This is a genomic window from Bacteroides gallinarum DSM 18171 = JCM 13658 (assembly GCF_000374365.1).
GTDB classification, from domain to species: Bacteria; Bacteroidota; Bacteroidia; order Bacteroidales; family Bacteroidaceae; genus Bacteroides; species Bacteroides gallinarum.
On record NZ_KB894119.1, the window covers coordinates 57,672 to 115,342 of the forward strand.

Sequence of the window (57,671 nt, forward strand, 5' to 3'; positions counted from 1 at the left end):
AGCCATTCCTCACCATGCGTATAAGCAGCCGCAGCACCGATATAGGCAAGCAAATGCCCTTCGCAAAACTCGCCTGCCTCCATAAACTCCCGGAAACGGAGGCGAATGGCATCATTAACCGCTATGGCGTACGAACTGCCTAATCCCGGCATGTTAAAGGCTTTGCTGGGAGCCATAAAGGTCAGGGAGTTCTGTGCGGCGGCTTCGGAGACAGTGGCAAAGGGATGATGCTTATAAGGCGGTAAAGTAAGGTCTGCATGTATTTCGTCGGAGATGACCAAAGTCCCGTTGTCTTTGCAGACAGCCGCTATGCGGCAAAGTTCCTCCACCGTCCAGACACGCCCGCCGGGATTGTGGGGATTGCAAAGGATGAGCACCTTACACCCCCGGATATCCCTGGAGAAGCGCTCGAAATCGACATGATAATGTCCGTCGTACAAATCGAGCGGAGAATAGACTACCTCACGTCCCAAACGCTCTGTAACCAGGAAGAAAGGATGATACACCGGCGTCATCACCATCACTTTGTCGCCGGGATTGGTAAAGCATTGCAGAGCAAATGCCTGCCCGCGTACAATGCCGGGAACGAATGTCAGCATATCGCGTGTAACGTCCCATTGGTGGCGTTTGTGCAACCAGTTACAAATAGAGGTGTACCACTCTTCGCAAGCAAAGGTATAACCCAGAATTTCGTGGTCGAGGCGTTTGCGCAAGGCGTCCATTACGAAAGGAGGGGTGCGGAAATCCATATCGGCCACCCACATGGGAATCAAGTCGTCACGTCCCCATACATTTTTTACGCCGTCCCACTTTACGGAATCCGTACCACGGCGTTCAATCACTTCATCGAAATCATACTTCATAAGGCTCGAGTTACTTTAAATAGGGAAAAATATGAAAACAGCCGCATCCCACAAAGAATGCGAAAGGATAATAGCGGCAAACTTGTTCGGGAAAAAACGGTAAAACGCTCCCCAGGTTACACCCGCTGCCAATGCTGCCATAATGAGCATGAAATTGCAGGAACCGGCATGTACCAGTGTGTACAAAGCCGTGGCTACTGCAAACCCCGCATCGGGATTTTTCCAATGTTCGGAAAGCGTACGCTGTACATATCCCCGCCAGAAGATTTCTTCCGCAGGCCCTATCAGCAATAGCATCAAGGCTGCCAGTACCCAGGGGGACTCTCCCTCTTTCATTCCATAAATGGAATCTACCTGCGGACGAGCAAAGTCGAACATCCAGGCAGCGACCTTATCGCCTATCCAGAAAATCGCCCATAAAACGACGGCAATACCGATGCCCCACAGGATATTGGAGAGATTCCACTTCACGCCATGCCACCAGCCGGGACGAAACCAGGTGGCAAGCACGGACAAAGCCAGTGCCGAACCGGTCATCATCCACCAGAAGTCAACGGCATGTGCTGTCCACGGCGAAAACATGACAGTCCACAAAACGGCGGCCAGCAGGATAGTAAACGCTAACCTTTTCATACAAGCAATCCGGCTATGGCAAACGACAAGGCAAATACCAGGCTGAACAATAGCTGGAGCTTTGCAGTCATCTCATCCAGATTGGCAATAGCGGCAACCCCTTTTCCGGAGAAACGGGACATGATACGGACATTGCCGACAGCAGGAACCAGCACCAATAAGACTAACAATCCCCACAAGGGAAAAGTTCCGGCAGCCACGCAACCGGCAATCCAGCCGAAGGGAAAAAGTATCTCGGCACAGTAGAGAATCACGGAGTTCCTTCCGCCCAGCTCCATTGCCAGGGTCTTGATACTTGCCCGGGCATCGGTCTGCATATCGCGGGTATTATTGGCATGCAGGATAGCTACAGTAATCAGTCCTACCGGAAGCGCTATCCACAGGACATCCCACAGGAATACTCCCGTAGCTGCATATGCGGTTCCTATAGTAGGCAGAAAAGCATAGGCCATGAATATCACGACATCTCCCAGCGCGTTGTACTTCAGCGGCGGATAAAGCAGTGCGCAAGCCGCGCCGCCCAAGCCGACATACAGCAAAGGAAAGCCGGTACGCAACCATAAACCGATGCCTCCGGCAAGAGCCGCCAACAGCAATATCAATGACAGGCGGTATATTTCCACCGGAGAAAACATCTTATCCGTCAGTGTCTTCGCGCCAAACGTATCTTTCATATCGACACCTTGCTTATAATCAAAATAATCGCTCCAGGTATTTCCGGCTGCATGAAACACGATGATGTTCAACAATGCCCATATGCCGTTCGTCCAGTTTATATCCTCTTTCATCCAAAACAGATAGGCCAGCGTTACCACTACCGGCATAGCCGAGGCAGGAAACGACCACGGACGTACAGCTATCATCCAATCTTTAAAAGAATGCTTTTTCATCATAATCATATATTCGAATTATCAGGTTTTAACCGTATAGAACAAAATTGCCTGCAAAAGTACGAAATATCTTCGCTTTTGAGTAAATTTGCCAACCAATTTAAAAGAGACATTTATGACTAAAGCCCTGTTTTTCGACATCGACGGTACACTGGTGAGCTTCACGACCCACCGGATTCCCGCTTCTGCCATTGAAGCGCTGGAAGCTGCCAAGGCCAAAGGCATGCGGATATTCATCGCCACCGGACGTCCGCGCGTCATCATCAACAACCTTGCCGCCTTGCAAGAACGGGGACTGATAGACGGTTACATCACCATGAACGGAGCCTATTGCTTTGTAGATGATACCGTTATCTACAAGAGTCCTATCCCTACTGCCGAGGTAGATGTCCTGACCGGTTTCTGCCACGAACGCAATATTCCCTGCATATTGGTCGGAGAGCACGATATTTGCGCAAACCAGCCGGGCGAGATTGTAACGGAGATATTCAACAACCAGCTCAAAACGGCTCCTATCGAACCGAAGCCATATACAAGCGACCATTCAAACAAAGAATTCTACCAGCTAACGCCTTTCATCAATGCCAAAGAAGAACAAATTATATTGCCTTCCCTTCCCAACTGCGAAATGGGACGTTGGCATCCGGCATTCGTCGATATTACAGCCAAAGGAAATACCAAGCAGCACGGCATCGACGAGATAATCCGTTATTTCGGTATCCGCCTGGAAGATACGGTAGCCTTCGGCGACGGCGGAAACGACATCGGCATGTTGCGCCATGCAGGTATCGGAGTCGCCATGGGCAATGCCAAGGACGATGTAAAAGCCGCAGCCGATTACATTACGACGAGTGTCGATGATAATGGTATAGCCAATGCCCTGAAACAGCTTGAAATCATCGAAAGCTGATAACTAAAAGCAGAAAGCCGGCTGTGCTGCAAAAGCAACTTCCTGTCAACTATCCGATGTTCGATTTCAAGTTGTCAATTACCGGCTTTCAATTCCAAACTATCAACCTGCAACTATCATGTCTTTTGTACCCGACACCCAGAACAAAGAGTTTCAAGACGCCTTGAGCCTCATCCAGTACACCCGTCAGTCCGTTTTCCTGACGGGGAAAGCGGGTACGGGAAAATCTACTTTTCTCCGGTATATCTGCGAGCATACCAAGAAAAAACATGTGGTACTGGCTCCTACGGGAATTGCCGCTATCAATGCGGGCGGAAGCACGCTACACAGTTTCTTCAAACTGCCGTTCTACCCTCTCCTGCCCGATGACCCTAATCTCAGCTTGCAGCGGGGACGTATCCATGAATTCTTCAAATATACCAAGCCGCATCGCAAACTGCTTGAAGAGCTGGAGCTGATTATCATCGACGAGATTTCCATGGTACGGGCGGACATCATCGATGCCGTAGACCGTATTTTACGTGTCTACTCCCGTAATCTTCGCGAACCCTTCGGCGGAAAGCAAATCTTGCTGGTAGGCGATGTTTTCCAATTGGAACCGGTGGTGAAAGGGGATGAACGGGAAATCCTGAACCGCTTCTACCCTACCCCCTATTTCTTCTCTGCAAGGGTTTTCAACCAGATAGACTTGGTATCTATCGAGTTGCAGACAGTTTACCGCCAGACGGATAAGGTATTTGTCGGCGTATTAGACCGCATACGTAACAATACGGTGGGTGCTGCCGACCTGCAACTGCTCAATACCCGTTACGGCACGCAGATAGAGCAGCCGGAAGCCGATATGTATATAACCCTTGCCACCCGCCGCGATAATGTAGATTATATCAACGACAAGAAACTTGCCGAACTGCCGGGAGCTCCGGTAACATTCCACGGCGAAATTACGGGCGACTTTCCCGAAAGCAGCCTGCCCACTTCGCAGGAACTGGTTCTTAAGCCGGGAGCCCAAATCATTTTCATCAAAAACGATTTCGACCGCCGGTGGGTAAACGGCACTATCGGTATCGTCAGCGGCTTCGACCCTATCGAAGAAACGCTTTACATCATTACGGACGACGGCAAAGAATGCGATGTGAAGCGGGAATCATGGAGGAACATCCGCTATAAATATAACGAGGAGAAAAAGCAGGTCGAGGAGGAGGAATTAGGAACTTTCACCCAATATCCTGTGCGGCTGGCATGGGCTATCACCGTACACAAGAGCCAGGGGCTGACTTTCAGCCGGGTGGTTATCGACTTTACGGGCGGGGTATTTGCCGGCGGACAGGCTTATGTGGCGCTTAGCCGATGTACCTCCCTGGAAGGGATACAGCTAAAGAAACCCGTAAGCCGTGCCGATGTATTCGTGCGTCCCGAAATCGTAGGGTTTGCCGGACGCTTCAACAACCGCCAGGCTATCGACCGTGCCCTGAAACAGGCACAGGCAGATGTACAATACGTAGCAGCGGCCAAAGCGTTCGACCGGGGAGATTTCGAAACTTTCCTCAACGAGTTTTTCAAGGCTATCCATTCACGCTATGATATAGAGAAGCCTACCGTACAGCGTCTTATCCGTAAGAAACTGAACATCATCAACCGGCTGAAAAAGGACAATGCCCGGTTGAAGCAGGAAATGGAAGAACAGCGAAAACGCCTGCAAAACTATGCCCGCGAATATTATCTAATGGGAAACGAATGTATCACCCAGGCACACGATGTCCGTGCCGCCCTTGCCAATTACGACAAGGCGCTGGAGCTTTATCCCGAATATACAGACGCCTGGGTACGGAAAGGTATCACTCTTTTTAATGAAAAGCAATACGGGGAAGCCGGAGAATGCCTGAACCGTGCCGTACGCCTGCGTCCCGCCGACTTCAAAGCCGTATACAACCGCGGGAAACTGCACCTTAAACTCGAGGATATCGAGGGAGCCGTAGCCGACCTGGACAAAGCCACCACCCTAAAGCCCGAACATGCCGGAGCCCACGAACTTTTCGGAGATGCCCTGATGCGGGCAGGGAAAGAAGTTGAAGCCGCCCTGCAATGGCGGTTGGCGGAAGAACTCAGGAAAAAGCGTTCCTCCAAATGAGTTTTCGTCCTATACATTTGATTACAAGAAACTTATTATTTACTTTTGTGTTATATTGTAAACCAAACCCTATAACGCCATGCTTCTGAAACTTTATGAAAAAAATAACAATCCGGCCGATTTGCAGCAAGTAATCGACGTACTGAACGACGGCGGCATCATCATCTATCCCACCGATACCATGTATGCCATTGGCTGCCACGGGCTAAAAGAGCGTGCGATAGAGCGTATCTGCCAGCTCAAGGGCATCGACCCGAAAAAGAACAATCTTTCCATTGTCTGTTACGACCTGAGCAGCATCAGCGAATATGCCAAAGTGGACAATAACACATTCAAACTAATGAAGCGCAACTTACCGGGAGCCTTTACCTTCATCCTGAACGGAACCGTACGCCTGCCGAAAATTTTCCGTAACCGCAAAGAGGTGGGAATCCGTATGCCCGACAACCCGATTACCCAGGAGTTGGCACGCCTGCTGGATGCTCCTATCATGACTACCACGCTTCCTCACGAAGAAACCGAAGACATCGAATATTGTACCGACCCCGAACTAATCGACGAGAAATTCGGGAATACCGTAGATTTGGTAATCGACGGCGGCATAGGTGGCATAGAGGGCTCCACCGTAGTGAACTGTACCAATGGCGAAGCGGAAGTCGTTCGCCAGGGGAAAGGCTGGCTGGACGAGGGGTAATATTTATCTTCCTTATACTTTTCAAAACTTTTCCAGCCTCCGTTATGTTTCTTTCCCAAAGAAACGATAAACCCCATGAGTACGAGAGAGCAATACTGGAAATATTCACTGATTACCATTATCATCGGATTAGGAATTATCCTTTTCAGACACATCACCCCCTTTTTAGGCGGCCTGCTGGGAGCGCTGACTATTTACATACTGGTGAGGAACCAGATGATTTACCTGGCCGGAAAGCGAAAGATGAAACGGAACATAGCCGCCACTATCATTACGGCAGAGGCTATTCTATGTTTTCTCGTTCCTTTGGCATTAGTGGTATGGCTGGCTGTAATAAACTTGCAAAGTATCAATCTCGACCCGCAAGCCATTATCGCGCCGCTCGAAAAAGCCGCCGCCGTTATCAAGGCAAAAACCGGCTACAACGTATTGGGAGGCGACAGCCTTTCGTTCATCCTCTCGTCCCTGCCGCGTATCGGACAGACACTTATGGGCGGTATCAGCAGCTTCGCCGTAAATATGTTCGTATTGGTATTCGTCCTCTACTTCATGCTGATAGGCGGAAAGAAAATGGAGCAGTATATCAGCGAAATCCTTCCTTTCAATGAAGCCAACACCCAAGATATAGTACACGAAATCAACATGATTGTCCGCTCCAATGCAATCGGCATCCCCCTGCTCGCTATCATACAAGGCGGGGTGGCTATGATAGGCTATTGGATATTCGGAGCACCCAATATTTTATTTTCAGGCTTCCTGACGGGCTTCGCCAGTGTTGTTCCCATGGTAGGTACGGCATTGATATGGGTTCCCATAGCCATATACATGGCATTAATCGGTAACTGGTTCCAGGCTATCGGACTGGCAATCTTCGGTGCTCTCATCATTTCGCAGCTCGACAACCTGATACGCTTTATCATCCAAAAGAAAATGGCCGATATCCACCCGCTTATCACTATCTTCGGAGTTGTCATAGGGCTTTCTCTCTTCGGATTCATGGGTGTCATTTTCGGCCCGTTGCTGCTTTCCCTGTTCTTCCTCTTTGTCAATATGTTCAAAAAAGGATACCTGGAGGGAGAAAAGCAGTAAAAAGACAAGGCTGTAAAGCGGTAAAAATAAAACTGCCCGTTCCTCTCACGACGAGAAAGCGGGCAGCCTTTTATCTATATACTATTTCCTTATTATTTCAGCAAAGAAGCCGGGTCGAGATGCTCTGCCTCGATATCCTTGAAATAACGGTATGTACCGACTTTCAGTTCTACGGTAGCGGCATCGTCGCAAACGATGATGCCTCTTTCGTGCATTTGCAACGCGCTGATAGTCCACATCTGCATAACGGGACCTTCTACGGCATGATAAAGCGCACGCGCCTTATTGTGTCCGTTTACGATAATCATCACCTCTCTTGCACTGAGCACAGTACCCACACCTACCGTCAGAGATGTTTTAGGTACTTTGTTTACATCGTTATCGAAGAAACGGGAATTGGCGATGATTGTGTCGGTAGTCAGCGTCTTCTGGCGGGTACGCGACGACAAAGAAGAACCCGGTTCATTGAAAGCGATGTGTCCGTCGGGACCGATACCCCCCATAAAGAGGTCGATACCTCCGTAAGATTTAATCTTTTCCTCATAACGTGCACACTCCGCGTCGAGGTCGGCAGCATTGCCGTTCAGGATATTGGTATTTTCCGGTTTGATGTCGATGTGGCTGAAGAAGTTGTTCCACATAAAAGAATAGTAGCTTTCGGGATGTTCCTTCGGCAAGCCGACGTATTCGTCCATGTTGAAAGTCACTACATTTTGGAAAGATACGATACCTTTCTTGTTCAGGTCGATTAAGGCCTTGTACATACCCAGAGGCGACGAACCGGTAGGGCATCCCAATACAAACGGTTTTTCGGGTGTCGGATTAGCGGCTTTGATTTTGGCAGCTACATAATGTGCCGCCCACTGCGATACGGATTGATAATCCGGTTGAATGATTAGTCTCATTACGATTATTTTATTAGGTTAATAAAATGGAGGTTTCTCATTGCCTGTCCTTCTTCAGACGTTCGGCCATGGCGCGTGCCAGGTTTTCGCATTGCTCATAGGTGATGTCCTTCATCGCCTGTTTCATCTCTACGGGCTCGCCCACGATTTCGAACTTGCTTTTCTCGGCAAACTCACCCATGCGCTTTACGGCAGCACCCGCCCAGCAGAACGAACCGAAATAGCCTAGATAACGGCCTTTCACCTCGCGTACCAGTATCTTGGAGAGCAGGGATTCTATTTCCGGGTAAATCTGGTTGCTGTAAGTAGGACTTCCGATTATCAGGCCGCGGTATTTGAATATATCGGCAATGATGTAGGAAGGATTGCTTTTGCTGACATTGTGCATCACTATATTCCTGATGCCCTGTGCCGAAAGCTCCGCAGCGATTGCCTCTGCCATTTGTTCGGTATTGCCGTACATGGAACCGTAGGCTATAACGACCCCTTCCTCAGCCGCATAACGGCTCAAACGGTCGTAGATGCCGATGACTTTAGCGATGTTCTCCGTCCATACCGGGCCATGGGTAGAGCAAATGGTAGAAATAGGCAACCCGCCCAGCTTTGCCAGCGCCTTCTGCACGGGAGAGCCGTACTTACCTACGATATTGGAATAGTAACGTACCATTTCGTCCCAATACTTATCCAGATTTATGCGCGTATCGAGGAAGCCGCCGTCGAGCGTACCGAAACAGCCGAAGCCGTCGCCTGAAAAGAGCACGCCTTCCGTTTCGTCGAAAGTCATCATCGTTTCAGGCCAATGTACCATCGGGGTCATATAAAAACGGAGCTTATGATGTCCTAAAGCAAGGAAATCCTCATCCTTCACCATATACTGCTCGCCCGTTACGCCATAGAAGCCCTCTATCATGCCGAAAGTCTGCTTGTTGCCTACAATGACGATGTCGGGATAATGCTGTTTGATTAAGCGGATAGAGCCGGAATGGTCCGGTTCCATGTGATTGATGATAAGATACTGGATAGGGCGCTCGCCGATTATACTCTTTATTTTCCGAAGATATACCTCAAAGTAACAAATATCTACCGTATCAATCAATGCAACTGTTTCATCGTCTATCAGGTAAGAGTTATAGGACACTCCATAAGGCAATGGCCACATACCTTCAAACAAATGCTTATTGCGGTCATTCACTCCCACGTAGTGGATTTTTCCTTTAATCACTGTCTTTGGGTTCATTGTTATTATCTCCTAATTTAGATTGATTCCATATTCTAACAGCGGCAAAAATAAGTCTTTTTTCTCACATTTCATACTTCTTTCCTTGATATGCATCAAGTTCTTTCATTCTTTTTTGAACCCGGTGGTTAAATTCATAATTTTTCAGTCCCCAGTCGGGGGCGATAAGCAGCTCTTTCGGAGACTGCGAAACGAAACGTTCCAGAACGATATCCGGACGGAGATGCTCTATATAATCTATCACAAGGTCGATGTATTCCTCCACACCGAAAAGGTGGAAATCTTCGGGATGCTGCTCGTACTCCAAAGCCATGCGAGTGCCGCGTATCAACTGCAACTGGTGCATTTTCAACGTAGTAAGCGGCAAGCGCGACACATCCCGCGCCTGTGCCACGATGCGTTGGTGCGTCTCGCCCGGAAGCCCCAGGATTACATGTCCGCCCGTCAATATTCCACAAGCCGCCGTCCGTTTCACGGCATCAACGGCAGCCCGAAATGTATGGCCGCGGTTAATGCGGCGGAGCGTTTCGTCGCACGTGCTCTCGATGCCGTACTCCACCAAGAGGAAAGTATGCCTGTTGATACCTTCCAGGTAACGGAGCAAGTCGTCCGGCATACAGTCCGGACGAGTACCGATAACCAGCCCCACCACCCCGTCTACCGACAACGCCTCCTCATACTTCCGTTTCAGGGACTCCAGCTCGCCGTAGGTATTGGTATAAGCCTGGAAATATGCCAGGTACTTCATCTCTGGATATTTATGGGCAAAGAATTTCTTTCCTTCTTCCAGTTGCAGGCTTACCGGTTTCTCGGTACGGCAGTAATCGGGGTTAAAGGTCTGGTTGTTACAATAGGTACAACCGCCGTATCCCTTATTCCCGTCACGGTTGGGGCAGGTAAAACCGGCATTCAACGAGATTTTCTGCACTTTATACGGAAAATAACGTTTCAGGAACAGAGGAAATTCATTATAAAGAGGCATCGCACTCATAGGTCTGTAATATTTAGAAACAAAGTTAAGACTTTTCTCCGGTTTTTACTAACGGAAAGCGGATTAGACGCTTTCATTACTTCCATAGACAGACTCCCGGTTCGTTTACAAGCCACAAACGCACTCATTGTAAGCTGCACCGGAAAATGTTGCGGTTACCGGTTTAAAGCAATTACAATATACGCCATACCCCCGGCTGCCTCCACGATAAATACATTTCGACGATTAGTTACACCTTTGCATACAAAATTATATATTTGCCGGCATCGGGATTGAAATAAATTCATAGCTTTGTATACGACCTTCGGGAACTGCATTTCTTACTATCAAAAAACAGTCGTATGAGTAATAGTTATCACAAAAACCTCGTATTCACGGCAGCGTGCATCGGAATGTGTTTCTTCGGTGTTTCAATGATTACGCTGGGTTCGGTATTACCCTCTCTCGTAGCCAAACTGGGATTGAGCGGGTTACAGGCAACCTCTTTGGCAACCTTCCTGCCCCTCGGCATGTTAGTCGGCTCATTGATTTTCGGTCCTGTCGTAGACCGCTTCGGACACAAGGCCTTGCTGATTCCCAGTTGCGCCGTCGTACTATTAGGACTGGAAGGACTGATATTTTTTGAAAGCATCCCGCTGCTCCAAACCTCGATAGTAGGCATCGGACTGGGCGGTGGTATCCTGAACGGAGAAACCAATGCCCTGGTATCCGATATTTCCAACGAGTCGGAGAAGGGTTCCCGGCTCAGTTTCCTGGGAATGTTCTATGGACTGGGGGCACTGGGCATACCGAGCCTTTTGGGTATTTTATCAGAATACTACTCCTTCGAGACTATCCTTCAGGGTATAGGCATCCTTATGCTGGCGGGTATATCGTTCTGTATCCCCGTACGCTTTCCCGCACCCAAACAAGCACAAGGCTTTCCTGTAAAAGAGGGGTTGGGACTGCTGAAAGAGGGCAGCCTGCTATTACTCAGTTCTATCCTTTTCTTCCAGAGCGGCATCGAGGGAGTGTGCAATAACTGGTCTACGAGTTATTTCGGACAGGCTACCGACATCCCTGCCAACCGGGCACTAATGGCACTGACCTGCATGGTTGTCGGATTGACCGTGGCGCGTATGCTGCAAATAGCGATTTTCAAGAAGATAAAACCGGCAACGGTACTTCCTTACAGCCTTATCCTTGCCGCCATAGGCTTCGGGCTGCTGGCAGCATCACCGGGATTCGTACGGGCTGCAACGGGCATGGTACTGGTAGGAATGGGACTCTCATCCACCTATCCGGTTGTCCTGAGCATCCTCGGTACACGCTATCCCGCATTGTCGGGAACGGCATTCAGCATAGCCCTTACCATAGCCCTTGTAGGGCAAACCGCCATGAACGGACTTATGGGAACGGTTTCCGTATATGCCGACGGCATAGCGCTCTATCCTTATATGATGATAGGCTCGCTCATTATCATGCTCATCCTGTTTAAACGCTCGCTCAAATAACAGTCTCCGTTCCGCTTTCAATAAGGGCAGAACAAGATTTCCCTTTCCGCATCCCTCGCGTAAAATACAAATTATCATTTATTAATTAGATTAGATTTCCGCTTTATCGTATATTTGTACCGAATAACCGAATTAAAAGATATGAAAAAGATAAGTTTGGCACTCCTATTCTGCCTTTGTACGCTGACGGGCTTCGCCCAGACCGGCAAGCCGCTCGATTTAAGAGAAATCGTATCCGGAGAATTCACTCCTCAAAGCATTTCGGGAGTTATCCCCATTCCGGGAGACGGAGAACACTATTCGCAGATGAATGCAGACAAGACGCAAATCATCAAATACTCCTTCAAGACGGGCAAACCGGTAGAAGTACTGTTCGACGCTGCTACCGCCCGCGAATGCCCGTTCAAGAAATTCGACAGCTACAGTTTTGCTCCGGACGGCAGCAAGCTGCTTATCGCAACGGAAACGACCCCTATCTACCGCCACTCTTACACGGCTATACATTATATATATAGTTTAAAACGAAACCTGGACGGCAAGATAAACAATGTAGTGGAAAAGCTGTCGGACGGCGGACCGCAGCAAGTTCCGGTCTTTTCGCCCGACGGATACCAGGTAGCTTTCGTACGCGACAACAATATCTTCCTCGTGAAACTGCTCTACGGCAACAGCGAAAGCCAAGTGACCGAAGACGGTAAGCGCAATGAAGTGCTGAACGGCATCCCCGACTGGGTGTACGAAGAAGAATTCTCCTTTAACCGTGCCTTGGAATTCAGCCCCGACAGCAAGATGCTGGCATTTATCCGTTTCGACGAACGGGAAGTGCCCTCGTACACCTTCCCGGTATTTGCCGGAGAAGCTCCCCACATCGCCCCTTACGAAAAATACCCGGGCGAATACACCTACAAATACCCCAAGACCGGTGAAAGGAACTCCAAGGTATCCGTACATACTTTCGACATCAAGTCCAAGGTAACCCGCAAAATCGACGTACCGCTGGAAGAAGGGGGTTACATCCCCCGTATCCGCTTTACGCAAGACCCTAACAAACTCGCCATTATGACACTGAACCGCCACCAGAACCGGTTCGACCTGTACTTCGCCAATCCCCGCAGTACCGTCAGCAAGCTCGCAGTACGCGACGAGAGCGACACTTATATCCGCGAAAGCGTGTTCGACAATATCGTCTTCTATCCGGAAAATTTCAGCTTTGTCAGCGAAAAGAGCGGCTACAACCATTTGTACTGGTACAGCATAAACGGCAACCTCATCAAGCAAGTCACCTCCGGTACTTACGAAGTACTGGATTTCCTGGGTTACAACCCCGAAGACGGCAGCTTCTATTACAGCAGCAACGAAGAAAGCCCGCTACGCAGCGCCGTCTACAAGATAGACCGCAAAGGGAAAAAGACTAAATTATCATCGCAAACCGGAACGAACAGTGCACAGTTCAGCGCAAACATGAAGTATTTCATGAACCGCTACTCCAACCTGAACACTCCGACACTCATTACCCTTAACGACAATACCGGCAAGACGCTAACTACGCTCGTAGACAATGCCGCCCTGAAACAAAAGATAAAGGAATACGATATGCCGGAAAAAGAATTCTTCTCTTTCCGGACTTCCGACGGTACTGCCCTGAACGGCTGGATGATGAAACCTACGGATTTCTCCGCCGACAGGAAATACCCGGTTCTGATGTACCAGTACAGCGGTCCCGGCTCGCAGCAAGTGCTCGATAAGTTCGGCGTAAGCTGGGAAACCTATATGGCATCCCAAGGATATATCGTTGTATGCGTAGACGGACGTGGAACGGGTGGACGCGGTGCGGAATTCGCCAAAACCACCTATCTGAACCTCGGTATTAAAGAAGCCCGCGACCAGGTGGAAACCGCCCTGTATTTAGGAAACCAGCCCTACGTAGACAAAGACCGCATCGGCATTTGGGGGTGGAGTTACGGCGGCTACATGACCATTATGAGTATGAGCGAAGGAACTCCGGTATTCAAGGCAGGAGTTGCCGTAGCCCCGGTTACCGACTGGAACTACTACGATACCGTATACGGCGAACGCTTCATGCGTACCCCGAAAGAGAATGCCGAAGGCTATAAGGCTGCTTCCGCCTTTACCCGCGCCGGTAACCTGCACGGTAATCTGCTATTGGTACACGGCATGGCGGACGACAACGTACATTTTCAGAATTGCGCGGAATATGCCGAACACCTCGTACAGCTCGGCAAGCAGTTCGACATGCAGGTCTATACCAACCGTAACCACAGCATATTCGGCGGCAATACCCGCATGCACCTGTATACCCGGCTGACGAATTTCTTTAACCGGGAACTGAAAAATAGATGAGTGAAAGAGTACGGAAGCCGGAATGGCTCAAAATAAGCATCGGCGCCAACGAGCGTTACACCGAAACCAAACGCATCGTAGAGTCCCACTGCCTGCATACGATTTGCAGCAGCGGACGCTGCCCCAATATGGGAGAATGCTGGGGAAGGGGTACGGCCACCTTTATGATAGGCGGAAACATCTGTACCCGCTGTTGCAAATTCTGCAATACGCAAACGGGCAAGCCCATGCCCTTAGACCCGCAAGAGCCGGTACATGTAGCCGAATCCATTGCCTTAATGAAACTCTCCCATGCCGTTATCACGTCGGTAGACAGGGACGACCTGCCCGACCTCGGTGCCGCCCACTGGGTACGGACGATTCGCGAAATCAAACGCCTCAACCCCGAAACGACCGTCGAGGTGCTGATTCCCGACTTTCAGGGCAGACAGGAGCTCATAAACCAGGTAATCGAAGCCCGGCCTGAAATAATCTCCCACAATATGGAGACGGTGAAACGCATCAGCCCGCTGGTACGAAGCAAAGCCCGCTACGAAACAAGCCTCAAAGTGATACGGCAGATAGCAGGCAGCGGAACCGTCACCAAATCCGGCATCATGGTAGGGCTGGGAGAAACTCCGGACGAAGTGGAAGAATTAATGGACGACTTGCGCAGCACAGGTTGCGGGATACTTACCATAGGGCAATACCTGCAACCTACCCATAAGCACTATGCGGTGGCGGAATATGTTACCCCCGCCCAGTTTGCCGCCTACAAAGAACTCGGACTGAAGAAAGGTTTCACGCAGGTAGAAAGTGCGCCGTTGGTACGTTCGTCCTACCATGCAGAAAAATCGACCCTGTATCTACAAAAAGGGATGAAATAAAGAACATTTTATACAGGCTATTTGTTAAAAAGGAAACGGCAAAATAGTGTAGTAATGGGCAAGCAGAGAGTTCTATCATCCAAGTTCAACATGTCATTGGGATATATCCCCGTCATTATATCCATTATATTATGTGAATTCATAATACAAGACACGGCTATCTACATCGGTACGGGTATAGGACTGCTGTCCAGCATCTATATGCTGCGACGCAAAGGCTCGCACATCCCCCAGATTATATTGTACAGTACCACGGGCATGTTACTGCTGCTGACGATAACCTCTTTCTTCTCCACGGATTATTGTCCGGAGGCGATGTTCCCGTTTACGCTGGAAATCAGCGCTATCATTCCGCCGCTCATTATTTTCCTGAACAGGAAACGCTTCCTGGACTACCACACCGCCCAGTCCCGCAAATGCTGCAAGCAGTTTTTCGCACAGGGAGCCGAAGCCGCCATAGTATCCGCACGCGTACTGTTACTTATCGGTTTCCTGCATCTCCTGATTATATCGCTCGCCATACTAATCAGCCACCCGCTGAACGATACGGCACGCTATGTCCTATTCCATATCATGCCCCCTTGCGTATTCATACTGAGTATCCTGTTCAACCAGTTCGGCATATATTACTTCAACAAAGTAATGAAACACACCGTGTTCGTGCCGATAGTAACAACCAAAGGAGACGTTATTGGAAAAGCAATGGCCTCCGAAGCCATTAGCCGGAAAAACGAATACATTAACCCCGTTATCCGCATTACCGCCGTTTCGCACGGCATGCTGTTCCTGCTGCCGCGCCCCCAGTGCAGTACACTCGAGAAAGGCAAGACGGACATACTAACGGAAGGCTACCTGATATATGGAGAAACCCTGGAACAGGGCGCGAAAAGAGTATTGCAACAAACCCTCCCTACGGCGTCGCTGCAAAATCTCCGCTTCAACCTTACGTACCATTTCGAAAACGAGCTGACCAACCGCCTGGTTTACCTTTTTACCCTCGATGTAGACGACGACTCTCTACTGTGCAATAAAGAGTTAAAGGGCGGGAAGCTCTGGACATTCCGGCAGATAGAGCATAACCTTCACCGGAACTTTTTCAGTAGCTGCTTCGAATACGAATACGAGTACACGAAAGAGATTATTTATACAAGAGAAAAATACAAGGAATCTTAGACAAGTCAGGAACTTTACCCTGCCACTCCTTCACCGTTTTAGTTTTAATGTACTCCCCCTCACATGTGATATTGGCAGCAATACAAAGCTTGGTCTGTGGACGGCAGTTACGCAGGATATCCTCTGCCATTTTGTTATTGCGGTAAGGAGTTTCTATGAAAAGCTGGGTCTGATGCTCCGTGTACACCCGTTGTTCCAGCGCTTTCAGCTTCCTGGCGCGCTCGCCGGGTTCAATAGGCAAGTATCCGTGAAAAGCGAAGCTCTGCCCGTTGAAGCCGGAACCCATGACCGACAATATAATCGAGGAAGGCCCCACCAAAGGAATCACCCTCAGGTTCTTGCGTTGAGCTATCGCCACCACATCCGCTCCCGGGTCGGCAACAGCCGGACAACCCGCCTCGGAAATCACCCCCATTGGATATCCGGCCTCAAGCGGCTGCAAATACCCGGAAATATCCTCCGGCGAGGTATGCTTGTTCAGCGTATAGAATGTAAGCGCATCGATATCTATATCCTTGTCCGCCTTTTTCAGAAAACGGCGCGCCGAGCGCACATCCTCCACTATGAAATGGCGGATACCCATTATCATTTCCTTATTATAAGAAGGCAATACGGTTTCAACCGGAGTGTCGCCCAAAGTAACGGGCAACAGGTAAAGAGCAGTTTCCATGTGAATCGGCTAAAATGATAAAGTAATAAAGCGATGAGGTGATAAAGCGACGAATGAAATGATGAAACGATAAAATGAATGAAACGATGAAATGAATGAAACGATGAAATGATAAAGAAATAAAAGAGGTAAAGTGATAGGGCAATAAGTCTCATATTACTACCCCCTATCGCTTTACCGTCTTATCACCTTCTTTTATCCGTAGATTATATTTCCGTTTTCGTCTTTATATTCATCCAACCCCTTTTCATAAGTAGCCATGGCTCGCAGGCTCATACCTACGCTGGAGAAACCTCCGTCATGGTACAGGTTCTGCATGGTAACCTTGCGGGTCAAGTCGGAGAACATCACGATACAATAATCGGCACACTCATCGGCCGAGGCATTGCCCAGCGGAGACATGCGGTTGGCAAAGTCGAACAGCTTGTCCATACCCTTCACACCCGAACCGGCAGTAGTCATCGTAGGCGACTGCGAAATCGTGTTGACACGTACGTTGTGCTCGCGGCCATAGATGTAGCCGAAACTGCGGGCAATAGACTCCAGCAACGCCTTCGCATCCGCCATATCGTTGTAACCGTAGAATGTACGCTGTGCCGCCACATAACTCAACGCCACGATAGAACCGTATTCTGCAATGGCATTCATTTTCTTGGCTGCCTGTATCATCTTATGGAAAGAAACGGCCGAAATATCCAGCGTCTTACCCAACATGTCATAATCGAGGTCGTCATATGTACGTTTCTTGCGCACATTGGGCGACATACCGATAGAATGAAGAACGAAATCAATCTGACCGCCCAACACCTCCATAGAACGTTTAAAGACATTCTCCAAATCTTCCACACTGGTAGCATCGGCTGCAATAACCTCGCAACCCAGCTTTTCGGCCAACGCCGAGACTTCACCCATGCGCACGGCAACGGGCGTATTGGACAAGGTGATAACCGCACCTTCTTCTACTGCTTTTTCTGCTACTTTCCAGGCAATGGACTGCTCGTTCAGAGCGCCGAAAATAATGCCTCTTTTTCCTTTCAACAAATTGTAACTCATACCTTTTTTACTAAGTTTTGGGCTGCAAAGATAGTGCAAAAACCCTGAAAGCGCACAAAGAAAAGGGCAAAACCACAAAAAATACACTAAAACCAACAATTAGTACACACTTTTTCAGCTAAAGCCCGATAAATTTGCAACTGGTAATTAAGAGGTTTTTTCATAATATTTATTTAAGGTTAGAATTAGGTTAACATGAATCATTTATTATTCTTTTCGTAAGCCACTCGCGAGAGCAGCTTACGAGAGAATAATAAGAAAAGCAGAAAGCACGGAGCCGGCCGTTTGCCGGGAAAGACCGCTTAGTCCACAGATTACGAATTCATAAACATAATATCACGAATGAACACATTATCTAAAAAGCTATTTACGCTTACCGCACTTTTCCTTGCATTGCTGCCCGCACGCAATACAGCCTGCGCCCAATGCAAAAGTCCCGTAGACGAAAACATCTATAAAGAGCTGCCCTTCAGCATGCCCGAGGTCGAACAGCCCTCATTCCCGGACTATACGGTCAACATCCTGGATTTCGGGGCGAAGAGCGACGGGATTACCCTGAACACCCGGGCGATAAACGATGCCATTAAAGCCGTCAATGCAAAAGGCGGCGGCAAGGTAGTTATCCCGGCAGGGTGGTGGCTCACGGGACCTATCGAGCTATTGAGCAATGTCAACCTATATACGGAAAAGAATGCACTGGTCGTTTTCACAGACGACTTCAACGCATACCCCATTATCGAAACCTCCTTCGAGGGGCTGAATACCCGCCGCTGCCAATCGCCCATATCGGCACGCAATGCCGAGAACATAGCGATTACGGGCTATGGCGTATTCGACGGCTCGGGCGACAGTTGGCGTCCGGTAAAGCAAGGCAAACTAACCCCCACCCAATGGGACAACCTCGTCAAATCGGGCGGTGTGGTAGACAACTCCATATGGTATCCCACGGAAGGCTCATTGAAAGGAGCGCGGGCGTGTAAGAACTTCAACAATCCCGAAGGCATCGAAACGGACGAGGAATGGAACGAAATCCGTCCGTGGCTGCGTCCGGTACTGCTCAGCATAGTCAAGAGCAAGAAAGTGTTACTGGAAGGAGTTACATTCAAGAACTCGCCGAGCTGGTGTCTGCACCCGCTATCCTGCGAACATATCACTATCAACCGGGTAAAAGTATTCAACCCCTGGTATTCGCAGAACGGTGATGCCTTAGACCTGGAATCCTGCAAGAACGCATTGGTAATCAACAACATTTTCGATGCCGGCGACGACGCAATCTGCATCAAGTCCGGCAAAGACGAAGACGGGCGCAAACGCGGCGAACCCTGCCAGAACGTCATTGTAAAGAACAACACCGTACTGCACGGACATGGCGGCTTCGTAGTAGGCAGTGAAATGTCCGGTGGCGTGAAGAACATCTATGTAACGGACTGCACTTTCCTCGGCACGGATGTAGGCTTGCGCTTCAAAAGCACCAGAGGACGCGGCGGTGTCGTAGAGGGAATCTATATCCACAACATCCACATGCTCGACATACCCCACGAACCGCTGCTGTTCGACCTGTTCTACGGCGGTAAGGGAGCCGGCGAAGAAACGGAAGAGGAACTGAAAGGCCGTATGAAAACGGCAATCCCGCCTGTAACCGTCGAAACACCCTCTTTCCGCGATATCCACATCTCCAACGTCATCTGTAAAGGCTCGGGACGTGCCATGTTCTTCAACGGACTGCCCGAGATGCCTATCAAGAACGTCACCGTAAAGGATGTAATCATCAGCGACGCCAAAGAAGGCGTAGTCATCAGCCAGGCAGAAGGCGTTACGCTGGAAAACATACGCATAGACACCCAGGGGCACACGCTCGATGTAAAGAATGCCAAAGAACTGAAAGTAGACGGGAAAGTATATTCCACAATCGGAGCGGAAGGGAAACTGCTGGACTTTAAATAATCTTCATTAAGCAATAAGCTCAAAGCAGGCAGTTTTTTTGCCAAAAGGACAAGAACTGTCTGCTCTTTTTAGTTTAATTTTGCAGCAATCGATTAATTAAACACATTCCTTATGAAGATGACCTTTTTAACCGGCTTCCTGCTACTGTGCGCCTGTACCCTCACCGCACAAGCGCAGACAAGTACCCGGAAAGCAAGTACCAAAACTATCCCGGTAGAAGTAAGCAACTCATGGAGCAAAGACAAGACAGACGCTCCGGTAGTATTAAAAATCAAAGACCTGCAGCCCGGCTTCCGCGTGCGTTCGGCTGTCGTGATGAACGGCAATGAAGAAATACCCTCGCAACTGGACGACCTGGACGGCGATTTGAAAGCCGACGAACTGGCATTCGTCATCGACATTCCCGCCCAAGGCAGGAAAACGCTGTCAATCACCCTGTCTTCCGCCCCTACCGGCAAAACCTATCCGGCACGCGTATTCGCCGAGATGCTGATACGCGACGCCAAGAAACAGAAACACGCTCCGACACAATCGGTCACAGTGCCCGGCACTACCAACTTTTACAGCATGCTGCACGGACACGGCCCGATGTTCGAATCGGAACTGGTGGCTTACCGCCTCTACTTCAACCAGAAACAGACTATCGACCCGTACGGCAAGTTCAAGAAAGGACTGGAAATCCAAGAGAGCAGATTCTATCCCAATGACGAACAACTTGCACGCGGTTTCGGCGACGACGTGCTAATGGTAGGCAACAGTTGCGGCGTCGGCGCCCTCAAAGGCTGGGACGGAACGAAAGCCACCCACATAGAACCGGTAGCATTCCGCACGGAAAGCATCCTTGCCTACGGCCCCATACGCACCATAGCCGAAGTATCCGTGAAAGGCTGGAATTACCGGGGAAAAGAGCTGAACATGACCAACCGCTACACCCTCTATGCCGGACACCGCGACCTGCTGGTAGAAACCTTCTTCGACGAACCCCTGGGCGACGAGCAGTTCTGCACCGGCGTACAGAACATCATGGGCGGCAAAACCCTCTCGGACTCCGACCACAAAGGGCTGGTAGGCAGTTGGGGAAGACACTGGCCTGTAAACGACACCGTGAAATACGCCAAGGAAACAGTGGGCATCGCCACCTACATACCGCAGGAATACGTCCGCAAAGAAGTAAAAGACAAAGATAATTTCCTTTATACCCTCTCAGCACCGGGCAGCGACCGCTTCCACCACTACACCATGTTTACATCGCGCAAGGAAACTTTCGGTTATCCTACTCCCGAAGCATGGTTCGCCTACATGCGCGAGTGGAAAGAAGAACTGCAACACCCGGTACAGGTAAAAATCAAGAATTAACCATTTAAAAGAATTAAATCGCGACATGAAAACCAGAAACGCACTCTTAGGCCTCGGCCTGCTGCTTGCATTACCGCTGGCAGCCCAAGAAAAGAACTATGTTTCCGAGGTATGGGTAGCCGACCAAGGCAACGGCAAATACAAGAACCCCATACTCTACGCAGACTATTCCGACCCGGACGCCTGCCGTGTAGGAGACGATTTCTACATGACCTCCTCCAGCTTCAACTGCCTGCCGGGATTACAGATACTGCACTCCAAAGACCTCGTAAACTGGAGCATCATCGGCGCTGCCGTTCCCTACTCCCTCTCTCCCGTTGAAACGCCGGAACGCCCGGAGCACGGCAACCGCGTATGGGCGCCCGCTATCCGTCATCATAACGGCGAGTTCTACATCTTCTGGGGCGACCCCGACCAGGGAGCATTCATGGTAAAAGCCAAAGCCCCCAAAGGCCCGTGGACGGAGCCCGTACTCGTAAAGCCGGGCAAAGGCATCATAGACACCTGCCCCTTCTGGGATGAAGACGGCAAAGTCTATATGGTACACGCCTATGCAGGCAGCCGCGCCGGGCTGAAAAGCATCATATCTATCTGCGAGCTGAATGCAGATGCCACCAAAGCCATTACGCAATCGCGTGTTATCTTCGACGGCCACGAGGCGCACCAAACCTGCGAAGGACCCAAACTCTACAAAAGAGGAGAGTACTACTACATATTTCATCCGGCAGGTGGCGTGCCTACGGGGTGGCAGGTAGTGCTCCGTTCCAAGAACATATACGGTCCCTACGAATGGAAGAAAGTGCTGGCACAAGGCGACAGCCCGGTCAACGGCCCTCACCAGGGAGCATGGGTAGACACCCCTACCGGTGAAGACTGGTTCCTGCATTTCCAGGATGTCGGCGCTTACGGCCGCCTGGTACACCTACAACCCATGAAGTGGGTGAACGACTGGCCTGTTATCGGTATTGACAAAGACGGTGACGGTTGCGGCGACCCCGTACTGGTATACAAAAAGCCGGACGTGGGCAAGACATATCCTATCTGCACCCCGCAGGAAAGCGACGAGTTCGACGGCTACACCCTTTCCCCGCAATGGCAATGGCATGCCAACATCAACGAGAAATGGGCATACTACGCAGGAGACCAGAGCATAATACGGCTCTACTCCTACCCGGTCGTAAAAGAGTACAAAAACCTGTGGGACGTAGCCAACCTGCTGTTGCAGAAAACTCCCGCAGACAAATTCACCGCCACTATGAAGCTGACCTTCAAGCCGACCGAGAAATACAAAGGCGAACGTACCGGGCTGGTAGTCATGGGAACCAACTATGCCGGCCTGATTTTGGAGAATACGGATAAAGGCCTCGTATTGTCGCAGGTATCCTGCCTCCGGGCAGAGAAGGGCACGCCCGAAACGGTAAACGGCACAGTCGATTTAAAGGATAATACAATCTACCTGCGCGCCAAGTTCACCTCCGACGGCAAGAAGATTTCCAAGAGCGAAGGCGGACACGACCTGCTGGTACTGTGCAACTTCAGCTACAGCCTCGACGGAAAGAAATACCGCCCGCTGGGTAAGCCGTTCCAGGTAAAAGAAGGCAAATGGATTGGCGCCAAGGTAGGCATGTTCTGCACCCGCCCGTCCATTGTAACCAATGACGGTGGCTGGACGGACGTAGACTGGTTCAGAATTACGAAATAGGCTTCACCGAGGGAGAGAAGCTAACCGCAGATTACGCGGATTGGCACAGATTGAAATTCCGATTATCCACTATCCGGTCTTATCGGTTACTCATCCATAATAATCTGTGCCAATCCGTGTAATCTGTGGTGGCCCCCTCCCCTCTTGTCAAACAAAGAAACGAACAATGAAAAAACTTGTTATATTCGACTTAGACGGAACCCTGCTGAATACGATTGCCGACCTGGCACAGAGCACCAACCACGCCCTGAGCGCACTCGGCTATCCCACCCACGAGGAATCCGCCTACAACTTCATGGTGGGCAACGGCATCAACAAACTGTTCGAACGTGCTCTCCCCGAAGGAGAAAAGAGCGAGGAGAACGTACTCCGTGTCCGCCGGGAATTCATACCATACTACGACATGCACAATGCCGACAAGAGCCGACCCTACCCCGGCATCCCCGAGCTGCTGGAACAGTTGCAGTCCCGCGGCATACAACTGGCGGTTGCCTCCAACAAATACCAGGCGGCAACCCAGAAGCTGGTGGAGCACTACTTTCCCGGAATACATTTCGTTGCCGTACTCGGACAGCGGGAGGGGGTAAACGTAAAACCCGACCCCGCCATTGTGGAAGACATCCTGTCCGTTGCCCGGACAGACAAACGGGATGTACTCTATGTAGGCGATTCGGGAGTAGACATGCAGACAGCCCTCAATGCCGGAGTAACCTCCTGCGGAGTAACCTGGGGATTCCGCCCGCGCACGGAACTGGAAAGCTTTCATCCGGACTACATCGCAGACAAAGCAGAAGAAATCATACACTGGATAAACTGAAAAAACAATGACACGAAAATGGTTCATACTGCTCTTTGCCGTTTGCAGCATCAGCGGCAAAGTGGCGGCGCAAGACAATGCCGGCCTCAAACTCTGGTACGACCAACCCGCCCGGCAATGGGTGGAAGCGCTCCCCTTAGGCAACGGGCGCTTAGGCGCAATGGTTTTCGGCAATCCCGCACACGAGCAAATACAACTCAATGAAGAAACGGTATGGGGCGGCTCACCCCACAACAATACGAACCCCAAGGCAAAAGAAGCCCTACCGCACATACGCCGGCTGATATTCGAAGGCAGAAATAAGGAAGCGCAAGATTTGTGCGGCCCCGCTATCTGCTCGCAATCCGCCAATGGAATGCCCTACCAAACCGTAGGCACGCTGCACCTCGACTTCGAAGGAATCGACAAGTACGACAATTACTACCGGGAGCTGGACATCGAAAAGGCGATAGCCACCACCCGCTTCACTGCCAACGGCGTAACCTATACGCGGGAAACCTTTACTTCCTTCCCCGACCAGTTGCTGATAATCAGGCTAACCGCATCGCAAAAGAAAAGCATCTCCTTCACCGCGCGCTACGCCACCCCCTATACCGAAAACGTAGAACGCCTCATCTCCTCCCGCAATGAGCTGCAACTGAACGGCAAGGCCAACGACCATGAAGGCATCGAAGGCAAAGTGCGGTTCACGGCGCTCACCCGAATCGAGCACAACGGCGGCACGCTGAAAGCCGCTTCCGACAGCACCCTACAAGTACGGAATGCCAACAGCGTTACCCTGTACGTCTCTATCGGAACCAACTTCATAAACTACAAAGACGTGTCGGGAGATGCACTGAAAACCGCCCGGCAGTATATGAAGCAGGCGGGCAAGAAGTATGCCGGAAGAAAAGAAGCCCACATCGCCGCCTATCAAAAATACTTCGGCCGCGTTTCGCTCGACCTGGGCAGCAACGCACAAGCCCGGAAACCCACAGACCGGCGCGTAAAAGAGTTCGCCACCGTTACCGATCCGCAAATGGCCGCCCTGTACTTCCAGTTCGGGCGTTACCTGCTGATATGCAGCTCGCAACCCGGCGGACAAGCCGCCAACCTGCAAGGCATATGGAACTACCAGCTACGCGCCCCCTGGGACGGGAAATACACCACCGACATCAACGTAGAAATGAATTACTGGCCGGCAGAGACGACCTCCCTGCCCGAGATGCACGAACCCTTCCTGCAACTGGTAAAAGAAGTTGCCGTACAAGGCCGCGAGAGTGCCGCCATGTACGGATGCCGAGGCTGGACGCTGCACCACAATACCGACATATGGCGCAGCACCGGCGCCGTAGACGGCCCCAAATACGGTGTCTGGCCAACCTGCAATGCCTGGTTCTGCCAGCATCTATGGGACCGCTACCTCTTCTCCGGCGACAAGGCTTACTTGGCAGAAGTTTATCCTATCATGCGCGGCGCCTGCGAATTCTACCTGGACTTCCTGGTACGCGAGCCCAAGAACAACTGGCTGGTAGTAGCTCCCTCCTACTCGCCGGAAAACAGCCCCGTCGTAGACGGCAAGCGCAGTTTCGTAGTAACAGCCGGTACTACCATGGACAACCAAATGGTTTACGACCTTTTCTACAATACCATTCGGGCGGCCAGGCTAATGAATGAAAACGCTGCGTTTACAGACAGCCTGCAAAATGTAGCCAACCATTTGGCTCCCATGCAGGTAGGACGCTGGGGACAACTGCAAGAGTGGCTGGAAGACTGGGACAACCCCTCAGACCACCACCGCCATGTATCCCATTTGTGGGGGTTGTACCCCGGCCGGCAAATCAGTGCCTATCACTCGCCGGTACTTTTCGAAGCAGCTAAAAAATCCCTGATAGCCCGCGGCGACCATTCCACCGGCTGGTCTATGGGGTGGAAAGTATGCTTATGGGCGCGCCTGCTCGACGGTAACCATGCCTACAAGCTGATTACCGAGCAACTGCATCCCACCACCGATGAAAAAGGACAAAACGGAGGAACTTATCCTAACCTGTTCGACGCCCACCCGCCTTTCCAGATAGACGGCAACTTCGGCTGTACGGCCGGAATAGCCGAGATGCTTGTGCAAAGTCATGACGGCGCCGTCCACCTCCTGCCGGCATTGCCCGATGTATGGGAACACGGCACGCTAAAGGGCATCCGCTGCCGCGGCGGGTTTGTGCTCGAGGAGATGAAATGGGAAAAAGGACAGGTACAGACAGCTACCATACACTCCACTATCGGCGGCACATTGCGCCTGCGCACTTCCTCCCCCTTATACCTGGACGGGAAGAAGCTGACACCGGCAGCACAAGAGCCGTGCGCCAACCCGCTCCTGCAACCGCAGCCCATACGCAAGCCGCTGGTAGCCGCCGATGCTCCGCTATCGGTTCCCCAGGCCAAGAAAACGTTTATATACGATATAGAAACTATGGCGGGAGAAAAGTACACGTTCACCCGCTGACCTGCCGCTCTGCCGGTAGTCCGATACGTAACGGGGCTATACTTCACGCAAACTGCATTCCCAAAGTCCGATATCCGGCTTTTAGGTTGCAGCCCATTGAAGTATAGCCCCGTTGTTCTACTGCTGTACTATCCTCTCCCTGCTCACCCCGTAGTATCCCGCCACAGGCACATACACCGGCTGGGTAGGTATCCCGATATTCTGTATTTTCCCTTCCGCCCGCAATCTCCGGATATGTTCCATAGCTTTCGACTTCATAAATCCGCAAACCTGCTGAAAGTCCGCCCGCGTCATCAACTGGTGGTTTTCGAAATAGCTTTGTAACCGCATATCCACCTCCTCGTCCGACAGCTTGCGCGAATGCCCGTTATGGCTGATGTTTTTAAGCTTCACAGCCCCCACCTCATTCTTCAGCGTCTGGTCGGCACGGAACTTGATACCTTTCAAACGGACTTTCGCATTTTTCCGTTTCGTCTCCGCCGTCACCTCCCCTATGCACTTGAGCGTAGGATGAAAATAACCTATCCCGTCCAGGTGCACTTGGCGTCCGTCGCCCAGCTCCTCGCCCAGCACGTGCGACAGCGCATCGAGCACCGCCGTCACATCCGTTTCCGTCAGCGAACAACGCTCCTGGATTTTACGCCTCACGTAATCCGTTCCCACTTTTCCATTGTACGTAATGCGTGCATGGAGTTTTTTCTCATCCGGCCGGTTCGGCGGTATCGGATTCTCGTACCATTCAAAATGAATTGCCATAGTGCAGTGTTTATTTATACTGTGTAAAGTTAACGCTTTCCCACGGGATAATCTATTTTCTCCACGGAAATAAACGGTTACCGGCAACAGTCAACGGTTCTGCCGGCAGGTATCAACGGAACAGCCGACAGATATGAACAGTCCTGTCGATTACTGCCGGCACTCTATTCCGTTACGGGAAGAAACGGACTATCCCACGTTGAAAACGCAATGATACAAGGCTCCGGCAGCTCCGGTGCTACGAGTAAAATTGTATGGGAAAGGCTTGTAAAAGGTGGAGGTACGAAACAAGGGGCTTTGCCCGCAAACCCCGATGAATAGGGCGATGCAGAAGATGACGGGAATTATGAGGCAACTAAAATCGGTTGCGAAAACTAATTTTTCCACAAAGAATATCAAAAAGTACTACACAGTTTGCACCATACAACATAATTTTGTGTTCGATAACAGAAACAATGTAAAGTAATACCTTGCTACGGTTATCCACCTTATTATATTTAATAACTATAAAAAACAGACTTATGAATTTAAAAAGACTTGCCAAAAGGGCATTAGCTACTCTATCATTGAGTATGTTGTGTTTAGTCGCTTTTGCACAAGGTCACCAAATCTCAGGTACCGTTATCGACGGTACGGGTGAACCGATTATCGGTGCAAATATATTGGAAGTGGGCACTACCAACGGTGTGATTACCGACATCGACGGTAACTTTAAACTCAGCGTACAGCCCGGCGCCAAAATCCAGGTGTCATTTATTGGTTATATCACGCAAACCGTTACAGTGGGCAATCAGAACAACATCAAGGTAACACTGAAAGAAGATGCGCAGGCATTGGACGAAGTTGTGGTTGTGGGGTATGGCGTACAGAAAAAGTCGGACTTGACAGGTTCGGTAGGAAGCGTAGACAGCGAAAGGCTGGTAGCCAAAGGTACGAGTACCGTTATGGAGTCCTTGCAGGGACAGGTAGCCGGTGTGGATATTTCACAATCTTCCAGCCGTGTAGGTGAAAGCTTCAATATCTCTATCCGCGGTAAAAGTACATTGGGCGACAGCACAAGTCCGCTGTTCGTCGTAGACGGAGTTATCTGTGACGATATCAACTTCCTGAATCCGGCGGATATCGAGAAAATCGACATCCTAAAAGATGCTTCTTCCACGGCTATCTACGGTTCGCGTGCTACAAACGGTGTCGTTATCGTAACTACTAAACAAGCCAAAGCCGGCGAGGACATGAAGGTATCCGTTACTTACGACGGCTATGTGGGTTACAAGACTGTGGCACGTATGCCGGACTTTATGGACGACCGCGAATGGACTGCATACCGCTACATGAAATATGCCTCTCCCATAAAGAATGCAACAATTACCAACGGACGTATTCCGCTTGAAATGACAAGCGGTAACTTGGCCTCCGTATGGAACGACAAGGGTAACGACCTTTCTATCAAGATGCGCGAGCAGTTCCTGACAGGAGATTTTACCGACTGGAGAGACTTGATGCTGGAGAACGGAACACAGCAGAACCACTTCATACAGGTAGCAGGCGCAAGCAAGAAGGTTTCTTATCGTTTAGGTGCAGGTTATCAACAGGAAGACGGTGTTATGGGCGATGCCATGAAGCGCTACAATATAAAAATGTCTATCGACGGGGCTATCAACAAGCAGGTAACGGTAGGTGCCACTGCTAACTTAGTGGCTTACGACTACGATTACGGTTCAAAACGTGCTATTCAGGAGTCTTTCCGTGCAAACGGTTACTGGCTGCCTTACAACACTGAAACCGGTGAGGTAAACTACCAACCCGGAAAAGACCTGGCACCAGGGCAGTCTTCAAGCCTGACATTCCCTGCGGGTTTTTCTTCTTCCGTATCTCCGCTCATCGACCGGATGAACTCGGACGACAAGACAAAAGGTTACCGCGTGCTCGGTACGATGTACGCACAGTACAAACCTATCAACGACGTCATCATCAAAACTACTTTCTCGCCGACATTCTCTACAAAGCGCAGAGGTGAATATTACGGTGGTTTGTCCTCAGCACAATCGAGTACATACAACGCAACGACCAATCCTACCGGAACGGCACTGGCAAGTGTTACCCGCAACGAATCATTCTCATATACATGGGATACGCAGGTAAATTATGTAAAGACTTTCAATAACGACCACAACCTGAACGCCATGGCATTGGTAAGCGTGTATAGCACCGAAGCGGAGAAATATGCGCTGAGCGGAGAAGGGGTTACACCCGAAACCTTGTGGTACAACCTGGGGTCGGCCGCTTCTTACAGTGGTGTCGAAAGTTCGTACGGCAAAGCAACGATGCTTTCATATGCACTCCGCGTAAATTACAACTACAAAGGCAAATACCTGGCTACGGTATCGACCCGCTGGGACGGTTCTTCTAAATTCAGTAGCGGCCACAAATGGGGAGTGTTCCCGTCGGCAGCATTGGCATGGCGCATCAGCGAAGAAAACTTCATCCGTGAAAACACTCCGTGGATTAGCAACCTGAAACTGCGTGCCAGCTATGGTGTTACCGGTAATAATGCATCCGTAGGAAACTATGAGACAATCTTCCTTGCAAGCAGACTCTATTATTCCAGTTTCGGCAAAGGTTACGGCCCCGAAGTGGTAAACGAACTGCTGAGTTGGGAAAAGACGAACGAGGTTAACTTAGGACTGGATTTCGGCTTCCTGAATAACAGGATTTCGGGAAGTTTAGATTGGTACCGAAAAGACTCTAAAGACCTTCTAATGGACCAGAAGATGTTGCTCGAACAAGGTACTCCGGACGGAAATATGACTGCCAACGTGGGTAAAGTGCGCAATCAGGGTATCGAATTGATGTTGAAGGGTGTTCTGTTCCAAAACAAGGACTTTTACTGGGACATCACAGCCAGTTTCGCCAAAAACAAGAATGAGATTCTGGAACTGCAAGGCAAGAAGGAAGATATGCGCGCACAACGTTGGTTTATCGGACAACCGATTGATGTGGCTTATGACCTGAAACCGACCGGAATCTGCACGCAAGCTACCGCCAACGAGCAAGTAACCATTAACGGCGTAACAAAAACAAAAAGTGAATGGTACGGCTATTTCGAAGGTTGCATGACTTATGAGGACCTCAACAAAGACGGAAAAATCGATGATTCCGACCGTCAGATTATCGGCCAGGCAATGCCGAAATGGACGGGTAACCTGTCTACTTCGCTCTCTTACAAGAACTGGGATTTCTCAATGAGCGTCAACACCAAACAGGGACATACGCTGTACAGCTACTTCATGGAAGAATTTACCGATTATTCCGACCGCGGACGAACCAAACTCAGCATGGATTTCTACATTCCCGAAGGTGCACCTATATTTAACTATACCTGGGACGGAAAGAATTATTCGTCTTTGACCTCCGACCCTACCGTAGTGGCAAAAGAAACGACCGTGGGTTCTTATCCCTATCCGTTCAATGATGTTAACTACAATCATGGTGGCGGTACAGGCTGGCATACCGGCAAGAATACCGAATTCAAGTCCAAGAACTATGTAGACGCCTCTTACTGGAAAATCAAGAATATCACAGTAGGATATACCTTCGACAAGGCTTTGACAAGGAAAATCGGTATCGAACACCTCCGTATTTATGCTAATGTATTAAATCCGTTTACATTTACCGACTATAAAGGTTTCGACCCGGAATGGGCAGACGCCAAAATCAGCGACGGTACAGGCGGTCCGAGCTCTATCAGTTACCAAATCGGCCTTAACGTGAAGTTCTAATTTTAAACAGTAACCAATTATGAAAAAGATATATATACTTGCGGCAGCTTTCTCTCTCGCTGCATTGACCGGATGCTCCGGTTTTCTGGACCAAGATTTGAAATCCGATGTTCCGGGTCCCGATTATTATGCTACGGAAACGGGCTACGAAAGCCTTTCCAATGCCATGTACAGTTCATTAAGAACCATTTATGGCGGTGACCCCTGGTTGTTCGAAGGTGGTACGGACTTATTCGCCACCGGACGTGCGGCCGTCAATACCTGCAATTTATACAGCGCAGCCTTTACCAGCGCCAACGATGCGGTAGAGACATTCTATACAGACCATTACAAGGGAATCTCACTTACCAACGAAGCAATTTATTGGGGCGGCGATGATGCCTCAAGAGCTGCAAGAGTGGCAGAAGCCCGCGGTTTGCGTGCTCTCTACTACCTGAACCTCGTACAGCAATTCGGCGGCGTGCCTTTGGTTACCGAACGTGTTTCGGGTATAATGAGCAGTGCGGAACGTGCCTCTACCGTTGATACATATAACTTTATCATCGATGAACTAACAGAATTGAGTACCTCTCCGAACTTAGCGGCAAGCGCTACCGACGGACGCTTCAACCAAAAAGCAGCCTACCATTACTTGGCGAAAGCGTATCTTTCAAGGGGATATTTGACGAATTCCACCTCGGACTTCCAGGCAGCTATTACGGCAGCCCAAGCCGCCGGTGCAGGTCAGGCATTGACTACTCCTTTTTCTACATTGTTCAGTAATGCTGGCGAAGGTAATCCCGAAGTTTTGTTCTATGTAGGATACAGCGTAGAAACCGTGGATGATGTAAAAACAGACGGAAACAAACAACAAGCACATTTCTGCGATTACTTGGACGGCCAGGAAAAAGGCCACAAATACACCTCTTCCACATTGACACCGACCTTGTGGATGCACGAGGTATTCAATACCAATACCAGTAACCCGGCACAGGACGAACGTTACGAGGCAACTTTCATGACCGAGCTCCGCGCATCTTACTGGGATTATTACGATGCAAATAAAAATACGAGTAAAGTGACTTATTACTACTGTCCGTCTTGGGAAATAGCCAACATCGACGCCTGGCGTTCGGCATTGCCCAGCCGTGCCGATGCCCAAGTCGTGGAAATGTTACCCGAAGGAACGAATATCAACGGCGTAGAAACGACCTACGAAACCAAAATGAAAGAAGATGTATACGGAGTGGCTTCTTTCCGCAAATTCGATGATACCGAAAACGGCAGAACTTACTTTAGTGTCAATTCATCCATGCGGGATATTTACCTGGCACGTTTGGGCGAAACGAACCTGATTGCAGCAGAAGCCTGCATCAAGGCCAACGACCCCTCGGGGGCACTTACCTATGTAAATATCGTACGTAACCGTGCCAATGCCACTCCTGCAACGGAAACCGAAATGAGTATTGAATATATCCTAAATGAACGTGCACGCGAACTTGCCGGAGAATACCACCGTTGGGCAGACTTAGCACGTACCGGAAAACTGGCGGATTATGTGGAGGCTCATAATCCGGACATCAGTGCCGGCCAGATAACCAGCAAGTTCTACTTGCGGCCTATTCCACTGGCAGCTATCGAATTGAATCCGGCTTTAGCTGGACAACAAAACGAAGGTTGGTAAAAAACTTAAAGGGACGCTGTTTACAGCGTCCCTCTTTTTTCTTCAATGATTTACTCCTCCTGTTCCTCTCCCCACAGCTCCGTGTCCGAAGGGGCTTTCCAAAGGCTCCAGGCTATTGCCGAGCCTACAACAAGCAAGCTTATTAAATATATAATCATAGTTACGGTTGGTTTTCTAATTATTTAAGAAGAACATATTTAAAATGTTTATGTTCACTCCGGATGCAATTATTTCAATACTTTATCCCGATACTCTGTCGGTGTCATGCCCATTTTCTGCTTGAAACATTTACTGAAATAGCGCGGGTCGTTGATACCGACCATATAGGATATCTGCGTCATGGAGTACTCTCCGGTTTCTATCAGTTGGACTGCACGGTTGATGCGCATCTCCTTGATGAACTCGATAGGCGCCAAGCCTGTCAGGGTTTTCAGTTTCTTGAAGAAAACAGAACGACTGACAGCCAGCTCCTGTACAAAATCATCTACCACCAAGTCACCATTGTCCATATTCTTCTCCATTAGTTCGACGAGTTTATCCATAAACTTACGGTCGTTGGGAGACATCGCCGGGGAGGAATTATCCGTCTCAGGATTACCTGCAACGTTCCCAGTCGTTTCTTCCGCAGGAACAGGTTCGGTAGTGCCGGCAGGCATCAAATCCTGGCGGTACAGCGTTTGCAGCTTTTGCCGTTGGGTGAGGAGGTTCTTTACACGCGCTTTCAAATAGGTGGCACTGAAAGGTTTGGTTATGTAATCGTCGGCGCCGTATTCCAGCCCTTCTAATTTACTTTCAATGGAGGACTTCGCCGTAAGCAGCACAATGGGGATATGGCTGGTGGTCATATCGGCACGTAGTTCGCGGGTCATAGCGATACCGTCTTTCTCCGGCATCATCACATCGCTGATTATGATGTCCGGCAGGAACTTCAAGGCTTTGTCCATACCTTCCATGCCGTTGGCGGCTTCCACAATGCGGTATTCCGACGAGAATATGCTCCTCAGGAATATCCGCAGCTCGGAATTATCTTCCACCAGGAGCATCAGTCCTTTGGACGTTGCCGCATCTTCATCTTTCCGTACTCCTTCTTCATCCAGTCGGGAAGCGGTTGCCTTCTCCATGCCTACCGCTTGCCAGCACACCTCCATGCCGACCGTGATATCATCCTGCATAAATTCCACCGAATCGTCGTAATGTTCTTTGCCTTTCATGAAATCTATCCTGAAACAGCTTCCCTCGCCCAGCTTGCTATCTACCGAAATCAGTGCCTTATGCATTTCCACCAGCTCTTTCACCAGCGATAAACCGATGCCTGTGCTCGGATTGAACAGGTTACGGTCTACCAGATTCTCAAAACGGACGAAAATGGATTTCTTCTTGTTATCCGCAATGCCGATGCCCTGGTCTTGCACACCGACGGAAACGGTGTGCTCGTCTTCCTGGATGAATACTTTAATCATCTTGCCGTCGGGCGTGTACTTGAATGCATTGGACAGAAGATTGAATACTATCTTTTCATACTTATCCGCATCCACCCACAGGTAGAGTTCGGGCTTCTCCGTATCAAACAAGAAGTCGATATGATGTTCCTCGGCTATGGAGTCGAAGTTTTCCATAATCTTACGGGTAAATGCCACCACATCGATACGCTGTACCTGCATCTTCATTTTCTTGTTCTGAATCTTCCGGAAATCAAGTATCTGGTTGATAAGCCGTAACATACGACTGGTATTGCGCCCTACGACTTGCAACTGTTCACGGGCATCCGCCGGTAACTGCGTATTTTCAAGCACATACTCCAACGGACCGGAAATCAAGGTCAGAGGGGTACGCAACTCATGGGAAATGTCTGTAAAGAACCGCAGCTTCATGTTCGTCATTTGTTGTTCCACAAATACTTCATGTTTCAACCGGTAGATTGTAAACAGGATATAAACGGTGGTTACGATAATCAGCAAAACGAACAAAACGTACAGGAAATAGGCAAAAGGTGTTTCCCAGAAAGAGGGAAGCACTTCTATATCGAGCAAACGCGTATTCTCCGTCCACACACCGTCGGCATTGGTTGAACGTACTTTAAATACATAATGTCCTTTGGGCAAATTGGTGTAAGTAGCCATTCGCTGCTTACCGACGTAATTCCATGTCTTCTCGAACCCTTCCAGGATATAGGCGTATTGGATTTCGGCTGGTGCGGTATAGTCGAGTGCCGCAAACTGGATAGTGAAGATATTCTCTTTATGGGAAAGTGTCAGTTTGCGGGTATCGTCCAGGCTTTGCTGCAACACCGGGCTTTCACCCGGTATCACGTTTTCATTTGCTATCAGCAGTTTTGAAAATACCAGCGGTGGAACGTAAGTGCTTTTCCGGATAGAATCCGGGTTGAAAAGAAGGATGCCGTTGCTCGTTCCATACATAAGGTCGCCCCATGAGGTATAGACCGATGCCGCCTCACTGAAACGTACACGGAACGGGATGCGCTTATCGGCATAGTTTTCGAACCGTTCTTCTTCCGGAATGAACTTGCTGATACCGTTCTCCGTGCTCATCCAAAGATGTCCTTTATTATCTTCGCGGATAGAGAGCAGGATATCCGAGGGCAAACCGTCTTCTACACTATACGATTTGAACATTGCATTGCCGTCGGCATCTATGGATTGTAACTTATTCAATCCTCCGCCAAAAGTAGCCAGGTAGAGCTCTTTGTTCCTGGTAGGCAGAATCCAGTGCACATCGTTGTTGCTCAGGCTATGCATATTATCCTGCACACGCAGGTAATGGTGGAACAGGGCATTTTCGGGATTCTTAAAATCACCGTTTACCATGAGCGCACCGACCGTAGTGGCAAACCATATATTTCCACGATAATCACCGGTTATAAAACGTACTTTATGGCACTTATCGATAGGAAATCCTTTCAGGTTATTACGATGATTGATAAATATCTCCTTACCGTCCCGATTGCGGGTCAGGTAATTCACTCCTCCTCCAAAGGTGGCTACCCAGATACGCCCCTTACTGTCCTCGTACACACAATATACGTTGTTATCGCTCAAACTGTAAATATCGTCTTTCCGGTATCGGTAACGCGTCAGCTTGTAATGCGCCTTTCCCTGAGGTTCCGCCTTTACCAGTCCGTTCCCCTTGGTAGCAATCCACAGGTTATCCTTACTGTCTCGGAAAAGGAAATAGACGTTTCCCCGCAACGGTGTCCCCGTACGGGCTATGGTTCCGGCTTCCGTAAAGTATCCGAGTTCTGTACGGTTCTTGTCATAGACCCTGAGCTTGCCGTTTTTCAATCCCACCCAAAGGTTATGTTCCTTGTCCTCGCACAACGCACGTACCTCATTGCTCAAAGATTCGTACCGGTGGGGTTCCGGGGTTATCATACTGAACAGAGAGGTCTGGAAAGTAATCTTTTCCAGTCCTTTGGAATGGGTGCACATCCACAAATTACCCTGTTTGTCGGAAAAAGCCGAGTGAATTTTGTTGGAGAACCGCCAGCCCGCATCCGACAGTCCGTTGTAGAAAGCCTGCAAGCGGTTGTTTTCTCTGTCGAAACGTGAAAAACCGCCGCCATAGGGATGTACCCACACCGTACCGTAGATATCTTCGTGTACACGAAAAGCCGGACGCGAACGGTCGGTACTGGTCGGTTCCACTGGAATTACCTCTGTTTTCAGTACGTCCGTTTTCGGATTGAAGTGTGCGACAGTGCCAGGTACTTCCTGCTCGAACCATATCTCCGAATGTTTATCCACATAGATAGAACGCACCGGCGCCTCGGGTAAACGGGAAGCTGCATAATGCCGGGTGGTTCCGGATGCCGCATTGTAGATGAAGAAGCCATCGGTTTCCGTTGCTATTACAAGGTCTTGCCCACCTATTTTCCTTATCGCCACCACGCGTGAAGAACCGGGTAATTGCAACAGCAGGAATTGCCCGTCGTTTTTTTGATAACGCCATATGCACCCGTTGTCCGAGCCGAAAAATATTTCATTTCCATGTTCCTGGGCAGTATAAAAGACCTGTCCCGTCGTTTCTTCCTTACCGGTCGTTTCCACAAAATAAGAAACGGGCGTATGGCTTCCGCCGGGTAGCATTCCTAATCCGTTGTCGGTCAGCATCCATTCGTTTCCGTCTGTGTCTTCATAAACATCATACACGCATGTGGCCGGAAATACGCCGGATTGGACAGAATACCATTCCGAAGTGAGGCGGTAGGTAGCTAAATCGGTTTTCATGCGGACGGCTCCCTCATTCTCCGAAAGCAACCATACAGAGCCGCATGGCAGCATCTTAATCGAAGTGATGACTGCTCTGCCTCCTTTCTCCTCCGTAGCAGGGACGCGTTCAAAAACTTCGGAACGGGTATCGAAGCGGTAGACTTGGTTATCATAGGTCTGCAACCAGAGGAAACCGTACTTATCTTCATACATATAGTCTACACGGTTGTTCGTCAGGTTAATCCGGTTATCGAACTTCGCCTTATAGGTTCTGAAAACATATCCGTTGAACTTATTGATGCCGTCCCACGTAGAGAACCACATGTTTCCTTTTCTATCTTGCAAGATGCACATAACCGTATTTTGCGAAAGGCCTTCTTCGGAAGAATAATGGGTAAACAGGCAATCGGGCTGCTGCGACCGGACGGGCAGTGTATATATCAAACAAACAATCAGGTATAAGATTTTCCTCATAATATATTCATTCTGTGGCGTAAAGATACATATTTCGTTGAAAAATCTTGTATCTTTGTTTTTATTTTAAATATCGGTATGAGACTATTGGTTATACTTTTCTTCGTTTTGCTTCCTGTCGGTCAGGAAATAAAAGCGCAGGCAGATACTGCACGCTATGAGGTAATAAAGAATATGCCTGCCTTTTACGAACAACTGAAACAGCAGCTCACTTATCCCGGAGCATGGGGAAACTCCACCGCCAAAGATTTCGAGGCATGGAGAGCCGAAGCGCGCAAGACGGTAATGGACTGCATGCAAAACCTGCCTCCTGCACCCGGAGCATACAATATGTCCGTTACCGGAACCGAGCAGCGCGAAGGGTATGAAGCGCGTAAGATATGGTTCAATGTGTCGGAATGGTCGCGCGTACCGGCTTATCTGTTGGTTCCCGACGGGAAGGGTCCTTTTCCGGCCATAGTGATGTTGCACGACCACGGGGCGCATTTTTCTATCGGGAAGGAGAAAATGGTACGTCCTTTCGGTGTCTCGCTGGAAGTCCTGGCGGACGCGGAAGACTGGGTAAAGCGTTGTTATGACGGGCAGTATACGGGTGATTATTTTGCACGGAACGGTTATGTAGTATTGTCTGTCGATGCTTTGTTTTGGGGAGAACGCGGACGCAAGGAGGGTATCAGCTACGACGGGCAGCAGGCGCTGGCTTCCAACTTCATGCAAATGGGTGCATCCTGGGGGGCTTTTATCAATATGGATGATGTGCGGAGTGCCGAATTCCTGGCTTCTCTGCCAATGGTAGACAAGAAAAGGGTAGGTTGCTTGGGGTTCTCCATGGGTGCTTACCGCTCTTGGATGCTGTCTGCCCTGACCGACTGTATCAAGGCTTCTGCCTCTATCTGCTGGATGAATACGACAGAGCACCTGATGACACTTACCAACAACCAGAACAAAGGCGGTTCTGCCTATTCCATGCTCATTCCCAATTTAAGGCGTTACCTGGATTACCCGCATACGGCAAGTATCGCCTGCCCCAAACCCGCTCTTTTCTTTAATGGAAACAAAGACAAATTATTTCCGGTAGAAGGTGTGAAAGATGCCTATGCTACTATGCAGACCGTCTGGGAAAGCCAAAATGCCGGCAATAAGCTTGTGACTAAGATATGGGATGAGAAGCATTTCTTTAACAGAGGGATGCAGGAAGAGGTATTGGAATTCTTTAATAAATGGCTAAAATAAAGGAAATTACTATGTTCAAAAGAATCTTTTTGTTTGTATTATGGCTTATTTTTGTTGTACCTTCAGCCTTAGGACAACCTCCACACACATTTACACAATACACATCAGAAAACGGATTATCACAGAAAACAATACAAAACATTATGCAAGACCATAAAGGCCTTATGTGGTTTACCACATGGGACGGATTGTATAAATTCGACGGATATACATTTAAAAATTACAAAGCCCACCCGGGAGACAATATTGAACTCAGCAATAACCGTCTTGGGTACATCAAGGAGGATTGTTATGGATATATCTGGATACAAAGTTATGACCATAAAGTATATCGTTTCAATCCAGGTACGGAACAGTTTCAGTCCATTCCTTACGAAAACTATTCAGCACAAAACATATATGTGTTACCCACAGGTAGTATCTGGATTACAACAACTCATAATGACCTGCTACATATAACTACCAATCCTCAAAACCATACTCTCACTGTCACTGACTTTTTTAAATCTCAGCAAATTTCATCTCCCGGGAAAGTTAACAACATATATCTGGACCGACAACAAAACCAATGGATTCTAACCGAACAAGGAATATATCGGTTCAATGCAAATTCTCAAAAGAAACAGGTAACATCTTTCTTTACCAGTTTATCTCCCCAAAATAACAATTCCTTTTATGATGCCATTGAAAATGAGAACAGCATCTATTTTTCATCTCAAAAAGGTAAAATCCTGCAATTTCACAATGGAAACTTTACCTCAGACAGCCTACCTATCCGTTCGTCAATCAGGTTTATCCGGCAATTAGCAAAAGAGAATCTATTCGTCGGTACCGACTATGACGGTTTCTTTATATACAATACAAAAACAGGAAAATATAAACAATATAATAGAGAAGGACATAAAGGTTTAAAGGACAACGAGATTAAAGATATATATATCGATTCACACCGACATGTATGGATAAGGACTAATATACCAGGTATTACTCATTTCAATCCTTTTAATGAAAAAATAGACCATTTTATCCTACAAGACAAATATGGAAAAGATATTACCGAATCTCGTATGGAAATTAATGTTTATGAAGATATTAACGGTTCCACATGGATACACCCTGCCGGTGGAGGGTTCGCCTGGTATAACCGAAAAGAAAATCGGTTAATACCTTTCTACAACCCTATTCTACAAACCGGTTGGAGTTCCGAGAATCGAGTAGCCAGTGCTTTTACTGACAAACAAGGAAACTTATGGCTCTGCTCTTTTGGTAATGGATTAGAAAAAATCACATTTAATACCAGTCATTTCCATTTACTTCCAATCCGTCCTCACGATTTAGAGTACGCCGGCAACAACATCCGTGCAATTTTCCAGGATAGCAATGGGAATATATGGGTAGGAAGCAAAGATAAAATCATACGAGTATATGATAAAAAGCTGCATTATCTCGGTAGTCTCACCTCACAAGGTACAATATCTCTTAACAGCACAGAGGAGTTAGGAATGGCTTATTCTTTTTTTGAAGACCACGAAGGGACAATATGGATAGGAACAAAAGGGAAAGGATTAATAGCAGCCCGTCACCAACATACCGCCCCTTTGAAATTCCAGTTACACCATTATATGGCTGATGATAAAGATTTATATAGCTTAAGTGGAAATGAAATTTACAGTTTGTACGAAGATACAAATCAACGGTTATGGATTGCAACTTTTGAGGGGGGAGTCAATTATCTGGATTTGAAAACTGCAATGCGGTTTCCTCGCTTTATCAATCACCGAAATCAACTTAAAAATTACCCGATTACCCAATGTTATCGTACCCGTTTCATCACTGGTGATGAACAAGGAAATATATGGATAGGAAGCTCCGCCGGCCTATTAATGTGTAATAATCCCAACAGCAATCCGGAGCAAATCAGATTCAGGCATTTCAGCCGCATTCCGGGAGACATACATAGTCTTAGTAACAACGATGTACATAGCATATTTTTCAGCAAAAATAAAGAAATGTATGTAGCCACTTTCGGAGGAGGTTTCAATAAACTGATTTCACTCGAAAACGAAGAAGCGAAATTTCAGCCATATACCACCAAAGATGGCTTATCCTCTGATATTTTGCTTTCCATAGAAGAAGACACTAAAGGGAATCTATGGTTAGCTACAGAAGAAGATTTGTGTAAATTTAATCCTGTTACGGAAAGGTTCACCATTTACCAGGCCAAATCTTTTCCTGTGCATACCAATTTTAACGAGGGTGCCGCTTTACATACACAAGACGGCAAATTCATATTCAACACCGGGAAAGGTATGCTTTATTTCTCTCCGGATTCTATCAACAACAGTAATTATATTCCTCCTATTATTCTTACACAATTCCAACAGACCGAAGACACACCCGGTACACAAAGCCACAAAATTCTAACTAATAACATAGACGATACGCAATCCATTGAATTACCCCATAACCAAAATAGTTTCAACATTCAATTTGCCGCATTGGATATGAAATATCCTAATAGCATTTCCTATGCGTACAAATTGGAAGGTTTTGAAAAAAAATGGAATTATATAGGTCATCAACGCACCGCAACTTATACCAATCTCCCCAAGGGAAATTACAATTTAAAAATAAAATCAACCAACAGTGATGGTATATGGGTAGAAAACACCCGAACGCTAAACATTACGGTACTTCCTTCTTTTTGGGAAACTCCCTGGGCATATCTACTTTACATATCAGGAATCATTTTAATCATCCTAACAGCTTCTTACATCTTATTTACCATATTCAGACTCAAACATAAAGTTACGGTAGAGCAACAAATATCAGATATAAAGTTGCGCTTTTTCACCAATATATCCCACGAATTACGTACACCGCTAACTTTAATCGCAGGCCCCATAGAACATATTTTGCAAAACGGCAACCTGAATAATGAGGAAAAAGAGCAATTGATATTAGTAGAACGGAACACTCATCGAATGCTTCGACTCGTCAACCAAATTTTAGACTTCCGTAAAATACAGAATAAAAAGATGAAAATGCGGGTACAACAAATCGATTTGATACCTTTTACCCGACATATTATGGAAAATTTCGATAGTATGGCCGATGAACATCAAATTGATTTTAAATTAATATGCCAACCGACCTCACTTTGCATTTGGGCGGATGCAGATAAGTTAGAAAAAATACTATTCAATTTACTCTCAAACGCTTTCAAATATACTCCGCAAGGCAAAGAAATTAAAGTTACTATACAAGAAAGCGAGAAAGATGTAACTGTTTCCGTTGAAGATCAAGGAATAGGTATTGCTGAAAACAAACAAAAAGCTCTATTTACAAGATTTGAAAATTTAGTAGATAAGAATCTATTCAATCAGTCCAGTACAGGAATCGGGTTATCATTGGTAAAAGAATTAATTGATATGCACCATGGAAAAATTGATTTTTACAGTAAACCTGGGGAAGGAAGTAGATTTGCCATACACTTGTTGAAAGGCAAAGAGCACTACGATATTTCTACTGAATTTATTATTTCTGACCAAACAGTTACAAGTATTAATGAAACTTATGCTAATGGTACTTTATCTTTGATTAACGAAGATACAAACAACAGCATAAGTACAGATAAAGAAACCTTATTAATTGTTGAAGATAACGCTGAATTACGTTTCTTCTTAAGAACAATTTTCACCCCATATTTTAATGTCATCGAGGCAACGAATGGTAATTCTGGCATAGAAAAAAGCAAACAGTTCTTACCTGATATCATTATCAGTGATGTCATGATGCCTCAAAAGGACGGTATTGAAATGTTGCATGAGCTACGTGAGGAAATCACTACCAGCCATATACCAATTGTACTGCTTACTGCCAAATCGACTATCGAGAGTAAGCTGGCGGGAATGAAATTCGGTGCAGACGACTACATTACCAAGCCTTTCAGTGCTACCTTCCTGAAAGCACGTATATTCAATCTGCTCGAACAAAGAAAAAAGCTGCAAACACTGTATTGTGCAAGTTTGCAACCTTCCATACAGGAACAAATTGAGCAACAGACCGAACTTCCACCTGCCCCCCAATTATCCCCCAATGACCAAAAGTTTATGGACACCATATTATCCTTTATCAATAAACATCTTGATAACGGCGACCTCATGGTAGAGGATATAGCAAAAGAGGCGAATATGAGCCGTTCTGTATTTTTCAAAAAGCTTAAAACATTGACAGGTTTATCCCCTGTTGAGTTTCTGAAAGATATACGTATTAAAAATGCTGCAGAACTAATCAAAAGAAATGAATATAATATGGCACAAATTGCCTACATGGTAGGATTTAACGACTCCCACTATTTCAGCAAATGCTTTAAGCAACAATATGGAATTACACCTACAGAATATAAAGATAAATGGTTGAAGTAAGGCATATGCCTTACTTCAACCATTTATTAAAGAAGTTTAATATAGCCTTTTGTACCTTGACACCACAATCATGTGGCATATCCCATAGTTCAGTTTTCAGGCGTTCATCCGCTGATTGTTCCTTCCAGACCTTATGCATTTCTTCAAAAGCGTCTTTCACCCCTACAACAGGAAAAAGTCCGTCATGTTCTCCGTTTAAAAAAAACATCGGTTTCGGGCAAGCAATAGAAGCAATATGCGGATAATCTAAATAACGGCGGATTCCAGGTAACATATTGGCGAATCCTCCCCGTTCACGCCCATATTCCCAGGAAAATTGACAGTCTGTAGTAGTCATCCAACAGATAGCCGCTCCTACCCGAATTTTATCAGACAAAGCAGAAAGCATCCAGGCACGATATCCTCCCATAGAAAATCCCATACAAGCGATACGTTTAGAATCTACTTCAGGAAATGTTGCAAGATAATCTGTCGTATAAATATCTTCATAATTCATAAATGCACTCAGACTACGCCCTAGCATCATAAAATTACCCGCAACATCGGCATATTTACTACCGTCAGCTCCCTCTTTACGACCGCGTTCACCCCAATAAAGAGCATCCACAGAAATAACGACATAACCGTGAGCTGCCAAATAATCTCCAACATATTGTCCGCCATAACAATTTCTTGCCCATCCGTCCGCATCATCCAATATTGCCTTATCTATGGCAAACGGGCGAATCATTTTCTCCTTACCTATTGTATAATGGCCTCCATGGTCGTGAAGAAGTACCACAGCAGGAAAAGGTCCTTTCCCATCAGGAACTAACAGATAAGCACATACACGAGAATATCCGGTCAAATTGAAACTGATTTTTCGTGCAGAATAACCGTCGCGTTGCTCTTCCGCTATAATTTCCGTTCGATAATCGGTAGTATAAGGTGGAGGAGCCAACATTGCATTCAACACCTCCGCTCGTGCTTGCTTTCGCCACTTTTTAAAATTCTTAACCGGACTGTTTCCCCATGCCAGCGGATAAGTCAGTTCCTTTTTCAACTTATCTAAGAATACAGGCATCTCCCGCTCTAATTCATAAGAAGATGTATGCTGAGAAAGGGCGGTCGTCGAAACGACCAACCCCATTATTATAAATTTCAATCTTTTCACTGTCAAATTCCGTAATTTATTTATAACCAGGATTCTGTTGAAACTCATCTTTATTAATGATTGCATCCAACTCATCTTGTGGTATCGGACGCAATTTATGAAAATCTTCTATATTCTCTGCAGCATCCGGATTGTATTTTTTTACACGTTCAATCAATTTGCCGGTACGCTTCAAATCAAAGAAACGTTGTTGCTCACCAGCTAACTCTCTGGCTCTCTCATCTAATATAAAATCGATATCTAAATCGGCTTCCGCAATTTTCATAGCCTCTTCCTTACCAGGAACAGCCCTTTTTTGACGAAGAATATTTATATACTTAACGGCTTCACTCGGATTATTATTCATCAATTCAGCCTCAGCAAGCAACAGATACATTTCACCTATACGAAGCACAAAAGCATCACGTTTACTTTCATATTCCCAACCGGTAGGTTTTGTATTATCCTCAAATTTATAAGTTGATACAAAATAATCGCGCGTTCCTATGGTTTTACCATCTGCATCATAAACATCATTACGGTCGAATATCTTATACTGTTTACTTGCTCTATATGCATCCGTAACGGCGTACTTCAAAGTTACAAAAGCCGTATCACCAATAGCCAAACCGTTGGGAGCTCCATATTGCTGTCCGTATTCTTTAGTATAATTGTCAGTTGTACTATTCACATACCAAGCTGTACGGAAAGTAGCATCATAACGTTGGTCAATATCTTCATCGAACATATTCAAGAAAGCGATAGTAGGCATACACTGTACCCAAGGGGCATGTGTATCAGGAGTAACCCAAACGCCACAACCGCCAACCATCCAATAAGACATGGCAGAGAATAAAGGTGAGCCATTACCTCCATTATTACGCAACGGTGATTCTTCTCCTTCTTCAAATGTGCCATACAAAGAAGAATCAGAACTATAATCCACCCACCAAATAGCTTCCCGATTATTCTGGCCTTCACTATTATCCATATCGAATGTCTCTTTAAATGTATCGTAGAAGCCTAAATCCGACGTTCCAATAACCTCCTTCGCCAAACTAATCGCATCGGTATATTTACCTCTATACAAACACATTCTGGCTTTTAGTGCTTTGGCTGCCAACTGAGTAACACGACCGTTATCTTTAATAGGAGTAGCCGGGAGGAGGCTGATAGCATCGTCCAAATCAGCAAATATCTGAGTATAGAAATCCTCTACAGAAGACCGGTGTGCTGTATTGACCGGAGCTTTCATTTCTTCTGTATAAAGAACAACATCTCCCCAAGTTTCAACAATAAGATGTAAATACAACGCTCTGAGAAAATGTACTTCACCTAAACGTTGTTTTTTCAGTTCTTCACTCAAGCCTGCTCCGTCTGCACGCTCGATGGCAGCGTTACATGTATTCAAGCCATTATACAAGATATTCCACATATAACCAATCAGTTCCTGGCTTCCTTGTAAGTCTTGTGTATAGAATGCCATAAAAGGAGCACGTCCGCAATCAGCACCTCCACCCGTATAACAATCTGTACCCATTTCCGTGAAAGCATATCCATCCGGTTTACCATACCAGGCACGGGAATACGAATAACAAGCATTGACCAAACTCTCATATCCATCAGGAGTATTATACAATACGTCACCTGTAATAGAGTTACGATTAGTTTCTTCCAAAAAATCGGAGCAAGAAGAGAATGCCAATATAGCGATAAAAAATAATATTATCTTTTTCATAAGTAATTGTTTTTAGATTAGAAACTGACATTTATACCAAATACTACCTGCTTGGTCATAGGATAAGAATTAGAGCCACCACGTTCAGGGTCGTAATCATCTACGGCACTAAAAGTAAAGAAATTCTTCAAAGTTGTATATATTCTCAACTTTGACATATTCAATTTGCTAATCATTTGTTTAGGGAAACTATATCCAAATGTTATATCCTTTATTTTCAAGAAATTTCCTTTACAATAAGCCAAGGTACTCTTATAAAGCATCGATTCATTCTTATTGAAATTCGGGCGCGGATAAGCATTCGTCGGATTCTCCGGAGTCCAATAGTCGCATGCTATCGAATTATTCCAACCACTCGGATTGAAGTTCGCAGCAGCCTCATTTTGAATCAGATGTCCAACACGAGCATACAAGAAGAAAGATAATTCCCAACCCTTATATTCAAAACGATTATTAAGACCAGCAGTCCATTTAGGAGTTTGCTGTCCCAATACCTTTCTGTCATTGTTAGCATCTATCGCCCCATCGTTATTTTGGTCACGTACTTTGATATCACCAGGCTCCTGACCATATTTAGCTGCTTCAGCAGCTTCACTGGTCTGCCATATACCAATCTTTTCATAATCATAGAATACCTTGGTCGGTGAACCTATGAACCAACCGCTACCGACATCATTCTGATTAGTATTCAATGCCGTAATTTCTTCTTTATTTGCAGAAAAGGTCAAATCGGTAGTCCATTTAAAATCTTTTGTGTCAAAATTTACAGTATTGATACTTAAGTCAATACCTCTTGTTTCTGTTTTACCGACATTACTGATAACCTCAGTAAAGCCAGTATGTCCCGGAAGAATCATCGGTAATAACAAATCCGAAGTCCATGTTTTATACGCATCAATCGTAGCATAAACCCTATTATTGAATAAACCGAAATCCACACCAAAATTTAAAACTCTCGTTTTTTCCCATTGTAATTCAAGATTGGCCATACTATAAGGACGATAGCCATAAGCAGGAACAGTACCAAATTCATATATCGTTTTGCTCAATCCACCTGTAGTCTGGTAGGGTGATACGGCACTATTACCGGACAAACCATAAGAAAGTCTCAATTTTAAATCACTTATTTCATCCACGGAACTCAAAAAGTGTTCATCTTTCATACGCCACGCAACCGCTACTGAAGGGAAATATCCCCACCTATTCCCTTTTGCCAATACCGATGAACCATCTGCACGCAAGGTGGCAGTCAACAAGTACTTATCCAATAATTTGTAATTCAAACGGGCAAAATAAGACAGCATAGACGATTCCGTAAGCGTACTCGACAAAGCATAGTCCTGTTGCGTTCCATCCAAATTGTGGAATAAGGATTGTTCAAACGAAAGCCCTTTACCCTCAGCATATGTATCTTCAGATGAACTTTTGGACATACTATGACCTACCATAGCCGTTAAAGAATGAATATCGAAATCTTTGGTATAAGTTAAAGTATTTTCCCATGTCCAGGAAGTAGAATGAGTTTCATTCTTGGACACTTTAGCCAACCCCTTATTACTTTCCACAAAAGTCGAATTTACACCTTCAAAATGTCCGTTACGAGAGTTTTGCGAGTCATAACCAAAATTAGTGCGGAACTGAAGCCCTTTTATAATTTCCCAATTAAGAAATAAGGTTCCGAAGAAACGATTGGATTTCATCTCATCCACATAATTATTTTTGTCTTGATTGAACAACATATTTATATCGGTTGCCCCGCTACCCGTAAACGGATATTTATTAAGAGAACCATCTTCATTAAATGGCACACCATAAGGTTCCTTTGTTTGTGCAGCATGAAATACATTACTCGGTGCAGCATTACGGGTAGAGGTCGTAAATAGAGCCGACGCACCTGCCTCCATACCTTTCATTATACGTTGACTGACATTGATACGACCATTAAACCGATCGAAATCATCTCCTATCAAAATACCTGTCTCATCAAAATAATCCAATGAAAAAGAAACCTTAGTAGCATCCGTACCACCACTAATAGAAACTTGATAATTCTGTGTGGTAGCATCATCCATAATTAAATCATACCAGTCTGTATTTACATTATTCTTGATACGTTCCAAAGCAACAGCATCCCAGATAACTCCGTCGTCTGCCGGAGAATTCCATTGGCCAACCGCACGCATCGCTTCACGGCGCATTGCCACATATTGTTCCGTATTATTCACTTTAGGTAAATTTGTCGAAAAGCTCGGTCCCCAATATGCATTAAAATCGACCTTTGCCTTACCTTCCTTACCTTTCTTGGTTGTCACAAGAATCACACCATTGGCTCCACGAGAACCATAAATAGCTGTCGTAGATGCATCCTTCAACACTTCAATAGACTCTACATCATTAGGATTAATATCGATATCTGTTCCATAAGCTATTCCGTCAACCAATATAAGAGGAGCATTACTTGCTGTCAACGACCGATTTCCACGAATCGTAAAATTAAAAGAACTTCCCGGTTGTCCGCTACTACGTGTCATATCCAAACCGGCAATTTTACCTTGCATACTTTCCAACACATTGCTGGTAGGAACAGCAGTAATATCCTGCGATTTTACTGAAGCGATTGAACCGACTAAATCTCTTTTCTTAACTACTCCATACCCCACTACAACCACTTCATCCAAAGCCTGGGCATCATCTACCAACACCACATCCACTGTATTCCGCGAACCCACAGATACTTCCTGTGTAACATATCCTATATAAGAGAAAACGAGGGTAGCTTTCCCTTCGGGAACTGACAACGAATATTTACCGTCCAAGTCTGTAATTGCACCAACGGAAGTATTCCCTTTTACAACTACATTCACACCAATCAAAGGTTCTTGCTTGTTGTCAGTTACCGTTCCGGTAATAGTTCTGTCTTGTGCAAAAGCACACTGCACTACCAGCATTACAAAAACAAAACATAAATTCCTGACATTGAAATTCAAAATGCTTTTCATATCACTACATTTGGTTAATAAATAAAGATTCAAAGTTTCTCAGCACAAAATTGCATTATTTTATTTCGCATTGCAAAGAATGAGAATATTCAGTTGTCCGTGGTGAAAAATATGCTCAAATAGGTGTAAAAATAGCCTTACCACGCCTAAAACAGTTTCTACAAAGATTATCCAGTATTTATTCCACCTAATTTTAATACTTTCTATTGAAAGCTTCCTGCTTTTTAAACGATACAATACTTTTTTTACTGTTTTTCCTCTAAAAACCGACCTTACATAATCTGTATTTCCACTTTCAATTAGAGAACCCATACATATTACTACGGGCTGTACAGTCCTTATTAGAAACCATACAGCCCATAGCCAAAAACAATATCCCTTGTAGTAATTACACTTAATATATTCCTAAGCAAACAAAAACGGGCAACTACCATTACCCTAAAAACAATAACTTTTATTTAAGATGCTTCAATATCCACACCAAATGCCCGTATTCCGTATCTTCCGATGTCCAATGCTCATTGATAGGAGTAATTAAAGCTTCTTTCGGGCAATCCAATACATTAAATACGGCATAGCTTGTAGTAGGCGGACAGACATCATCATTATACCCCCATGTTATATAAGTAGGAACTTTTATCCGGCGCGCAAAGTTCACCACATCATAATAAGCCATTGTTTTCAGTTTGTCGGGGGTATCCATACCGGGTACGCGGAAAAAGTGAGGATAGCCTCCCGCACGTCCTGCCATATAACCGGCCATATCGCTAAGAGCAGGATGATTGGCAACACAAGCAGTAACACGGGAATCGAGTCCGGCAGTTATCAGGGACAAAGCTCCTCCCTGGCTACCGCCTTGTACGATAACATTCCGTCCATCCCATTCGGGAAGAGAGGTAAGCAAGTCGATACAGCGAACACATGCCAGATAGACACGTTTCATATAATAATTGTCACGGTTATCCAGGCTATTATTCAGATAGCCGTTCTCTCTACCGTTGAATGCAGTAGATATTTCCTTGAACTCCTCAGCCGTCATTTCCGGATTCAATCCATGAATTTCTATCTCGAAACGGATACAGCCTTGTTCCGCATAGTATTTATGACGCAAAGGTTCTTTAATTGTTTTGATTCCCGCTCCCGGAGGACAAAGTACTACCGGACAAGAACCCTTCTTTGCATTCTTGGGATAGAACAGATATCCATAGACAGCCTGCCCCTGAGTATTCAACTGAAGTTTTACCAAATAGCAATCCACCTTATCTGTACAATACTTCTCTACCCGTTTCTTAGTATACTTCAAAGGAAACTTGGCAGCTTCCATTTTATTGCTTTCCCAGAACTCCTCAAAATCTGCAGGCAGTTGGGTATAAGGACGTATTTTCTCGGGAGAAAATCCTACTTTTACGTGGTGTTTATAGGTTTTATTACCCACAACGGCCGTCATACGGCAGTCGCGGAAACCAGGTTGTTTCATCGTCCCTATAGCTATGACGGCCCTGCCGTTTTTCAACACAACAGAACCTCGGGTATCGGCAGGCATCATATCATCCCCCAATTCATAATTCACCGTTACTCCATCCTGCGGAATACCGTATTTATAAAATTGAACTTCAACCGCAGCCTTCTCGCCGGTCTTATACACCCAATCGGCATGATTGGGAACAGTTACCCAAAGCACATCACTCCTGTACGGATAATTTTCCGCCTGTACAAAAGGCGAAAACAAAACCGTCAACAGCACGAATAATAAGTTTTTCTTCATTGGTATATAGATATTAAATTTCTTTTCTAACAAGCCTATCAGCGTTTGATTGTCAATAAAGTATTTCCGTTCCTTACCGGATTCCAACCGTCGTCGCCAGCCAATACCGCCTCTATTTCATACCCTTTCAAATCTTTCAACTGGTGAGAAAAAGCAGCACGGGCTTTCGGATTGGCTCCTTCGCCTTTGCTTTCATATTCAGCATAAAAAGCGGTCTTTTCGTTTTCCTTATTCCCCCAGTTATCCCAGCCGACAGGTAAAATATGCCTGCCAAGCTCACAACGGATAAATACCGCCTGCCCGTAAGGACGCCAGGGGCGTGAAAGGAACACACGGTCTACACCATTATCCGCAGTCAATTTGCAATCATAAAAAACGTAACCGTACTTCTGCCCTTTATCAGTGGAGGGAGCCGTTACATAACCGTTACTTTTACTGTTGATGTGGCAACGGTTGAAAACAACAGTAGACCAACCGAAGATAAAATCGACTGTCCCCTCTATGTAACAATCTTCGTAATACTGGCGGCAGCCTTTTCCATAAGTATACAATGTATCCTGAAATCCGAGAAAACGGCAGTTCTTGAAATAAGCGCGGTCGGCACTGACGAAACATGCTACCGCCTGCCCTACCGGACCGGAAGAGTTCTCGAACGTAATATTCTCGGCATAGAAATCGGGAGCATAAATATAGCAGGAAGAAGAACCGGATGTCCCCTTGTTCTCACCGAACACATTCTGCTTATTCGCATAATCGTCGTACGAAATAACGGCACCTTCCTGCCCGAGCAAGGAAATATTAATCTTACTTTCAGGTACTATCAGTTTTTCTTTGTACACCCCACGGCGCACCAGTATCGTAGTACGTACATTTTTGCGGAAATCCGGAACAGCATTGATAGCCTCCTGTACGGTAAAGAAATCACCGCTACCGTCTTGTGCCACTACATAATCGTAATGGCGCACGTATTTTGCCAGTTCCGGTACGGCATTGGCAATGGCATCCACTGTAAGCCCGGCTATAACCCGTGCGCCATGCACATTCAGGTGCGTATTATCCTCACGTCCTTTAGGCATGGCAGGTACTACATTGGCAGGTACCCACATAAAAAGTTTCTTGGATTCCTCAGGTCCCATACCCTCCACAAGCTCATGGGTAATTTTATTCATATCCACAAAAGGAACATTCAACTCTTTCGCCACATTCCGCGGAGAATCCAGATACGCTCCATGCGTATCTATCAGTTTATCCCCTTTCTCCGAAACAGCGGTCTGCGACGCATCACGCTTTGCATCCGGATTAATCCCCTTGCGAATATCATCCTGGATAATAGCCTGTGCCACAGCCTTATCATCGGCAACACCGAAATTACGCCGTACAATGGAATTGAAAAGCACCGGAATGCCACCTTTCTCACGTGTTTCGTTCACAAACTTACGAAGGTTGGCATCGAATGTCGTTCCCGGGTCAGTGTGGCGGTCTGCCTTAGGCTTTTCATCATTATGTCCGAACTGGATAAAAACATAGTCGCCTTTCTTAATCAGGGCAAGTACTTTATCCCAACGTCCCTCGTCGATGAAACTCTTGGAACTCCGTCCGTTCTGCGCATGATTATCCACAATGATATCTTCGGAAAAGAACCCGGGTAGGACATGTCCCCACCCTCTTTCGGGATTACCGCCCGTCAATGACTTATTAGACATGGTGGAATCGCCAATCATAAAAATCGTAATTTTCGGCTTATCGGAAGTAAAAGCCGAAAACAAAAAAAACAGCCCCAGGAGCAAAATCAATTTATGTTTCATACTATATAAATGTTTTATTTTTCCGCTGCAATGTTAGCCAAAATCACCCTGCATGAAGTGCAAAAAAAGTTGCAATCTGTAGAAAAATTAATTTTAATCGTATATTTGCCCGACGAATCAACTTACAAACCAACCAAATGGAGAAAACAAGAAGTAATACATTCATTCTCGAAAATGAGAAAACATGGGAACCCGCCGGTGAAGGTGTCGTTCGTCAGATTTTAGGATACGACGGGCAAGTGATGCTCGTTAAAGTCAAATTCGAACAAGGAGCAACGGGTGCACCGCACACCCATTACCACACCCAGACAACCTATGTAGCAAGTGGCAAATTCGAATTTACCGTTAACGGCAAAAAACAAATAGTCTCGGCAGGCGACGGCATTTACATCGAACCGGATGCCGAACACGGATGCACTTGTCTGGAAGCCGGCATACTGATTGACTGTTTCAGCCCCATGAGAGCAGACTTCCTGAAATAGATACATCAGTACCTGTAACCGGGCACATATTATACGGACTTACACAATACGCTATCAGGATTATCTGCAATCCCGCTTAATTCTGTGTAAGTCCGTATGGTATAGGAGTCAATCATGCGGCATCTCTTTCCAGTCGCTGCATATTCTGAAAAGATAGTCCGGATTTTCATATTTTGCAACCTCCTCTTTCGACAGTTGCTTCGCCCATTTCACCCGATTCGCATTGCCAGCCCCTTCTCCCGTACTTCCATACTCTGCATAACGGGCTGTTTTCTCATTTTCGGGATTACGCCAGTTATCCCAGCCTGCCGGACAGATGTGTTTCCCCAGCTCGCAGCCGATAAACACAGTAGCCGCATACGGACGCCACGGACGGCCTAAATAAACTTTATCGACTCCCGGTGCGGCAGTCAGTTTACAGTTTCTAAAGACATACCCCACCTCAACATCTTTTGGAGTGGAGGCAGCCGTTACATACGAATTGGCCTTGCTGTGAATAATACAAGTATCGAACAATGCAGTGGAAGGGCCGAAAATAAAATCGGTAGTACCCTCGATATAACAATTCAGAAAATAGAGCCGGGTAGCTTTTGCACCGGTATAAACGGTGTCCTGATTCCCCAGAAAACGGCAGTTAATGAAAACCAGACGGTCACCCTCCGTATGAAGCGCCACTGCCTGCCCCAACCGTGCAGCATTATTCTCGATTGTCAAGTTCCTAAAAGTAATGGAGCTCCCCTCTACCTTTAAGGTATAAGTGCGGAAAGTACCCATTTTATTTATATTAGCATGGTCGTCGTACGTGATAATCGTTTTTTCCACATCCTCACCGATGAAATCCACATTCTCCAACCAGGAAGGAAGAACGACTTTCTCCTTATACACACCATTCTTAACGAGCACCGTTACCTTATAATCCATAAAAGCCCGGATACCCTCCATTGCTTCGGTCAGCGTACGGTAATCTCCCGTACCGTCACGCGAAACTACAATCGTATCTTTCCATTGCTGTGCCGCCGATAATGAACTGGCACAGCAGAGTAGAGCTATCACAAAGCTACATAATGTTTTCATACCTGTCTTCATCCTTATTTTCGATTAACGATTGCCTTCACTTCTTGAAGACGTTCCCATTCCAATGATGCGAGAATAAACGGTCCTACAGCTTTAGGGTCGTTGCTACGGACAGTTTCATTGATGTAATAATCATAATCTCCCGAACGGTATACCTTTCCACCGAGCCCGGCTACGGCACAAGCTTGCGTAATGCTCACCACACCGTCCTTATCCACTTCAATCAGGTTATCGAGAATACCTTTGTATCCTTTAATAGCCACATCCAGGTAAGACTTGTCGATATAACCCTTACGTACCCCTTTGAACAAGGAATATACGAACATCGTGGAGCAGGAAGACTCCAGGTAATTACCCGGCGCTCCGCTCTTGTCCAACACCTGATACCATAAACCGGTCTTGGTATCCTGCAGGCGCTTTACCTGGGAAGCAATCTTATTGAAAATAATCAGCATAGAATCGCGTCCGGCCTCCTGTTCGGGAATGAAGTCGAGCGCATCGACAAATGCCATGGCATACCACCCCATAGCACGTCCCCAGCTATGCTTGGACTGTCCGGTAACCGAATCGGCCCAGCGTTCCTTACGGCTCACATCACAAGCGTGGCGGTACAAATCGGTCTTAGGGTCGTAAGTATGGCGGGCCGCCATTAGGAACTGCCTGATGACATCCGCATAATCATTCACCCTATTATTGCGGAAAGCATATTCCGCATAGAAAGGGGCGCCCATATAGATACCGTCCAACCATACCTGGTTCGGATAAATTTTCTTATGCCAGAAGCCACCGTCTGCATTACGGGGATGCTCATCGAGCTGGCTCCTCATTAAAGCGAGCGCCTTTTTGTATTTCTCATCCTTCTCCTGCTCATAAATACGGAATATAAACTTACCGGAATTGATGCGGTCCAGGCTGTATTCCTCCCGATTATACATTTTGATTGTTCCGTCGGCATTCACCATCGTATCGGCATAAGCCAGTGCATAATCATAAATTTTCCGGTCGCCGTAACGGTCATATACTTTCAGCATGGATTGCAGTTCCAACCCGTGGCAATAATCCCATTTCAGCCGGGGCTGAAAATCCAACTGCCAGGACTCCGGACAGCGAATCATCTCGGACTCCACCATACGCACCGACCACGGCAAGTCCGTGCTTACGCGTTGCGCAAACAGATTCGAAGTAGAAAACAATACCAAACCGGATACAATAAATTTACAAATAGAGTTTTTTTTCATGAAGCTTTTCTTTTGTGGTATTAGACCTTATTATTTTTCACGAAACAAAAGTAGGAGTTTCTACCCAAACCCCTGTGCATTTTTTGGCGCAGAGGGTGTATTTTTTGATTTTCGTGTGCGGAAACGAACAAATTTGTGCACGATAACGACAAATTTGTCCAAAATCATCCTTATTTACTATTTATTATGCCTTTACAGTTTGATTAATTGAGAAAAGGTCTTATTTTTGACCCCGATTTTCAATTCATACTATTGTAAAACATAATCATTTATCAACTTAAATCACAAAAGAATGGGACAAGTATTCAGTTACATCATCGCTCTGGGAGCGTCGGTAATGATGCCAATTATTTTTACAGTTATTGGCATGTGTATTGGGATGAAATTCAGCAAGGCACTGAAATCGGGTCTTTTCGTCGGAGTCGGTTTCGTTGGACTGGGCGTAGTCACGGCTTTGCTGACAACCAATTTCGACAATCCTCTGAAAGCGATATCCGCCCTGTATCACCTGCAACTGAACGTATTCGACATGGGATGGCCTGCCGCTGCCGCAGTAGCTTATAATACAGCCGTAGGCGCATTAATCATACCGGTATGTTTGGGAGTCAACCTCCTGATGCTTATTACCAAAACCACGCGAACGGTAAACATCGACCTCTGGAATTACTGGCATTTCGCATTCATCGGCGCTGTAGCCTATTTCGTTACCGGCGAGAACTTGGCATGGGGCTATTTCGCCGCCATTATCTGCTACGTTATCACACTGGTTTGCGCAGACCTTACCGCCGAGAAATTCCAGAAATACTATGATTTGGATGGTATCTCTATCCCCCAACCATTCTGTCAAAGTTTTACCCCCTTCGCTATCATCATCAACAAGGCACTGGACAAAATTCCCGGCTTCTCCAAATTAGATATCGACGCCGAAGGTATGAAAAAGAAATTCGGCGTAATAGGTGAACCATTGGTGCTGGGTGTTATCGTAGGTATGCTAATCGGCTGGGCTGCACAGCTCGACATTAAAAAAGTACTCTTCTTAGGCATCACAATGGGAGCCGTAATGGAACTCATTCCCCGTATCACCTCCCTGTTTATCGAAGGACTGAAACCCATTTCCGAAAAAACGTCCGAACTGGTGAAAGCCAAGTTCAACGGCAAGAAAGTACACATCGGTATGAGCCCCGCCCTGGTTATCGGACATCCCGCCACATTGGTAGCCTCCGTTATCCTGATTCCGGTCAGCCTGGCACTGGCAGTACTTCTGCCGGGTAACCAATTCCTACCGTTAGCTTCACTGGCAGGTATGTTCTACCTGTTCCCCATGGTACTCCCCTTCACCAAAGGCAATGTACCTAAGACATTGATAATCGGTCTTGTTACACTGACTATCGGCCTGTACTTCGTAACCGATATGGCACCCGACTTTACCTTAGCCGCCAACAACGTATACGCCGAGACACACGACCAGACTGCACATATCCCCGAAGGTTTCTCCGGAGGCGCACTTGATTTCGCCGCTTCTTTCTTCGGTTGGACCATATATAAAGGTATAAAACTCTCCTATGTAGGTGGCGCATTGCTCGCCGCAGTAGCAATCGCAATGATGCTCATCAATCGCCGCCTCATTATCCGCAGTGAAAAAGCAGCAAAAGAAACTGCAAAAAACGCATAATTAAGTAAACACAGTATTTATATTAAAAAGGTTATAATAACAATGAAAAAATTAGTAATTGCCCTGATGTTGGGCGCTGCCGCAGTTACGGCTTCCGCCCAAGTAAATTACACTTTACAGACGGCCTGCCACCCGCAGGATGTAAAGCACTATGATACGCAACGTCTTCGTAGCGCCTTTATGATGAGCAAGGTAATGGCTCCGGATGAAATCAACGTAACTTATACGCTCTACGACCGTTTGATTTACGGAGGCGCAATGCCTGTAAACAAAGTGTTGAAGCTGGAAACTTTCCGTGAGCTGGGTCCGGAAATCACTTACTTCCTCGAACGCCGCGAGCTGGGCGTCATCAATACCGGTGGTGACGGAGTAGTTACCGTAGACGGTAAAGAATACCCCATGAAATACAAAGAAGCGCTCTACGTAGGTTGCGGCAACAAAGAAGTTACTTTCAAAAGCAACGATGCAGCCAATCCCGCAAAATTCTATATCAACTCGGCTCCGGCTTACAAGCACTACGTTACCCAGTTGATCACGACCGATGCCAAACTCCAGAAAGCCAATCCTAAGAAATACGCCTTGGGTATCTCCGACCATTACGGAAAAATGGAAGACAGCAACGACCGTGTCGTAAACCAACTGATTGTAAAAGACGTTCTGGAAAGAGTGAAAGACGGCGGTACGAACCAGTTGCAAATGGGGCTTACCGAACTCGCTCCCGGTTCCGTATGGAACACCATGCCCGCTCACACCCACACACGCCGCATGGAAGCTTACTACTACTTCAACCTGTCGGCAGGAAACGCCATCTGCCACTTAATGGGTGAACCGCAGGAAGAACGCCTCATATGGTTGCACAACGAACAGGCTATCACTTCTCCCGAATGGAGCATCCATGCAGCCGCAGGAACCAGCAACTACACCTTTATCTGGGGTATGGCAGGCGAAAACCTG

At 46.9% G+C, this 57,671-nt stretch carries 37 protein-coding genes (2 of these 37 cut by a window edge); 20 read left to right on the forward strand and 17 right to left on the reverse strand.

Annotated features, from left to right (window positions below; translation table 11 throughout):
- The 3 genes in view from C233_RS0104555 to C233_RS0104565 are tightly spaced (at most 15 nt apart) and all read right to left on the reverse strand, a layout consistent with a single transcriptional unit that may run on beyond the window.
- Positions 1–863, reverse strand: the 5' portion of a protein-coding gene (locus C233_RS0104555; RefSeq protein ID WP_018666238.1) for a MalY/PatB family protein. It extends 319 nt beyond the left edge of the window; 863 of the gene's 1,182 nt are visible here — the first part of the coding sequence; the start codon lies at positions 861–863; its stop codon lies off the left edge, out of view.
- Between the two features lie 15 nt (positions 864–878).
- Complete coding sequence (locus C233_RS0104560; protein WP_018666239.1) at positions 879–1,496, reverse strand: CPBP family intramembrane glutamic endopeptidase; 618 nt, start codon at positions 1,494–1,496, stop codon at positions 879–881.
- The gene (locus tag C233_RS0104565; RefSeq protein WP_025068615.1) at positions 1,493–2,386 is read right to left on the reverse strand and encodes a prenyltransferase; all 894 of its coding nucleotides are present in this window, start codon (positions 2,384–2,386) and stop codon (positions 1,493–1,495) included. The genes C233_RS0104560 and C233_RS0104565 overlap by 4 nt, the downstream gene beginning before the upstream one ends.
- 115 nt (positions 2,387–2,501) lie before the next feature.
- On the opposite strand from C233_RS0104565, the gene C233_RS0104570 reads away from it, so the two are divergent.
- The 4 genes from C233_RS0104570 (at position 2,502) to C233_RS0104585 (ending at position 7,207) form a co-directional block, all read left to right on the forward strand.
- Positions 2,502–3,296 (forward strand): Cof-type HAD-IIB family hydrolase, encoded by a 795-nt coding sequence (locus C233_RS0104570; RefSeq protein WP_018666241.1) that lies wholly within the window; start codon positions 2,502–2,504, stop codon positions 3,294–3,296.
- A gap of 118 nt (positions 3,297–3,414) precedes the next feature.
- Positions 3,415–5,424 carry an AAA family ATPase gene (locus C233_RS0104575; protein ID WP_018666242.1) on the forward strand — a complete coding sequence of 670 codons (2,010 nt, stop codon included), beginning with the start codon at positions 3,415–3,417 and terminating at the stop codon, positions 5,422–5,424.
- Positions 5,425–5,503: 79 nt separating this feature from the next.
- Positions 5,504–6,118 carry an L-threonylcarbamoyladenylate synthase gene (locus tag C233_RS0104580; protein WP_018666243.1) on the forward strand — a complete coding sequence of 205 codons (615 nt, stop codon included), beginning with the start codon at positions 5,504–5,506 and terminating at the stop codon, positions 6,116–6,118.
- Between the two features lie 75 nt (positions 6,119–6,193).
- Positions 6,194–7,207, forward strand: a complete 1,014-nt coding sequence (locus tag C233_RS0104585) for an AI-2E family transporter (protein WP_018666244.1) — start codon at positions 6,194–6,196, stop codon at positions 7,205–7,207.
- A gap of 92 nt (positions 7,208–7,299) precedes the next feature.
- On the opposite strand, the gene nagB is transcribed toward C233_RS0104585, so the two are convergent.
- From nagB to mnmL, 3 genes are all read right to left on the reverse strand, one after another.
- Entirely contained in the window at positions 7,300–8,112 is an 813-nt protein-coding gene (gene nagB, locus C233_RS0104590; RefSeq protein WP_018666245.1) for a glucosamine-6-phosphate deaminase, read from the reverse strand.
- 37 nt (positions 8,113–8,149) lie between these two features.
- Entirely contained in the window at positions 8,150–9,349 is a 1,200-nt protein-coding gene (locus C233_RS0104595; protein ID WP_025068616.1) for an FprA family A-type flavoprotein, read from the reverse strand.
- A gap of 64 nt (positions 9,350–9,413) precedes the next feature.
- A complete protein-coding gene (mnmL, locus tag C233_RS0104600) occupies positions 9,414–10,340 on the reverse strand; it encodes a tRNA modification radical SAM protein MnmL/YtqA (RefSeq protein WP_018666247.1) in 927 nt (308 codons plus the stop codon).
- A 341-nt stretch (positions 10,341–10,681) separates the two neighbouring features.
- Between mnmL and C233_RS0104605 the strand changes: the two genes are divergently transcribed.
- The 4 genes from C233_RS0104605 (at position 10,682) to C233_RS0104620 (ending at position 16,233) form a co-directional block, all read left to right on the forward strand.
- Positions 10,682–11,833: an MFS transporter gene (locus C233_RS0104605; protein ID WP_025068617.1), complete on the forward strand. Its 1,152-nt coding sequence runs from the start codon at positions 10,682–10,684 to the stop codon at positions 11,831–11,833.
- A 141-nt stretch (positions 11,834–11,974) separates the two neighbouring features.
- The gene (locus C233_RS0104610; RefSeq protein ID WP_018666249.1) at positions 11,975–14,194 is read left to right on the forward strand and encodes a S9 family peptidase; all 2,220 of its coding nucleotides are present in this window, start codon (positions 11,975–11,977) and stop codon (positions 14,192–14,194) included.
- On the forward strand, positions 14,191–15,060 hold the full coding sequence (gene lipA, locus C233_RS0104615; protein ID WP_018666250.1) for a lipoyl synthase: 870 nt from the start codon (positions 14,191–14,193) through the stop codon (positions 15,058–15,060). Before C233_RS0104610 ends, lipA begins: the two co-directional genes overlap by 4 nt.
- Before the next feature lie 54 nt (positions 15,061–15,114).
- Entirely contained in the window at positions 15,115–16,233 is a 1,119-nt protein-coding gene (locus C233_RS0104620; protein ID WP_018666251.1) for an NUDIX hydrolase, read from the forward strand.
- On the opposite strand, the gene C233_RS0104625 is transcribed toward C233_RS0104620, so the two are convergent.
- Together C233_RS0104625 and C233_RS0104630 are read right to left on the reverse strand one after the other, a co-directional pair.
- Positions 16,199–16,903 carry an SAM-dependent methyltransferase gene (locus C233_RS0104625; RefSeq protein WP_018666252.1) on the reverse strand — a complete coding sequence of 235 codons (705 nt, stop codon included), beginning with the start codon at positions 16,901–16,903 and terminating at the stop codon, positions 16,199–16,201. The two genes, C233_RS0104620 and C233_RS0104625, sit on opposite strands and share 35 nt — an antisense overlap.
- Positions 16,904–17,098: 195 nt before the next feature.
- Positions 17,099–17,956 (reverse strand): enoyl-ACP reductase FabI, encoded by an 858-nt coding sequence (locus tag C233_RS0104630; RefSeq protein WP_018666253.1) that lies wholly within the window; start codon positions 17,954–17,956, stop codon positions 17,099–17,101.
- Positions 17,957–18,298: 342 nt separating this feature from the next.
- Between C233_RS0104630 and C233_RS0104635 the strand changes: the two genes are divergently transcribed.
- The 5 genes from C233_RS0104635 (at position 18,299) to C233_RS0104655 (ending at position 26,254) form a co-directional block, all read left to right on the forward strand.
- A complete protein-coding gene (locus C233_RS0104635) occupies positions 18,299–19,900 on the forward strand; it encodes a glycoside hydrolase family 28 protein (RefSeq protein WP_018666254.1) in 1,602 nt (533 codons plus the stop codon).
- A 111-nt stretch (positions 19,901–20,011) separates the two neighbouring features.
- Positions 20,012–21,256 (forward strand): DUF4861 domain-containing protein, encoded by a 1,245-nt coding sequence (locus C233_RS0104640; protein WP_018666255.1) that lies wholly within the window; start codon positions 20,012–20,014, stop codon positions 21,254–21,256.
- A gap of 25 nt (positions 21,257–21,281) precedes the next feature.
- Positions 21,282–22,958, forward strand: coding sequence for a glycoside hydrolase family 43 protein (locus C233_RS0104645; protein WP_018666256.1), 1,677 nt, complete (start codon positions 21,282–21,284; stop codon positions 22,956–22,958).
- A 166-nt stretch (positions 22,959–23,124) separates the two neighbouring features.
- Positions 23,125–23,775: an HAD family hydrolase gene (locus C233_RS0104650; RefSeq protein WP_018666257.1), complete on the forward strand. Its 651-nt coding sequence runs from the start codon at positions 23,125–23,127 to the stop codon at positions 23,773–23,775.
- A gap of 7 nt (positions 23,776–23,782) precedes the next feature.
- Positions 23,783–26,254, forward strand: coding sequence for a glycoside hydrolase family 95 protein (locus tag C233_RS0104655; RefSeq protein ID WP_018666258.1), 2,472 nt, complete (start codon positions 23,783–23,785; stop codon positions 26,252–26,254).
- A 117-nt stretch (positions 26,255–26,371) separates the two neighbouring features.
- Here C233_RS0104655 and C233_RS0104660 read toward each other — a convergent pair whose 3' ends face one another.
- Positions 26,372–27,010: an HU family DNA-binding protein gene (locus tag C233_RS0104660; protein ID WP_018666259.1), complete on the reverse strand. Its 639-nt coding sequence runs from the start codon at positions 27,008–27,010 to the stop codon at positions 26,372–26,374.
- A gap of 572 nt (positions 27,011–27,582) precedes the next feature.
- Here C233_RS0104660 and C233_RS0104675 point away from each other — a divergent pair.
- Complete coding sequence (locus C233_RS0104675) at positions 27,583–30,789, forward strand: SusC/RagA family TonB-linked outer membrane protein (RefSeq protein WP_018666262.1); 3,207 nt, start codon at positions 27,583–27,585, stop codon at positions 30,787–30,789.
- Between the two features lie 19 nt (positions 30,790–30,808).
- Positions 30,809–32,452, forward strand: coding sequence for a RagB/SusD family nutrient uptake outer membrane protein (locus tag C233_RS0104680; protein ID WP_018666263.1), 1,644 nt, complete (start codon positions 30,809–30,811; stop codon positions 32,450–32,452).
- Positions 32,453–32,679: 227 nt separating this feature from the next.
- Here C233_RS0104680 and C233_RS0104690 read toward each other — a convergent pair whose 3' ends face one another.
- A complete protein-coding gene (locus C233_RS0104690) occupies positions 32,680–37,152 on the reverse strand; it encodes a hybrid sensor histidine kinase/response regulator transcription factor (protein ID WP_018666265.1) in 4,473 nt (1,490 codons plus the stop codon).
- 78 nt (positions 37,153–37,230) lie between these two features.
- On the opposite strand from C233_RS0104690, the gene C233_RS0104695 reads away from it, so the two are divergent.
- Together C233_RS0104695 and C233_RS0104700 are read left to right on the forward strand one after the other, a co-directional pair.
- The gene (locus tag C233_RS0104695) at positions 37,231–38,385 is read left to right on the forward strand and encodes a dienelactone hydrolase family protein (protein ID WP_018666266.1); all 1,155 of its coding nucleotides are present in this window, start codon (positions 37,231–37,233) and stop codon (positions 38,383–38,385) included.
- The gene (locus C233_RS0104700; RefSeq protein ID WP_018666267.1) at positions 38,373–42,812 is read left to right on the forward strand and encodes a hybrid sensor histidine kinase/response regulator transcription factor; all 4,440 of its coding nucleotides are present in this window, start codon (positions 38,373–38,375) and stop codon (positions 42,810–42,812) included. The genes C233_RS0104695 and C233_RS0104700 overlap by 13 nt, the downstream gene beginning before the upstream one ends.
- Positions 42,813–42,822: 10 nt before the next feature.
- Here C233_RS0104700 and C233_RS0104705 read toward each other — a convergent pair whose 3' ends face one another.
- The 5 genes from C233_RS0104705 to C233_RS0104730 all read right to left on the reverse strand — a co-directional run bounded on the left by C233_RS0104705 (position 42,823) and on the right by C233_RS0104730 (position 52,251).
- Positions 42,823–43,941 (reverse strand): dienelactone hydrolase family protein, encoded by a 1,119-nt coding sequence (locus C233_RS0104705; protein WP_034777384.1) that lies wholly within the window; start codon positions 43,939–43,941, stop codon positions 42,823–42,825.
- A gap of 40 nt (positions 43,942–43,981) precedes the next feature.
- Entirely contained in the window at positions 43,982–45,682 is a 1,701-nt protein-coding gene (locus tag C233_RS0104710; RefSeq protein WP_025068620.1) for a RagB/SusD family nutrient uptake outer membrane protein, read from the reverse strand.
- A gap of 17 nt (positions 45,683–45,699) precedes the next feature.
- Positions 45,700–48,681, reverse strand: a complete 2,982-nt coding sequence (locus C233_RS0104715; protein WP_025068621.1) for a SusC/RagA family TonB-linked outer membrane protein — start codon at positions 48,679–48,681, stop codon at positions 45,700–45,702.
- A gap of 454 nt (positions 48,682–49,135) precedes the next feature.
- Positions 49,136–50,446 carry an acetylxylan esterase gene (locus C233_RS0104725; RefSeq protein WP_018666272.1) on the reverse strand — a complete coding sequence of 437 codons (1,311 nt, stop codon included), beginning with the start codon at positions 50,444–50,446 and terminating at the stop codon, positions 49,136–49,138.
- 38 nt (positions 50,447–50,484) lie between these two features.
- Positions 50,485–52,251, reverse strand: a complete 1,767-nt coding sequence (locus C233_RS0104730; RefSeq protein ID WP_018666273.1) for a pectinesterase family protein — start codon at positions 52,249–52,251, stop codon at positions 50,485–50,487.
- A 137-nt stretch (positions 52,252–52,388) separates the two neighbouring features.
- Between C233_RS0104730 and C233_RS0104735 the strand changes: the two genes are divergently transcribed.
- Positions 52,389–52,733, forward strand: a complete 345-nt coding sequence (locus C233_RS0104735) for a cupin domain-containing protein (protein WP_018666274.1) — start codon at positions 52,389–52,391, stop codon at positions 52,731–52,733.
- Between the two features lie 108 nt (positions 52,734–52,841).
- On the opposite strand, the gene C233_RS0104740 is transcribed toward C233_RS0104735, so the two are convergent.
- The gene (locus tag C233_RS0104740) at positions 52,842–53,819 is read right to left on the reverse strand and encodes a pectinesterase family protein (RefSeq protein ID WP_018666275.1); all 978 of its coding nucleotides are present in this window, start codon (positions 53,817–53,819) and stop codon (positions 52,842–52,844) included.
- Between the two features lie 2 nt (positions 53,820–53,821).
- Positions 53,822–55,045: a glycoside hydrolase family 88/105 protein gene (locus tag C233_RS0104745; protein ID WP_018666276.1), complete on the reverse strand. Its 1,224-nt coding sequence runs from the start codon at positions 55,043–55,045 to the stop codon at positions 53,822–53,824.
- 292 nt (positions 55,046–55,337) lie between these two features.
- Between C233_RS0104745 and C233_RS0104750 the strand changes: the two genes are divergently transcribed.
- Together C233_RS0104750 and kduI are read left to right on the forward strand one after the other, a co-directional pair.
- Complete coding sequence (locus C233_RS0104750; protein WP_025068622.1) at positions 55,338–56,717, forward strand: PTS galactitol transporter subunit IIC; 1,380 nt, start codon at positions 55,338–55,340, stop codon at positions 56,715–56,717.
- Between the two features lie 42 nt (positions 56,718–56,759).
- Positions 56,760–57,671 carry the 5' portion of a 5-dehydro-4-deoxy-D-glucuronate isomerase gene (gene kduI / locus C233_RS0104755; protein ID WP_018666278.1) on the forward strand. 45 nt of this gene lie beyond the right edge of the window, so the window shows 912 of its 957 coding nt (coding positions 1–912); it begins with the start codon at positions 56,760–56,762; the stop codon falls past the right edge of the window.

Coding starts and splice junctions, on each gene's coding strand:
- C233_RS0104560 (WP_018666239.1), bottom strand. CDS start 1,496: ATGAAAAGGTTAGCGTTTACTATCCTGCTGGCCGCCGTTTTGTGGACT.
- C233_RS0104565 (WP_025068615.1), bottom strand. CDS start 2,386: ATGAAAAAGCATTCTTTTAAAGATTGGATGATAGCTGTACGTCCGTGG.
- C233_RS0104570 (WP_018666241.1), top strand. CDS start 2,502: ATGACTAAAGCCCTGTTTTTCGACATCGACGGTACACTGGTGAGCTTC.
- C233_RS0104575 (WP_018666242.1), top strand. CDS start 3,415: ATGTCTTTTGTACCCGACACCCAGAACAAAGAGTTTCAAGACGCCTTG.
- C233_RS0104580 (WP_018666243.1), top strand. CDS start 5,504: ATGCTTCTGAAACTTTATGAAAAAAATAACAATCCGGCCGATTTGCAG.
- C233_RS0104585 (WP_018666244.1), top strand. CDS start 6,194: ATGAGTACGAGAGAGCAATACTGGAAATATTCACTGATTACCATTATC.
- nagB (WP_018666245.1), bottom strand. CDS start 8,112: ATGAGACTAATCATTCAACCGGATTATCAATCCGTATCGCAGTGGGCG.
- C233_RS0104595 (WP_025068616.1), bottom strand. CDS start 9,349: ATGAACCCAAAGACAGTGATTAAAGGAAAAATCCACTACGTGGGAGTG.
- mnmL (WP_018666247.1), bottom strand. CDS start 10,340: ATGAGTGCGATGCCTCTTTATAATGAATTTCCTCTGTTCCTGAAACGT.
- C233_RS0104605 (WP_025068617.1), top strand. CDS start 10,682: ATGAGTAATAGTTATCACAAAAACCTCGTATTCACGGCAGCGTGCATC.
- C233_RS0104610 (WP_018666249.1), top strand. CDS start 11,975: ATGAAAAAGATAAGTTTGGCACTCCTATTCTGCCTTTGTACGCTGACG.
- lipA (WP_018666250.1), top strand. CDS start 14,191: ATGAGTGAAAGAGTACGGAAGCCGGAATGGCTCAAAATAAGCATCGGC.
- C233_RS0104620 (WP_018666251.1), top strand. CDS start 15,115: ATGGGCAAGCAGAGAGTTCTATCATCCAAGTTCAACATGTCATTGGGA.
- C233_RS0104625 (WP_018666252.1), bottom strand. CDS start 16,903: ATGGAAACTGCTCTTTACCTGTTGCCCGTTACTTTGGGCGACACTCCG.
- C233_RS0104630 (WP_018666253.1), bottom strand. CDS start 17,956: ATGAGTTACAATTTGTTGAAAGGAAAAAGAGGCATTATTTTCGGCGCT.
- C233_RS0104635 (WP_018666254.1), top strand. CDS start 18,299: ATGAACACATTATCTAAAAAGCTATTTACGCTTACCGCACTTTTCCTT.
- C233_RS0104640 (WP_018666255.1), top strand. CDS start 20,012: ATGAAGATGACCTTTTTAACCGGCTTCCTGCTACTGTGCGCCTGTACC.
- C233_RS0104645 (WP_018666256.1), top strand. CDS start 21,282: ATGAAAACCAGAAACGCACTCTTAGGCCTCGGCCTGCTGCTTGCATTA.
- C233_RS0104650 (WP_018666257.1), top strand. CDS start 23,125: ATGAAAAAACTTGTTATATTCGACTTAGACGGAACCCTGCTGAATACG.
- C233_RS0104655 (WP_018666258.1), top strand. CDS start 23,783: ATGACACGAAAATGGTTCATACTGCTCTTTGCCGTTTGCAGCATCAGC.
- C233_RS0104660 (WP_018666259.1), bottom strand. CDS start 27,010: ATGGCAATTCATTTTGAATGGTACGAGAATCCGATACCGCCGAACCGG.
- C233_RS0104675 (WP_018666262.1), top strand. CDS start 27,583: ATGTTGTGTTTAGTCGCTTTTGCACAAGGTCACCAAATCTCAGGTACC.
- C233_RS0104680 (WP_018666263.1), top strand. CDS start 30,809: ATGAAAAAGATATATATACTTGCGGCAGCTTTCTCTCTCGCTGCATTG.
- C233_RS0104690 (WP_018666265.1), bottom strand. CDS start 37,152: ATGAGGAAAATCTTATACCTGATTGTTTGTTTGATATATACACTGCCC.
- C233_RS0104695 (WP_018666266.1), top strand. CDS start 37,231: ATGAGACTATTGGTTATACTTTTCTTCGTTTTGCTTCCTGTCGGTCAG.
- C233_RS0104700 (WP_018666267.1), top strand. CDS start 38,373: ATGGCTAAAATAAAGGAAATTACTATGTTCAAAAGAATCTTTTTGTTT.
- C233_RS0104705 (WP_034777384.1), bottom strand. CDS start 43,941: ATGGGGTTGGTCGTTTCGACGACCGCCCTTTCTCAGCATACATCTTCT.
- C233_RS0104710 (WP_025068620.1), bottom strand. CDS start 45,682: ATGAAAAAGATAATATTATTTTTTATCGCTATATTGGCATTCTCTTCT.
- C233_RS0104715 (WP_025068621.1), bottom strand. CDS start 48,681: ATGAAAAGCATTTTGAATTTCAATGTCAGGAATTTATGTTTTGTTTTT.
- C233_RS0104725 (WP_018666272.1), bottom strand. CDS start 50,446: ATGAAGAAAAACTTATTATTCGTGCTGTTGACGGTTTTGTTTTCGCCT.
- C233_RS0104730 (WP_018666273.1), bottom strand. CDS start 52,251: ATGAAACATAAATTGATTTTGCTCCTGGGGCTGTTTTTTTTGTTTTCG.
- C233_RS0104735 (WP_018666274.1), top strand. CDS start 52,389: ATGGAGAAAACAAGAAGTAATACATTCATTCTCGAAAATGAGAAAACA.
- C233_RS0104740 (WP_018666275.1), bottom strand. CDS start 53,819: ATGAAGACAGGTATGAAAACATTATGTAGCTTTGTGATAGCTCTACTC.
- C233_RS0104745 (WP_018666276.1), bottom strand. CDS start 55,045: ATGAAAAAAAACTCTATTTGTAAATTTATTGTATCCGGTTTGGTATTG.
- C233_RS0104750 (WP_025068622.1), top strand. CDS start 55,338: ATGGGACAAGTATTCAGTTACATCATCGCTCTGGGAGCGTCGGTAATG.